This is a genomic window from Flavobacterium gossypii (assembly GCF_014138495.1).
GTDB lineage: Bacteria > Bacteroidota > Bacteroidia > Flavobacteriales > Flavobacteriaceae > Flavobacterium > Flavobacterium endophyticum.
Genome location: NZ_JACJIS010000002.1, coordinates 57,672 through 115,342, shown reverse-complemented (window position 1 = coordinate 115,342; position 57,671 = coordinate 57,672). Strand labels below are relative to the sequence as shown.

The following is a 57,671-nucleotide window of genomic DNA, read 5'->3' as shown; positions in this document are numbered from 1 at the left end:
AGTGGCATGGCAGGTGGCGCAGTTCGTCTGAAAGAGCGCGCGTCCTTGCAGTTCTTGGGTACTGAGCGTGCCGCCAGCTTCGTTGCGGACGTATTTGTCGTAGCGCGAATTGGCAGAAACCATCATGGTCATAAACTGGCCCAATGCCTTGAGCATGTTGCCGGAGCTGACTTCTTTGTTGGCGAAGGCTTGGCTAAAGAGCTTTACATACACTGGGTCTTGCTTGAGCTTGAGCACGATGCTTTCGAGGTTTTCGTCCATTTCTACCGGATTGTGTATCGGCACGATAGAGAGCATCTCTAGGCTGCTGGAAGCGCCGTCATAAAAGTATTCGCCTTGGAACGCCATGTTCTGCACGGCAGGCGCGTTGCGGAGTCCTTCGAGGTTGTCGACGCCGTGGCTGAAATCATGTCCGTGGTGCGTAAATGCAGAAGCCTGTTCGTGGCAGAAGGAGCAGGAAACAGTTCCGTCTCTAGACAGCCTGCCGTCGTAAAAAAGCTTCCTGCCGAGCTCGAATCCTTTTTGGGTCGGGGCATTGTAGCTGATGTCTTGTACGGGTTCTGGAAAATTAGACGGAATGATAAAATCTAAGGGCTGGTCGATCTCGATGTATTCGCCGTTATCGTCTTGGCACGAGAGTACCGATAGGATACTGAGAAAATATACTATTTTTTTCATTGGTAAAGTTTTAGGGCCGGAAGGTTTTCCGGATTATGCATGCTAAAGGACAGCCAGCCTAAAATCATCTAGGCTGGTTCCTTTAAAAGCATACTGTTTTTGCCTAGTGGTGCGTTCCCGCTCCGTTATGCACGTGGTCTACAGTGAACATCTTTTTGGTGTTGTTGGCAATCGTGATGAGGTTTTCGCCTGCCATGATGCTTGCTGCAGTTCCGGCACCGTTCAGGTTGTGGTGCAGCTCGATCTTGGTGTCGCCGTCAAGGATAACGTTGGCATCAGATTTTAGGTGAATGTTTGGCATTTCTCCTTCTCTCACGCGTGCCGTCGTCGGCAGGTTCAAGACTACTTCTCTGTAGTTGTCTGTAGCCGTGTTGCTGCCTTGGTGAATCATAAAGCCTCTTGATGTAGTATCGCCGCCATGAGCAGGGTCTACGGTAAAAGTACCTTGGCAGTTGATAAAGCGGTATCCGGTAGACCATGTCCAGGTCATGTTATTAGCAAAGGCAAGGTCCCAGAAGCTCTGCTGTGCGGTTTCGCCTTGCAGGTAGCGCTGCTGGTCAACGCCGATACCAAACTTGATCTTTATATAATCGCCAGCAGGCACGTTCTCTAGGTGCACCGTAAACTGTCCAGTTTCTTCGTTGATGATAAAATAGCTTTCGTTTTTAGGGTAGGTAAACTCAGAGCCGTCTTCTTTTATCAATACAAAGTTGCTTACGATATAGGTGAAGCGTTCAAAGACAAGGGTCTCACCGTTGGAATTGGTATAGGAGTTTCCGAGCGTCAGGGCATCTCCGGCAACGCCGTTGTCGAAGAACAGTTCTACGTCGCCAGACGTTCCGTCGGCAGGAGCCGAGCCGTTATCGTCGCTGCTGCACGAGTTGATAAATAGGGATAGGGCAAGAAGGCCCGCTATGTTTTTTAAGCGTGATTTCATGATGTATTTTTTAAATTTGTTATAGGATGAGGCTGCTCCGGAATGGATTTCGGAGTACAGCGTTCAGAAACGGGCTGCTATCGCAGCATTTCTGCAAATCGTATGGAAATTTAAGAAAGGGGAGGACGGAAGATCGATCTGCTATCCAGATGGCTGTAGAGGTTTGGATAGAAGATGTAGCGACTACGATCTGCCAATGGAAATACTTGAGCTTCGAGCCCGAAATCTACGATTTCTTCAAAAAACAAAATGTGGCTTTCTGAGTCTGCCGCTCTTTTTTCGTGAGACTGTTCACCGTCTTCTTGAGAGGATTTGGCAAGTTCCTTCATCAGGTGGCATTTTCCGTTACACTTCAACTCCGGCTTGTCCTTGTTGATGCAGAGTACGGTTGCTATGTAGTCGTAATCAATAGCATACTCAATCACAGGAAGCACGGGCTTCAGGAGCATAAACAATGCAAATATGGATGCCATTTTTTTCACTCTGCGAATTTACGGAAACGAAATCAAAAAACGGCAAGATGTAGCGACTAAAAAGAGGATAATTTTTACAATTATAAAGCATCAAATCGTTCAGTTTCAAGTTGAGGGATGCCGATAAGAAGTTGAGCAGAGCCAATAAGAAGTTGAGCGGAGCCTATAAGAAGTTGAGCAGAGCCAATAAGAACTTGAGCAGTGCCAATAAGAACTTGAGCAGAGCCAATAAGAACTTGAGCAGAGCCAATAAGAACTTGAGCAGTGCCAATAAGGACTTGAGCAGAGCCAATAAGAACTTGAGCAGAGCCTATAAGAACTTGAGCAGAGCCTATAAGAAGTTGAGCAGAGCCTATAAGAACTTAAGAAGTACCTATAAGAACTTTAGGAGAGTGAATAAGAAGCCTATACCCAATAAAGGAAATAGGAAATTGTTAACTCTCATAAAGTTCTCTTTATAAACTTTACAGGTTCTAACTTTCGTAAATATAAGGAATCTCAAAAACAACTTTGGCACCTTCAATCATTCCGTTTGAGGCGATCAGATTATCGGTCTGCACTATAAAATCTTTATTTTTGGTGTACGAAACCAAGCGTTCTTTGGTAATGGTCATGGCTAGCGATTTGTGACTGCTTGATTGGGTGCTGGTACCAAAACCTTTGCCGTTATCTGTTACTTCAAAAAACAGCTTGTTTTCTTTCAGATAGAAATGAATAGCAATTTTTCCATTTTCCAAAGTGTTGCTCAGTCCGTGCTTGATGGCGTTTTCAATAAACGGCTGTGCTAACATCGGCGGCAAGAATATCGATTCGGTATCAATTTCTTTTTCTACCAGAATCGTAAATTTGAATTTGTTCTCATAGAGCAGCTGCTGGATAGAAAGGTAGTTTTCAATCATTTCTAGTTCTTCTTCTAGCGATATGTAGTTTTCATTGGAGTTTTCAAGTATTTGCCTTGTCAGTTTTGAAAATTTGCCCAGATAAACCACCGCTTCGTCGTTCTGCTTGTTATCGATCAGGCTTTCGATGTTCTGTACCGAATTGAATATAAAATGGGGGTTCATCTGGGTGATGAGCAGCTTTTGCTTGATTTGGTTTTTTTCTAAAACCGTAATGGCTTGTTTCTGCTTATTGTTGCGGTAGTAGAAATAAGCACCGAGCAAAAAAAGCAGGAATACAGAAGAAACCGCAATCAGCCAGTTATTTTTAACGGCCGTTTTCTTTTCAGAATCTAGCTTGATGGCGGCTACTTTTTTACCTTGAGCGAGTTTCTGGTTCAGCTGTTTTTTTTCAAAATCATAGACTAACTGTTGTTGGGCTAATTTATTTTTTGAGGTTTCTAGAGCCGCTTTCTTTTGGGCTTCGAGCTTGACGGCTGTCACTTTCTTTTGCTGTTCTAGTGTAACTGCCGCTAATTTCTTTTGCTGGAGTATTTTTTGCTGCAGTTCTTTTTTCTCAAATTGGTATTTGAGTTCCTGCTGCGCCAATTCGTTTTTTGAGGCTTCTAAATTTGTAGAATCTTTTATTACGATGTTCGCCTCATGCATTTTTAATGATTTTTCATACTGTCCGCTCTCTTTATAAATTTTGTATAGCAGGGAAGTGATACCCGACTGCGAATTGATGTTTTTATTTTTTTTCGCCAGGCTGTAGCTTAACTCACCATACTCTGCCGCTTTATCATAGTTTTTATTTTTGTAATTAATGCGTGCAGCACTCCCGTATACTCCTTGTTTTGAAATATCATCGTTACATAAATCTAAGGCTCTTTTTAAATAATCTTCCGACTCCGCTGGTTTTCCCAATTCACTGGAGGATTGAGCCAATTGTACTAAAATTATCGATTCTGCCTGCGGATCTTTATTCTTTTTGATATAGTAGTATGCTTTTAGAAAATGGTTATGGGCTTCGGTAAAGTTTTTAAGACGGGTATAAGATGTGCCTATGTTATTATGAATTACCGCTAAACTATGGCGGTCTGATTTTCTTAATTCTGACTCAGGGACATCAAAATAGGGCAATGCTTTTTTTAGATGAACAATAGCTTTATTCCAGTCCTGCTGGGCTATACAAGCGGTTCCTATTTCCATATTTACGGTTGATATTCCGTTTTCATTATTAATACTTTCGTAGAATTTTAATGCTTCAAAAAAGTATTTGAACGTATTTGGCCAGTCGGCAATATGGCGGTAGTACGCACCTTTACCAACTATTGCTAATGCCATAGGCTTGTAGTCTTTCGACTCTTTCCAATACTTTATAGCTTCATCAAAGTGGATTGGCGCATTTTTGTTACCCTCACTTGTTTCTTTTTTTGCGGTATTGTAGTAATACACACCCGCAGCAAATTGGTATTTTCGCTTTACTTTTGGGTGAAGTTTGGGCATTGCCAATCCTTTAGTAAAAACAGGAAGCAACTGATTGAAGTAGGCCACATGAGGTTTGCTCAACATGATTGTGTTATCCATACCCGCAATAATTGTATTAATGCGTGTCGTATCACTAATCTTGCGATTGGCTAATATCGTTTCTATCGAATCAATTGTTTTATTTTGGGAATAAATAGGAAGGATGCTAAAGAAAAGGAGTAGAAAAGGTACTAAAGGCCTGCGGTTTAACATAAATGTGGGGGTTGTGGTTAATAAAAAACGGAGGTAAAAGTAATTAATTGATAGGATAAATGAAAGGCAATATCTGCGAATAGATCTTTCAGCTTCCGTTACAAAGAAAATGGGCGCAAGAAACGTAACGAAAAACCCCTTCTGTACAAAGGGGTTTAGTTATCAAAATGAATAGCTCTTTACAATCTGTTCAATTCCTCAGAATTGCCCGACTGGCGTTCTTTCGTCTTAAGATTGCTGTTGCCAAAACGGTACGTCAATGAAAAACGTATGCGTTGCGTGTCCCAAACATTTTTAAATTCCTGGGTTACCCCATACATTTTCTGTTTTGAATATTCACGTCCGTTAAAGATATCGGTTCCGCTAATGCCCAGCTCTAATTTTTTATCAAGCATCTGGTATTTTACCGTAGCATAAAATTTGGCATACGGTTTTAAGCTTGAATTCTGGAACGTTTCCCCAAAATTCTGGAAATAGCTAAGGCTCATGAAAAACGTCTTGTTTTTATTTAATGTAAAATCATTGGTTGAGAAAAAAGACGTAGAGGTTCCCTTATTCCTTTTGTCAGAAACGACAATGTCTGATTCGGAGTAGCTGAAATTAAGATTGTTCACGCTGGTCCACCACGGTGTCGGTTTTGCCGTATAACTCTGCGTAAAGCTAAGCATGTCTTCGTTGACATAATTCATCCAGATATAATTGTTCTGTTTTGTATCCGGATTTAATATAGAAGCTTGGTTTACGCCATCTTTCATGCTTGAAAAACCGATTCGGGAATCGAATGTCTTATACGTAAAGGTCACTTCAAAATTATGCGTAAATGACGGCTTCAAAAACGGATTTCCTTCATTGTAGCTAAATTCGTTGTTGATCGTACGGAAAGGATTCAGGCTTTCGTAGCTCGGACGACGGATACGGCGCGAATAATTGAACCCAAGACTTTTGTCTTCTGTAAACTGATGCAGTACATATACTGTAGGAAACAATTTCAGGTAATCATTGGTATGGCGATTATTGGCTTCTCTCGAAAATCCATCCGTTTGGGTAGCCTCTAAGCGTAGGCCTAACTGGATATTCCATTTTTCATTGAACTTTTTGCTTCCCGAAATATAAAGCGCTTCATTCTTTTCGGTGTATTCGAAATAATTCGACAGGTTGGTATCGTATACCATTTCGCCATTTTCGTCTTGCTTAAAGGCATTAATCAGGTTGTCTGATTTTGAATTGGAAAATCGGGCGCCAGCCGTAAAATCAGCTATTTTGGTTGGCAATTCGAAATCTACTTTGACGGATAGATTTTGTATTTTGATGTCTACATCATTGATACCTGCATGCTCAGAGTTGGCAATCAGTTCGTTTGCCGGCGTATAGTTTGCGTAGGCATATTCATTGAAAGTTGGCGTGTGGTAGTTTACAAAATCAACATCCACCATCACTTTTTTGCCCAAAGTATCCAATTTATATTCTGAGTATATATTGTAAATCTGCTGATAAGTCTTATCGTTTGAGGCCGCATTATTCTTCATAAACTGCTGGATATTGCCTCCTTTTTGATCAAAAAGAGTCGTAAGCTGTGGCTGCGAATCGGTAAACTTAGAAGCATAGGAAGAAACTTTGGTACCAATCGTCCATTGTTTTGTCAGCTGATAATCCAGAGACAATTGTCCGTTTACATAACGATTTTTACCGTCAGAGCCGCTCTCATTCTTCCAAAAAGCATCTGGATAATAAATATCATTGTCCCAATTGATTAAAGAGCGTCGTATTCCTGTAGAAAGAGAGCTTCTCAATGTCAGCTTATTCTTTTGCAGGTTGAATGCCGTATTGTACTGTTGCGTGTTTCTTCGTCCACGCTGATACGCTCCGCCTGCTAAAGCATTCCAGCTGTCTTTCTTGACTTTTTTGGTAACAATATTGATGATACCGCTGTTGCCTTCGGCCTGATATTTGGCTGGCGGCGTAGTAATCACTTCAATTTTTGCCAAATTGGAGGCGCTGATACTTTCGAGATAATTCATCAGTTCTGCCTGTCCCATATAAGTAGGCTTGTCATCGATTAAAACCATAACCGAATTTTTACCTGAAATACTGATGCTTTCTTGTGTTACGGTAACGCCAGGCGTGGTTCTAAGAGCATCTATAGCCGTACCTCCTGTAGATGAAGTCGCATTGGCTACATGATAGATAAAGCGGTCTGCTTTGCGTTCCATCAGTTTTTTAGGAGCCTCGATTACTACCTCGTCCAGCTTGGTGTTGCTTTCAAAGGAAATCACTCCTAAATCGATATCGTTTTTTACTGCCAGCTCTTGCTTGTGCACCGCTTTATCAAAATATAAAATTTCTAAGCGGTAATCGCCTGTTTGTGCTTTTAAGGTAAAAGAACCGTTTTCGGCAGTCTTGCCTTTAATCGTATCTTTGGCTATCAATAAGACATCATAAAATGCTGCCGACCCGCCGTTGGCTTGCGCTATGCCTTTTACTTCATGCGTCTGTGCAAAAAGAGAAGTAGTAATTAAAAAGGTGATCCAAATTAAAAAATGTGCTGGTGTTTTCATGGTGTATTATTTTTCAGCAAATCTTCGACTTTTACTGTTTTTATTTTTTTTATTTCGACCAGCGCGATAAAAAATCCGACCAATAGGTTGGTCGGAGAAAAACAGGTGTTTGTCGAAAAAAAGTTTTTTAGTATTCCGTAATGCGCTACTTTTCCACTTTAAAAAATAGCCCAAACCATGAAGAAAAAATATGTGATTCTACTGCATCTGTTATTTTGGATGTACTATATAATGCAAGATTTAGCTGTATTTGACCCTGAACAAAATACATTCAGTTTCCCTATATTATCTTTCGATTTTAAAACTCCGGGAAATGCATTGACCTACTCTTTTACAGCAATCTATATTTTTATTTTTTATTTGAATTACTTAGTCTTTATGCCCAAGTTTTTTGATGTGAAAAATGTAAAACGAATCATACTATCGTTTTTGGCGCTGTTTGTTATTTTTATCGGAACGCGATATTTGATAGAAGAGGTTTTGTACGACACATGGCTTGGCTTCCATAATTATTCCAACGATGCAACAATTGTGTATTATATCTATGACAATCTGTATTATGGCAGCCGCCCGATCATGGCTTCTTCTGTCTTATGGTTTATTGTAAACATGCTGCGCCTGCAAAAAGAGCAAATCGTTTTATTGGAGAGCAAACGCGAGACAGAAATCAATTTTCTGAAATCGCAGATCAACCCGCATTTTATATTTAATACCCTGAACAATATTTATTACCTGATATTCGAGAAATCAGAAAAAGCGCTTCCGGCTGTAGAGCAATTGAGCGGTCTGATGCGGTATATGACGTATGAAAGCCAGAACGAAACTATTGCATTGCAGCGCGAAGTAGCCTATATAGATGACTTTATTGCTTTAGAATCGATGCGGATTTCGGGTGACGCACAAGTGGTTTTTAAGAAAAATATCGAAAATCCGGAATGCCGCATTCCGCCCTTGTTACTGATTCCGTTTGTAGAAAACGGCTTTAAGCACGGTATCCTGAACAATCCGGGACAGGTATTTACTATCGAGCTGACGCAAAATAAAAATCATCTAATTTTGCAGACGCAAAACAGCATCAGCAATTATAAAAAAGACCATCAGTCGGGCATTGGCATCGAAAATATAAAGAAGCGACTGCAATTGTATTTTCCTGACAGGCATTTGTTAGACATTACCACAAAAGAAAACATGTATTACGTAAAATTAGATATCAAACTATGAGAATCATCCGCTGTGCAATCCTAGACGATGAACCTATGGCAGTGGCTCTGTTGTCAAAATATGTAGAAAAAATTTCAAGTTTTGAATTGGTTAAAGCGACAACCAATCCTTTTGAAATACTGGAACTCATCGCCCAAACCACTATCGATGTCTTATTTATCGACATACAGATGCCAGAACTTACGGGCCTGCAGATGATGGAAATGTTGGGCAACAAAACAAAATTTGTAATCACGTCGGCCTATAGCGAGTATGCCCTGAAAGGCTATGAGCATAATGTGGTGGATTATTTATTAAAACCGATTTCCTTTGACCGTTTTTATAAATGCATACAGAAAATAGAATCCCTTTCTCAAGAAAAGCCCGCTCCAGCCGTAGAAGTATTGGCTAAAGCAGAAGAAAAGCAGGATGAGTTTTTATTCATAAAAACCGATGGCAAGCTGGTAAAAATAAACCTGAACGACTTGCTGCTGGTAGAAGGCCTAAAGGATTATCTGTATTTGCATCTAAAAAACGAAAAACTAATCGTGCTGGACACCTTGAAAGAATTTGAAGCAAAACTGCCAGCACCTTCTTTCATGCGAGTACACAAATCCTATATCATTCGGCTCGATCAGATTGAAACCATAGAACGCAACCGGGTATTTATTCAAAATAAGATTGTTCCTATCGGTGAAACTTACAAAATCAAATTTCAGGATTGGGTTAAGAGTTTTTTATGATCATTCGTATAAACTTCAAAAGTATAAAAGCCTCCTTTTTGGGAGGCTTTTTGTTTTTAAAAGAGGTATTGCAACTTAAATACTGTTTTTTACGAGCTTGCCGAGCTTCTGCAAACCTTCTTCTGCGCGGTCGTTCCATTCCATCGCATAATTAAGGCGCATGCAGTTGTTGTATTGGTTGTGCTGGGAGAACATCCTGCCAGGCGCAAAATTGATATTCATGGCGCCGGCGGCATCATACAGGTCTTCGGTGCAGATTCTCTTGTCCAGTTCCAGCCACAGCATAAAGCCGCCCTTGGGCTGGGAGATTTTGGTATTGTCGGGGAAATAGGTTTCTACGGCACGCTGGAACTGCAGGTAGTTGGCATAAAGCTTATTGCGGAACATACGCAGGTGGTGGTCATAACGTCCGTGTTCCAGAAAATCAGCAATGACATCGGAATAGAGCGACGGATTGCATACGGTCTGCACTAGCTTTTGGCGTATGATCTTGTCTTTGAATTGCCCAGGAGCAATCCAGCCCACGCGGTAGCCTGGTGCCAGCGTTTTGGAAACCGATCCGGCCCAGAGTACCAGTCCTGCTTCGTCATAAAACTTGCAGGGTTTAGGGCGTTCGGCTCCAAAATAAAGGTTGCCGTAGATGTCGTCTTCAATCAGCGGGACATTATAGTCGGTGATGAGCCGCACGAGTTCTTTTTTATTTTCGTCGGGCATCTGGAAACCCATCGGATTGTTGAAATTGGTCACGAAGCAGCAAGCCGAGATCGCAGGCAGTACTTTTTTTAAGGCATCCAGATCGATGCCATAGACCGGATGGGTCGGTAGCTCTACTGCTTTTAACCCGAGCAGCTTTATGGCCTGCAAGATGCCAAAATAAGCCGGGCTTTCTATGGCCACCGAGTCGCCGGGCTTGGTAACCGCCATCAGGGCGTGATAGATGGCGTTCATGGCGCCCGAAGTGATGACAAGGTCGTCTTCGGTTACTTTGCCTTCTAAGACCAGCGACCATTTGGCGATTTCACGGCGCAGGTGCTCGCTGCCTTGCACCGGTTCTAAGTCGGTACCGCTGTCGCTTCGGCTGCGTATGGCCTTGATGACTCCTTTGTTGAGTTTGGCTAATGGCAAGAAATTCCTGCCCGGCAGTCCCAAGGCAAATTGCGTCACATCGGGCTTGGCAATGGTATCGTAGACCTTGCTGATAAGGTCTTCTGGGGTTTTGCCTTTTCCGGCATCGGCTATAGCGGTAACAGAGGGCAGGGCCAGCTTTCGCTGCGAGGTCTTGCTGACGTAATAGCCTGTCTTGGGACGCGATTCAATCAGCGAGCGGCTTTCGAGCTCGAGGTAGGCTTGCTTGGCGGTATTGATGCTGACATTATGCAGCTTTTGTACGCTCCGTATCGACGGCAGCTTGTCGCCCAGAAGCAGTGTCTCGTTCTGGATCTGATCTTCGATAATCTTGGCTATTTTCAGGTAGAGTGTTTCCTTGCGCTGCATGGGCTTGTTGTTTTCTTAGAGATATGGCGTACTTGTTTATTGAGTATTGCGGATATTAGTTGAGCCAGTTCAGCACTGTGCAGATGCTGTCTTTTAATTGCTCTGGATCGTTATAATTGCCGGTGCCTTTTTCTTTGAGGTAGCGGGACACGAAAGATACGAAGATTCCTTTTTCGTCTGCATTCATATCGGGACTATTGTACACCTCAAAATCGATTGCTTCTTTGGCATTGAGCACGAGGCTCGCAAAGGCAACGATACGATCTTCTTTTTTGGCCAGCAGGAAAGGCACGCCGAAAGCGGCGGTAATGTCGTGTTCTTGCGGAAAGGCTTGAAGAAATATTTTTTTCAGCGCTCCCATGTCGGTAATATACACTTGTGCAAATTGCAGTGTTTCTTGGTATTCTAAAGAGGTTTCCATGACTGTACGTATTTGGTTTAGTAAAGTTAGGAAGACGGCGTCTTTGGTTACAGATACAGAAATATGTTTTTTAATGGGTACAGATAAGCTCGTACGACTGTAGCAAGATAATTTGTTGTTCCTACTTTATCGGCATCATAAGTTATTAGGATACTTATTGCCTTTATAGATAAATTATTCTATATATTATGTTATATTTATCATGTATTAACAATAAACCTATAAATTATGAGAAAAACTTTACTTTTATTTGCACTTATGGCAAGCGCATTCTCTTTTGGGCAGGTTCCGATCGGTTCGGGGACTCTTGTAGACAGCAATGCGGGACTCTCGACGCCTATCTCGATTTATTATTCGACTTCATTGTCTCAGACTATTTATTTTGCTTCTGAAATCGGCACGGCAGGAACGATTACTTCGATTGATTTCATGCTAAACACTACCGGTTCGCTGGCCAATACCAATACGATGATTGATGTGTGGGTAGGCCATACCTCAAGAGCTTCCTACAATCCTGTAGTTGGTGCTTCCGGTGCGGACTGGATTAGCGTGGCCAGCCACTCACACGTACTGACCAACGGTTCTTTTACGCTGACGGGTACCACGCTTAGGTTTACGTTTGACACCCCTTTTGCTTATAATGGAACGGATAACTTGGTGATTACGGTAGATGCCAACAAAGCGGGCGATGACGGAAATACGATAAAATTCTATCAAGCTGCTGCGACAACAGATGTAACGTCGTTAATGATCAGGACAGATCAGGCAGCGGAGAATGCCGATCCGTTAAATCCGCCTCTAAGCTATACGGGAACTACGACAGCTACTTCGGTGCAAGCCAAAAGAACGCGTCCGCAGATTGTCTTGAACGGCATTACGTTAGGAGTTGATGAGCATGGTTTGGCGAGCCGTATTGCGATATATCCAAATCCAGTAACCGACAATCTTTTTATCGGATCTGAAGATAAGGCTGCTGTGGGCGAAATTTATACCCTGACCGGACAGCTGGTACGCTCGGCAGCCGTAGAACAAAACAAAGTGTCGGTAGACGATTTGGCTTCGGGGGTGTATCTCCTAAAACTTCGTATGGAAGACGGTACGGCCGCTACTAAACGATTTGTAAAGCAATAAGGTTTTACCAACCTTTTGAAATAAGAATCCCTTTGCGAAAGCAGCGGGATTTTTTTATGCGTATCGGTTTCTTTTCAAAAAGCTTGGTTCAGGCTCGAAATAAGTTAACAATTTAATTATATAAACAGAGACTTGCTGCAGTAGGAATTTAAGATATTACAACCGCTGTTTTGGCTTATCGTGCAGGCCATAAATATGTAATAACTTATAAGGTTCTCAATGAGACAGACATGGGTATTCTAAAAAAAATAAACCGCAGGCGCAGGGCTTTTATGAAAGGCCTTACCAAAAATATCGGGAGCTGCAGCTATCCCAAAATAAAGGAGACTCCTGAAAACATCAAGATCGAAAAAGTGTTGATCTGCAGGCCTAACGGACGTTTGGGAAACCTGCTCTTGGTCACGCCGCTGGTGCAGGAAATTACAGCCGTTTTTCCAAACTGCAAGATCGACCTTATGGTAAAAGGAAATCTGGCTCCGATACTTTTCGAGAATTATGACGCTATCGATCATACGATCAAGCTGCCGAAGAAGCCCTTCAAGAGCCTTTTTAAGTACTTTCAAAAATGGACAGCCATTCGCAGGACGCGCTACGACTTGATTATCAATGTCGTCAGCTATTCCTCGTCAGGAAGACTGGCCACTTGGATTGCCAGAGGAAAGTACAAGCTGTTTGGCAATGACGAAGGAGGCATGATTGCTTCTCGGTATGAAAATGCGCAGCACATGGCCAAGTTTCCAGTCTATTATTTCCGTGATTTCTTGCTGCATTGCGGCCTTCCGGAACGAAGCGGGGCGGTTCCGTTGCTCGATCTTAAATTAAGCCCTGCTGAGCTACAGAAAGGTAAAGGCATCGTACAAAAACTAGTAGGAGACGGCAAGAAGACGATTTCCCTCTTTACGTATGCGACGGGACATAAGTGTTATTCATGCGATTGGTGGGCTCATTTTTACGAGGCCATGAAGCAAGCGTTTCCGGATTGCAACATTCTTGAAATACTGCCTATCGAAAAGGTCTCGCAGATTTCTTTCCAGGCTCCGTCATTCTACAGCAAAGATGTACGAGAAATTGGTGCTGTTATAGCCAATACCGATGTTTTTGTCGGGGCAGACAGCGGTATCATGCATTTGGCAAGTTCGGTGCATACGCCAACGGTAGGGCTTTTTTCGGTTACGGATAGTACTACCTACCAGCCTTATGGCAATACTAGCTTGGCTGTCAATACGGAGGAGATAGGAATTGAGGGATGCCTTGCCCTTATCAGGAGTCGTATCGGTTAAAGAAGGGTATAAGTTCCTTTCTAATGGTATAAATCGGTACGCTATATAAACTAGGCCGGATCCAGATCGTTCGCTTCATTGAATTTGCGCATGGCATTCGAAAATAACCGTTCTGCTTCATACACGTTTTGATACAGCTTTCGTTTTTCTTTAGAAAGCTCGAGCAAGCGATCTAATTCCTTATCCAGCTGTTCGCCTTTGGAGTTTTTGATTGTGATTTCTTGCGCTATTTCTTGCCTGGAGTACAAGTGCAGCTCTTTTAAGGATTTGTAATAGCCCGCTGCTGTCTGCTTCAGCTGCTGTCCCATAGCCAGATCATCCGGCTGGAGTGCTTCAATTTGTTTGATGATGGCGTCAAATTCAGTTTCCTGCGTGTCTACCACTGACAAGGCTTTGTTGAAATCATGCTGTATGAGATAGTCCAGCTTGCGGGATTCGGAGCCTTTTTCGTGAATGAGAATGTGTGAAATCTGTTTTTCTTGTAGGATGGCCTTTCTGAAATCAGCTGCTTTCTGCTTGCCGCAGGAGACGAACGAGAGCGTGATCATCAAAAAAAGAACGGCCTTATTTAGTTTTTCCATAATCTTTTCCTTTTGCGTATTCTAATCAAAGAGGGATGGTATAGTGAAGTTACTAAATTTTTTAGGATGTTCAAAATAACAATCGGCATATTCTTATCTTTACAAAAACCAGCGGCTCTTGCGCTGGATACTACAGAAAACAACCCAAATAGATGTACGATGGCTGAGAAAAAATCAAAACTGGCAGAGATCAAGACCAAACCAACCGTGGCAAGCGTAGAAGATTTTATCAATACGATTCCGGAGGAGCAAAAGCGAAAAGATAGTTTTGTGATTTTAGAAATGATGAAAGAGGCAAGCGGAGAAGAACCTGTCTTATGGGGCAGTTCCCTCATCGGGTTTGGTACTAAAAGATACAAGAGCGCTGCCACAGGAAGAGAAGTAGATTGGCTCAAGATAGGCTTTTCGCCGCGCAAGGCCAATCTGTCTCTATACATCAGCGTGGGCATAGCAGAACACGCCGAGGCTCTTAAAAAACTCGGCAAGCATAAGACAGGCGTAGGCTGTCTTTATATCAACAAGCTAGCCGATGTTGATTTGGATGTCCTGAAAGGAATGATTGCCGCTTCTTTGGATAAAAAGTAAAAGCAGCATCGAATGCGAAGAGCAAAAGAGCAAGCATTCCGATTCGTATTTTCTTATGCCGTTACTTCCAACGACTGGATCAGTCCGTCGATAATCTCAAAATGATAATTCAGGATAAGCGGACTTCCTTCAAATGTGCCTGAAACTTCTGTTGTCAGAATACTTGAGCTGCCTGATTCCGTATAGCCGATCGGTTTCATGACGGCTTTATATTTCTGGTTCGCTTCGGCAATCCATTTCTCAATTTCAATTGTTCCAGTATACGCCCTGCCTTCATCTAAAACGGTAGCTGTTTCTGCAAAACAGTTGGCATAGGCGATACTATCGAAGTTGTTTTGCGCCTTTACTAATTCAAGGATACTATTGGGTAAATTCATGATTTTATTTTTTAGAGTTATTAAATTGTTGGGAGGGTACCCCCATCAATGATATATTCAGTTCCGGTCAGATAGCTCGCTCGCGGCGAAACCAAAAAACCGACAAGTTCTGCTACTTCTTCTGGCTGTGCTGGCCTGCCGTAAGGTATGCCTCCAAGCGCGTCCATTACGCTTTGCGTGGCTTCTTCAATAGTGCGGTTTGAACTTGCTGAAATCCGTTCCATCATTCTTGTGGAGGCTGTCGTCATGATCCAGCCTGGCGATACGGTCAATACGCGGACACCTTTTGGCGCTACTTCGTTAGACAATCCCTTGCTATAGTTTATCAATCCTGCTTTTGCCGCCGCATAAGGCAAAGTAGAATCATACAAAGGCAATTTGCCCTGTATGCTAGCAATGTGGATGATAACGCCGCCTTTGCGTTCGATCATTTGGGGCAAAAACTTCCTGTCCAAACGCACAGGAGCAAGCAGATTTGCTTGTATCGTACTTTCCCAAGCCTCGTCATCCAATACGGCAAAACCGCCGCTCGGTGTTTCGGAGCTGCCTAGGTTGTTTACAAGAATATCGAGCCTGCCGTATTTTCCTAAAACTTCATCTACCACTTTTTGCGTTCCTTCAGGCTTGCTCAGGTCTGCCGAAATAAAATGCAGGTTTTCGTTTGCTGTTTCGGGCGTATTTCTCGCCGTGATGATTACCGTTGCGCCTGCTTGTAGCAGTCGTTTTGCAATAGCATTTCCGGCACCTTTTGTGCCGCCAGTCACCAAGGCAATCTTGCCTGACAACTCATTGTTGAAATTAAATTCGTGTTCCATTTTTACATTTGTTTAGTGCAAAGTTGGGACATACAATCAGTTTGTACAAGTACGGAAAAACGAATTGCATAGGGATAAATTTATCCTATATTGTACAGCTTGAGACAATGGATTATTTTTGTAGTATGTATGAAAGAAAGATTCCGTTGAGTTTAAACTGCGGCCTTGACCTGATAGGCGAGGTACTGTATGGCAAATGGAAAGTCCGTTTGCTGTGGTTTATCAATGAAGGGCATAAGCGCCCAAGCGAATTGCAACGCAAAATTCCCGACGCTTCCCGAAGGGTGCTGACGATGCAGCTTAAAGAACTGGAAGAACACGAATTGATTGCAAAAAAGATCTATCCCGTGGTTCCGCCAAAAGTAGAGTACAGCCTTACCGAATTCGGCAAGACCTTGATTCCTGTTATTGCCACTTTGGGACAATGGGGAGACGAGCACGAAGAACGACTGAGGGAAGTTATCTTGAAAAGAAATTTATAGTACATTGCAAGACGAATCATGTAAGCAAATAAGAGGATGACAGACGAAACCGGAAAGCCAGAGTTTTGGGAAACCGCTTTTGAAGAAAAGCAGGAGATGTGGGGCTTTGAGCCTGCTAAGTCGGCAGTAGCGACAAAAGATTTCTTTGTGGAAAAAGGCGTAAAGAACCTCCTGATACCCGGAATCGGCTATGGACGGAATGCCCAGATTTTTAAAGAAAGCGGCATGACCGTAACCGGAATAGAGATTTCAAAAACGGCTATCGAAATGGCAAGAAAGCATTACGGAACGGATATGGTCATCCACCATGGTTCTGTAACCGATATGCCTTTTGATGCCAACAAATACGATGGCGTATTTTGTTATGCCCTAATCCATCTATTAGATACGCACGAAAGAGAAAAGCTGATTCAGGACTGCTACAATCAGCTAGAAGACAATGGCCATATGGTCTTTACGGTAATCTCGAAAGAAGCGCCTACCTACGGACAGGGAACGCTTGTGGGCAAAGACCGTTATGAAATCTTTGCGGGAGCACAGCTGTTCTTTTATGATACCGAATCCATCCATGCCGAGTTTGGCAAGGCCGGATTGTTTGAAATTACTGAGATTCAGGAAAGCCAGCCGTTCTTCTTGATCAAATGCAAGAAAGAAGCGGGTCAGCTTTAGAAGATAATCCGTAGTAAAAAAGCCTTCAAGATTGTTGATTTTGAAGGCTTTTTTTTAAATAAGGAAAGACAATAATAGGGACTGTGAAAGCAGTTGCACTACCAAAGAAGCAAGATGACAATTTTGCAGTCTTGGTTTATCTATTCGATTATTATCAAAGTAAAAAGTATGATCTGCACAGACAATTATTATAGCTTTTATAGTTATTTTAGCATGCCTAAAGACGGCATATTCCACAGCGAAGAAAAGAGACAATGGAAGCTAAAGTCAGTATAAAAAAAATCATACAGCTATTTCTAAAATTGGGCTTTATTGGCTTTGGCGGTCCTGCAGCGCACATTGCTATGATGCAGCAAGAAGTCGTATTGAAAAGAAAATGGATGAGCGAACAGCATTTTCTAGACTTGCTCGGTGCTACCAATCTTATACCCGGACCCAACAGTACCGAGATGGCTATACACATTGGGTATGAGAAGGGAGGATGGAAAGGCTTGCTAGCAGCAGGACTGAGCTTTATTCTTCCTGCTGTTTTCATCACCGGTATATTTGCTTTTCTATACCAACAATACGGACAATTGCCTGAAGTGCAGCCTTTTATTTACGGCATCAAGCCTGCGATTATTGCAGTAATTATCGGAGCAGTTTATCCGTTGGCAAGGAAATCCTTAAAATCACTATTCTTAGTAATTGTTGGTATCGGAGTACTGACAGCCTCTCTGTTCAATATCAATGAAATTTACCTTATGTTTGGGGCTGGCTTGCTGGCTGTCGTGTTTTATTCTTTCGCAAGCAGAAAGACATCTACTTTACAAAACGTTGCACCGTTTCTGTTTTTACAGCTAAGCGGCAGTAGCTTATTCTCCGATACAACTATCCGACTGTTCTTCATCTTTCTGAAAATAGGCGCTATCTTGTATGGAAGCGGTTATGTATTGTTTGCTTTTTTAGATACTGAATTAGTAGCAACAGGATTATTGAGTAGGCAGCAATTGACGGATGCTATTGCTGTAGGTCAGTTTACGCCGGGTCCCGTTTTTTCATCTGTTACTTTTATTGGTTACCAAATTAACGGCTTCACGGGAGCCGCAGTATCTACCATTGCAATATTTCTCCCATCATTTATATTTGTGGCACTGCTCAATCCCCTGATGAAAAAAATACGCCAGTCCAAAATGCTATCCGCTTTTCTTGATGCGGTAAATGTCGCTTCTGTAGCCATCATAGCCTCAGTATGCCTTGCAATGGGCAGAGAAACAATTTACGATTCCGATACCGTTATTATTGCTCTTAGCAGTGCTTTTGTCGTATTCCGCTTCAAGAATATCAATAGTGCACTGATCGTATTGGGAGGCGCTTTGCTGGGCTTTGTATTATATCAATTTTAAATAAATGCCATATACTATTATGTCGTATCTTAGTTCCAGTTTAATTCCTAACAGGACAGTAGTAATTTAAAATTTTGGCTTATGAAAAGTAGTAAAAGATTAATTTTTGGTATGTTGCTTTTGATATCTGCGATTTCTCAAGCTCAGGTAAATGTCAATGTGAACATAGGAAACCCTCCGGCGTGGGGGCCTGTCGGCTATACAGATGTCCGTTATTATTATCTTCCCGATATTGAAACCTATTATGACATACAGACCTCTGACTATATCTATATCAGCAAGGGTAAATGGATTCATGGCAGGACACTGCCTGTGGCGTATCGAAACTACGATCTTTATGGCGGCTACAAGGTTGTTTTGACAGATTACAGAGGCAATGCTCCCTATGCAAATTTTAAAGCCCATAAAATAAAATATGCCAAAGGCTATAAGGGAAAACCACAAAAGACTATCGGCGCTAAGCCTGGAAAAGGTAATAACAAGGCGCAAGGCAAAGCCAAAGGACATGGGGAAGGAAAAGGACATGGAAAAAAAGGCAAATAAGTAAGCCTCGCACAAGCAGATAAAAAAATCCTGATGCATTGCATCAGGATTTTCTGTTTAGAAACATACGATACGAGAGCCTATTGTAGCCTATTATAACGTATTGATTCTGTGCTTCTCATAGCTAGAGAAGATTACTGTAAACTTTCGCAAATTCTGCCGCGAACTCCGCCAGTTTTACGCTGCCCAAGACCGGCCTGTTGCGGTAATAATCTTCATAGAGCGAGCCATTGCCTTGGCTGGCCTGCATTTCGACAAAACCGTGGGCGACTTGAGGATTAAAGCCGATGCGCAGCCAATTGTCGAGCAGCTGTTCGTCTGAGATGACCTGCCATTGCAAATTGGGCTTGCCGATGGCTTCGCCCAAGACCTTGGCGATTTCGTTGGGAGCCACTTCGTCGCTGGCGACATAACGCACGGTTCTTCCATCAAACGGACGGTCTATTTCTTCGGCTATCGCGCTGGCGATATCGGTCGGATATACCCACGGTTCTTTCGTATCGCCGCCGTAGTTTGAAATGATGGAACCTTTCGACTTGATGGTCTGCACAAAAGAGAACATATTGATGTAAAATCCGACCGGACGGATAAATTTGATGGAAACGGCTTCGGGCAATTGACGCAAGAGCTTTTCGACATTATGGTGAAAAAGCAGGATGCCGATTCCGGTGTCTGTATGCGCGCCGACACTGCTCAGGTGCACGACTTTTTGTACACCAGACTGTTCGATGGCTTTTTTATAGTTGCGGCCAATTTCTGTAATGCGGCTGATAAAATCGACTTCCTTGTCGAATAGATCTCCGGCTGCCTCCATAGTTTCCATAAGGTAAACGATATCGGCACCTTTAAAAGCAGCGGCCAAGAAGTCGGCATCAAACATGCTGCCGATAGCGGCTTGTGCGCCCAGCTGCTCGATTTCTTTTTTTCTTTCAAGGGTACTGCTGATGACGGTTACTGCATGTCCTTTCTGTACCAGTTCGCGCGTGAGTGGTTTTCCGATATTTCCAAGAGAACCTGTTAAGACTATTTTCATTTGTATGTTTTTTTGATTAGTGGATATTTGAGAGTAATAAAGTACGTTCGTGCCGATTTAGGCTTTGTTCTTTCCAAGCAACAAGACAACGATGGCGAGCAGCGCGCTGACTCCGCCGAATATATAGACAGATTGATAATCGAACCAGCTGGCGACAAGTCCGGCAATAGGAGCGGCGATTCCAAGCGACAAGTCGAAGAAGGCCGCATACGCTCCCAAAGCGGTGCCGCGCATTTGCGGATTCACTTTTTTTATCGCTAAAACGCCCAATGACGGAAATATGAGCGAGAATCCTGCGCCTGTCAAACTGCATCCTGCTATGGCCATGAATTTTGAAGTAGAGAATCCGATTAAAAGCTGTCCAAGGATTTCGATCAGCAACGAGAACAAGGTCACCTTAAGCCCTCCGTATTTGTCAGGAAACGAAGAAAAAAAGACCCTGACAAGCACATACGAAACTCCAAAGCAGACAAAGGCCAGCGAAGGATCGCCCCATTGTTTTTGGACAAAGAACAAAGCGATAAAAGACGAAATACAGGCGAATCCTATCGACGAAAAGGCCAGTGCCAATCCTTGTCCGGCTATGCTGCCGATTACTTTGTAGAACGGCGTGCGAACATGACTTAAGTCTACAGATAGGGTAGGAAGCTTTTTGATAATAAGCCAGCTGATGATCGACAAAAGCACGAGGGTAGCAAAGGCGCTTTCAATCCCGAAGATTTTCGTCATTCCGATGCCCAAAGGCGCGCCAATCGCAATTCCGGCATACATGGCAATACCGTTCCAGGTCATTACCCGTCCTGATTTTTGGGCTCCCACCAAGCCGATTCCCCAAGTCAAGGCTCCGGTAAGAAATAAGCTTTCGGCAATGCCATGTATCATCCTTGCGACCAAGATAATCCCAAGCGCCAAAGATAGGTTTGACATAAAAAACGTAGAGGCAACGTACAAGATGCCCGTCGTTGTCGTAAGGATGGTACCCAAACGGGTGCTGACTTTTGCGCCTTTGGTGTCGGTCGTCTTGCCTGCATAGGCTCTTGTCAATAGCGTTGCCAAGGCTTGCAGTCCTATAACGATACCCACGGTAACGCTTCCGAATTTAAGGCTGTTTTGTATGTAACCGGGCAGTATGCCCAGCGTTATTCCGATAGTAAGGTAAATTGCGAATACCGATAAGATAATCGGAGCGATCGCGGCATAAAAAGAGGTTTTGGTAGTATCCCCGCTGATGATTGTATCCATATTATTGTAATTAAACTTTCGGGTACAAAATTAGGCAGGGAGGATAGGGGATAACGCTGTTATTTCATGGTATTAGTTGGACAAATCATGGTTTTCTGTTTCTAAAATGAAGCGGGGTAGTGCCCGTATTCTTTTTAAAGAAGCGCGAAAAGTAGGCGTAATCGTCATAGCCCAATTCATACGCAACAGCCGTGATGTTGAGGTCGGTATACTGCAACAGTCGCTTTGCTTCCAATATAATTTCCTGATGGATCCAATAGCTGGCCGCAAATCCGGTGATCTTTTTTATAGCCTCATTAAGATAGAGCGGCGTGATGTTGAGAAAGTCGGCATACTCCTTCACCTGCTTGTATTCTCGAAACTTCTGCTGGATGAGCTGCTTGAACTTTGCGGTTATCACGTATTTAGAACCTTCAAAATCAATGCGCTTTTCGTTGGTCGTCAATATTTTTTGGGCTATCCATCCCACGATCGTTTTGGTCAGGGACGTGAGCATTTGCGTTTTTAATAGCGCTTCGCCGCTTTCGAGCCACTTTTGCAGTAGAACAACCAGTTCAAAAAGATCCTCATTTTTATCTAAAAGAAGGTATTGGTTGCTGTTTAAGAAGGTATCAAAAACTTCACGATACTGTTGCAAGGCAAAACTGGGATCGACAAAAAACAGCCATCCTTCCGGCTTTTCCGAACTGATATTGCGATGCACCTGTCCGGGCGCAACATAACAAAGAGAATTGGGTTCCAAGGTTATCGTATTGAAATCCAATTCCCATGTCGAAGACCCTTTTGCTTGGATGATAAACATAAAATGATCGTCCCTGTGCGCAGGATGCGTGACATCTGTAAGCAGCGATAAGGACTTTATATCAATCCCAATGCTTTTTAATTCATCTTTATGCAGCAGTATTTTAGGCTTCGGGTTCACGCTTTATGCAATTTCTTAGGGCGATAAAAGTACAAATTTAATCTAATTGCTGTTGTCAAACTTTGCTATGGCTTCGGGTGTTGCAGGCGTAAACAGATTTACGAGGTTGCCGTCGGGATCGCGAAACAACAGCGAGGTATTGCCCCAAGGCATCGCCGTAGGCTTCTGGACGATACGATCTTCAAGATAGGCTGCCAACCGGGCATAGTCTTTTTCTACATCGTCTACCCTAAATTCGAGGATGACGCTGCTGTTTTGGGCGGGCCTTGCAATGGCCTCGCCGCCAAAGAAAAGCAAGGTCTTGGTGCTTCCGATAGCCAAGGTGGCGGTGGCAGTTTTTAGTTCGGCAAAGTCGGGAGTATAGCGCACGGCAGTCTTGCCCGTTACCTGTTCGTAAAATGCTACCAATTCGTCTAGACGATCGGTAATAATGCGGATGGATACGAAATTCATTTCTTCTGTTTTAAAGTTATGCTACAAATGTAATAGGGCGGTATGACAACAGTCTGTAAGCAGTCTTGGCTTTTTTCTTTCGGACTGGATTTGTTGTATCGGAATGCAAACTCGTCGGCACCGATAATCCGATTTCCTAAATTATAGCGTATCTTTGATATTCGGACACGCAGAAACGATGCCACTACATTGCTATGATAAATGATTATAAAAAGCACGACCTATACGGCAAGACCTTGCTTCAAAAAATTGCTTTGACGCCGCCCTTCCAGTTTGATTTTCCGGTAACGGAACAGGCTTGCTTTTTATACGTGCTGAAAGGAGACGTCGAATACCAGATCGATGACGAACGGCTCAACATTCCGACGAACTATTCTTTATTGCTGAACTGCATCCAGTCCGGAAAGCAGCTCCATCATTCCCATCCGAAAAGCAATTGCGAGATTGTGATCGTTACTTTTTATCCGGAGATATTAAAGAAGATATACGACAGGGAACTGCCGGTATTGCTTCAGGCACCAAAGAATACCATCTCTAACCAATCTAGCGAAAAGATAAACAACGATTTCCTGATCCAAAAATACATCGAAGGATTGCTGTTTTATTTCGAGAATCCGTCCCTGATCAACGAAGACATCCTGATCCTGAAAGTAAAGGAAATCATATTGCTGCTATCTCAGACACAGAATGCGGAAGCGATACAGCTTATTTTATCGCAGCTTTTTTCTCCTACCACTTATACGTTTAAGCAGATTATCGAGGCGCACCTGTTTTCGCAGCTCACCATTGAAGAACTGGCGCAGCAGAACAACCTAAGCGTGTCTTCCTTCAAGCGCGAATTCGCTAAGATATACAACGATACGCCCGCCAACTACATCAAAGCCAAAAAGCTGGAGAAAGCGGCCGAACTCCTCTTGCTCTCCGACCAGCGCATTACTGAAATTGCGTTTGATTGCGGGTTTAATGATCTTGCAAATTTCACCAAAAGCTTTACCAGCAAATACAAGGTTTCGCCTACAGCTTACAGACAAAAGCAAAACAGCAAGCAGTAAGTACCAATAGCCTATCTTCTTTTAAGCCTCTTTCTGATCTATCGGAAGGGTGCTTTTTTTGTGAACCAAATTGCCAAACATTTGAACCGATCCGCTAAATGATTCTGTTTATTCTGATAGACATTTGTCCCGTCATTACTAACTTAAAATAAGATAAAATGGGACTTTCAAATTTAGGAATTTTTCATACCGTCATCGGTATTGCGGTCATTGTTGCGGCCATCGTAGGATTTGTCAAATACGGTAAGATCTATCTCGGCGCGTTATCGGGTAAAATATATTTTTATGGAACTCTTGTTACGTCGTTGACATCGCTGGGCATTTCAAAACATGGCGGACTGAATGCGGGACATGCTTTTTCGGTGTTTATCATGTTCCTTGTAGTGGAAGCGTATTTTCTTTACTCTAAAAAGAAAAGCAGCGGTAGGGCGCGTCATTTTGAAAACTTCTGCCTGTCGTTTAGCTTTTTCCTGTCGCTTGTACCTACCGTTAACGAAACATTTACCCGCGTTCCGATTGGACATCCGTTGGCAAAAGACAGCAGCGATCCTATTATCGGAAAGACGCTTCTTGTTTTGCTTGTCCTTTTTATTGCGGGCTTTGTCTATCAATTTAGAAAGCAAAAGAAAAGCAACAGCACGGTTGCCGTATAAGCTGCATTTTTATAAAACGGACTTGAAATTTTAAGGGAATTGCTATGCTGCCTCCGGACGAATCAATGTACCTTTGCAGCAATGTTTATCAACAACAAAAAAGCTTGAGATAACCAATTGCTTTGTCTTGGCTTTGCGCTACTAGCATAACTCGAAACGTAATGGATACAAACAATTTGCTGCAACAGGTCGCCTTTATCAAGGAAATCGATAAATTAAAATACATACAGCGCCGGACAAAATTATTTAACAGCGACCGGCATGAAAATGATGCGGAGCACAGCTGGCATCTGGCCGTAATGGCGCTGGTCTTGGCGGAGCATTCCGACAAGCCGATTGACGTGCTTAAGGTCGTAAAAATGGTATTGATCCACGATCTGGTCGAAATAGATGCAGGCGATACGTTTATCTACGATACTACAAAAAATCATACCAATACGGAGGAAGAGCTTTTGGCCGCAAAGCGAATCTTTGGGCTATTGCCGGAAGCGCAGGCGCAAGACTTCATAGCGGTTTGGGAAGAGTTTGAAGAGGGAAGGACCGATGAGGCAAAATTTGCCAGGGCCATGGACCGCTTTGAACCTTTATTGCAGAACTCTAGCAACAATGGCGGAACCTGGGCCGAATTCAATGTCGAATACCACACGGTTTACGACAAGAAAAAAGCAATCGCAAACGGTTCGACTTCTATTTGGAACTACGCGGAGCGTTTGTTAGAAGAGAGTGTGGAGAAGGGGATACTTCGGAGGGATAGTTTGTAGTTGTTAGTTGATAGTTTTTAATGGATAGTTGATAGTGGAAAGCTGTAAAGTCATAAAGTTGGGAGTATTGGGAGAGGGCAAAAGCCTAAAAGTCTCAAGCTCTGCCAGGAATTGATATAGTGCTATAAGCAGGAAGTGTTTGTTATATTACATTAGTCTTATGTTGTGTAACAAGCACTTCTTGTTGTACGTTATCTTTATCGTGTTACATGACATCAGTTCTATGTTGCACAACAGACGATTATTGTTATATAACATCAGTATTATGTAATATAACGTTTGTCAGGTGTAGCCCAGTAAATATTCCTTGTAGCATAACATCATCTATATGTATTAGTACATCTTCTGCATGTAGTATGACATACTAGTACGTGTTATAAAGCAACAATTTTATGTTATATTTCATGTGTATGTTGCTGTATAGCACCGTCACTATGTTGTGTTATAAGGAGTATGTGCTATTCTGCATCTGCTCCATGCAATACTGAACCGACAGGATGCAGTACTCATTCTTCTGAGTAAAGGAGTAATTGACTTTACATATAATTTCTTGATAACGAAAGAGGCCAGAATCTGGGTAACTTCTGTTTTCTTGATACTTTATTAATAGACGCTTGCTTTATCCGTTATTTATTTCCAAAAAACGATTGTACATCGAAAGCCAACGCTTAGACCTAAAAAAGAAACGCTTGTTCATTGGCCGAAATTTTTTTGTTTATTTTCTTAATTTTTGTACTGAAAATGCTAGGTACTACTCTTTTTACAAAAGATTAAATTGGGTAAGATTCGCTTTTAGCAAGAAAAATAATCATTTAAATACCAACAATTTCTGAAACAATTTCAGACCGAAAAACAGCAAGCATGAAGAAAACAATTACTCTTTTTTTAATTTTTTTATCATTACAAAACTACGCACAATGCTGGCAGACCATAAGTTCAGGCATAGACCACACACTTGCCATAAAACCCGACGGAACGCTTTGGGCCTGGGGCGAAAATGGAGTCGGCCAATTGGGTGACGGTTCGGATGTCGACAAGAACGTGCCCGTGCAGATCGGCACAGCAAACAACTGGAAAGAAATCAGTGCAGGTACAAGATTTTCCCTAGCCATAAAGACCGATGGGACACTCTGGGCGTGGGGAAACAACGCCTTAGGCCAGTTGGGGGATGGTACCAATACTCGCCGATATTACCCAGTTCGGATAGGAACCGCAACCGACTGGAAAAGTATCAGTGCCTCAGCAGGAACATTAGGGGGACATAGCTTGGCCATAAAAACCAACGGCACACTCTGGGCATGGGGCTTCAACTCATCAGGTCAGCTGGGCAATAGCTCGCTTACTAGCAGAAACCAACCTGTCCAGGTAGGGACTGATACCAATTGGAATGCTATCTGCGCCGGAAGCAGCTACTCAGTAGCTATTAAGATTACCGGAACGCTTTGGGCATGGGGAAATAATGTTTCATACCAATTAGGTGACGGTACCGGCACTAGCAAATTAGTACCTACACAGATTGGCACGGCCACCAATTGGAAAAGTATAGACACTACAAGAAACCATACCCTGGGTATCAAAACAGACGGGACGCTTTGGACATGGGGGTTTGGAAGTGAAGGACAATTGGGCTTGGGAACGGTACTATATATCAATGTTCCTACTCAAGTAGGATTAGATAATGATTGGGCAAAGGCCGTAGCAGGAGACGATCATTCCCTTGCCCTGAAAACCAATGGCACCCTTTGGAGCTGGGGCAAAAATGAAAGCGGTGAACTGGGCCTCGGAACAAACAGCACTACTGACATAACGGTTCCTACCCAGGTAAATACCAATGCGGATAAGACTTTGATTTCAACAGGGGGAGAGTTCTCACTAATAATGAATGCTGATGGCTTTCTGTATGCAACTGGTTTCAACGCTGATGGAGAATTGGGAGATGGGACCAACACCAACAAAAACACACTTACGCCTGTTATCTGTACTGCCCTGGGCGTAAATGAATTTGGAGCCACGAAAGTCAACGCTTATCCCAATCCGGTCAGAGACCTACTGCACCTTTCTTATGGGCAGGGAATTACTATGGTTTCCGTTTATAATCTGTTAGGACAGGAAGTATTCAGCAAGTCCATTCAGGACAATGAAGCTGCGCTTGATTTGTCTGCTTTGTCACCAGGAACCTATTTGGTAAAGGTTACCTCTGCTGCTAATACACAGACCCTGAAAATCGTAAAACAGTAAAAACTTCGTTTAATGAATTTCTTTGATAGAGCATAATGCAAAAAACGCCGTAAGACATTTGTTTTACGGCGTTTTGCTTTACATTACCTTTCAGTCTGTGGAAAAGAGGAATCAAACTTTATTGATAGACGCTTTCTTTACCCATTATTTATTCCCAAAAAACGATTATACATCGAAAGCCAACGCTTATACCTAAAAAAGGAACACTTGTTCATTCGCCGAAATTTTTTTGTTTATTTTCTTAATTTTTGTACTGAAAATGCTAGGTACTACTCTTTTTACAAAATATTAAATTGGGTAAGATTCGCTTTTAGCAAGAAAAATAATCATTTAAATACCAACAATTTCTGAAACAATTTCAGACCGAAAAACAGCAAGCATGAAGAAAACAATTACCCTTTTTTTTATTTTTTTATCATTACAAAACTACGCACAATGCTGGCAGACCATAAGTTCAGGCACAGACCACACACTTGCCTTAAAAACTGACGGTACGCTTTGGGCTTGGGGCGACAATGGCACCGGCGAATTGGGAGACGGTACCACAGTAGACAAAAACCTGCCCGTACAGATCGGTACAGCAAACGACTGGCAAAAAATCAGTGCAGGAAATAATTTTTCCCTAGCCATAAAAACCAATGGAACACTTTGGGCATGGGGAACCAATCTATTTGGCCAACTGGGAGATGGAACAAATATCTCCAAACAATCTCCTGTTCAGATAGGAACCGCAACAGATTGGCAAAATATCAGTGCCGCTTCAGGATTACTAGGAGGATCTAGCATAGGCCTAAAAACCAATGGTACTCTCTGGACATGGGGTGACAACGCCCAAGGCCAACTGGGCGACAACACGCTTGTCAATAAAAATCAACCCGTCCAGATAGGCGTCGATACCGATTGGCTGGCTATCGAAGCCGGAAGCGCTCACTCAATTGCTATTAAGACCACTGGAACGCTTTGGGCATGGGGATGGAATGGTACACACCAATTAGGTGACGGCACCAATACTAACAAAAAAATACCTACACAGATTGGCACAGCCACCAACTGGAAAAGCATAGACGGAGGACATACCCATAGCCTAGGTATCAAGACAGACGGAACGCTTTGGGCATGGGGATTTGGAAGTGATGGAGAATTAGGCCTAGGAAACTCATCCTCAGCCGTGACACCTACTCAAATAGGAACAGATAATGATTGGGCAAAGGCCGTGGCCGGATCCGACCATTCTCTTGCCCTGAAAACAAACGGCGGTCTTTGGAGCTGGGGCAACAACGAAACTGGTGAGCTGGGCCATGGAACAGCCAGCACCACCAACATCACTATTCCTACCCTGATAAGTACCAATGCAGACAAGACCTTGATTTCTGCAGGACGAAATTTCTCGCAGATAATGAATAGCGATGGCTTTCTATATGCAACGGGGGTAAATACTTTGGGGCAATTGGGAGACGGAACCAATACCAACAAAAATACACTGACACCTATTATCTGTACTTCCTTAGCCGTAAATGAATATGCAGCCACGAAAGTCAACGCTTATCCCAATCCGGTCAGAGAATTACTTCACCTTTCTTACGAGCAGGGAATTACTATGGTTTCTATTTATAATCTGTTAGGACAGGAAGTATTCAGCAAGTCCATTCAGGACAATGAAGCTGCACTTGATTTGTCTGCTTTGTCACCAGGAACCTATTTGGTAAAGGTTGCCTCTGCTGCTAATACACAGACCCTGAAAATCGTAAAACAGTAAAAACTTCATAATGAATTTCTTTGATAGAGTATAATGCAAAAAACGCCGTAAGACATTTGTTTTACGGCGTTTTACTTTATATTACCTTTCGGTCTGTGGAAAAAGAACTACTTTCCAATAGATTTTAACTGGCATTTTCTTTACTCTACTTTAATAGTATCTATTATAATTTGATAATATGTATCGCCTTATTGGCTTCATTTGTTTTTAGAAAGTATACTCCTGAGGCATGCTCTGAAATATCAATCAGATTTCCGGATCCTTGTTTTATTTTAGCGCCGAGGGCTGAAAATACGGTCCATTCTAGTTCTTTTGATAATTGGAATATTCCTGTTGACGGATTTGGATAGACTTTTATTTTATTTGAATTTTCTTCAGGAATTTCAACACCAAGATCACAGTGATGCACCATATAGGAGACTTCTTTTGTATTACTGCCAATTGTATTGCTAACGGTTAATAAAACATCTCTAGTGCCTTCTGTCGAATACAGTACAGAATGGGGACCGACTCCAGTTGCTGTTGCCGGCTGCGCTCCAGCACCAAAGTTCCATGCATAATTGTCTATGGTTCCTATAGAAACCGATGTGAAAGTAACTGCTGCGTTGATGCATCCCATCTGTGGGTTTACTTCAAAATCGGCGATTGGGGCTGCAGTTGCTCCAGCAAGTACAAACTCCATCTTATTGATATTAATATCGGCTCTTTCAAAATGCAAGGTGATGACATGAACACCCTGAGTTAAAGGAATATTGGTTACTGTAGCGGTTTGCCATGCTTGGAAGCCTCCTGAGTTTGGTATCGTCACAGATCCAGTCACATTGATACCATCGACTTCAAGATGCAGCGTTTTGGCATTATAAGGAGTTGAGGTTCTGAAGCTGATATTGTAATTGCCTGTAGTAGTTACTTGCGCCGTATATTTGAGCCATTCATTTGTAGCAACATACGCTATATTATAACCTCCTTCACTGCAGGCTTCTGTTCCCACTCCGTCGCCTGGCCTGTAGACGTTATCACCGCCACCATTGGTGTCAAAATAAGCAGCAGGGCCAATATCGTAGTTTTCTGCTTCTATAACACCCGGAATCTGGGCTACAATACCTTGATAGGGAGCAGTCTGTAGGGGAGTTGCAGTATAGAATGCCGTAAATGTAGCAGTGCCAGTGGCAGGTGCCTGAAATGTCTGATTAGCGGCTCCGCCTTGGCTCCAATGGTCAAAGTCATAACGGGTAGTACCTGCATATTGTGGCGTTGGGGCATTCAGTGTCTGCAAATTGGCATTGGCTACAACTTGTCTTGTAGCAGGCGCTACTATTGGCTTTTGATTGAATTCTAAGTTTAGCAAAGCAGGGGAGCTGGTTGTCGTGATATCCACCAGATTGGGATCAATATCTACAGATGCCGTAGCAGTCAGTCCGTTGCTGTCTGTTACCGTTACCGTAAATCGGTACCAGACATTCGGTGTCTTTTCGCCCTGGTTTGATGCTGTAAAATTTCCTGATCGGACACCTTGAGGGCTGGCACCTGGATGCGAATGTCCTGAACCAGGAACGTCTTCATGAAACAGGTCGATGCTCCAAGAAAAAGCACTGGCAGGCAATACTCCATCTTCCACATCGGTTGCGGTGGCTTCAAAATGAACCACATCATCGGCATTCCATGTCAAAGTAGGCAAGGGGGCGATAATCTGTACTTGTGGTCTATTGCTAAACGGTACTACCGTTAGTATTGCAGAATTGCTTGTTACTGTTCCTGCGGTATTGGAAACTATAACCGAATAGCTGCCGGCATTTGCCATAGTTACTGCTGGAATGGTATAGCTGGCGGCAGTTGCTCCGGTTATATTTACGCCATTAAACTGCCATTGGTAGGTTTGTCCGACTCCGCTAGCGGTAACGCTAAAAGTTACAGGATAGGTTTCCATTATTGTTTGCGAAACGGGATGGTCGACTATAGTTGGAGCAGCAGTTTCAATGTAGTTCAGCTTGATCAAATCGCCTGTGTTGCTGTAACTGCAATAGTAGATATACCCATCATTTCCGAGCATCATGCCCAATGCATATTGCTGTGGGGCAGTATAAAATACGTTGGAAACCGGATTTGCGATTGTCGGATCAAAAGATCGTATTTCATTCCTTACATAGTCCTTAAATATAAACTTTCCTTGAAGATTTGGATATCGAGGCGTTGCAGGATTATAAAGCACTCCGTTTGTCAGTGCGTTGCCTATGCTTCCTGTCGCATACGTAAATATTGGATTAGTAAATAAATTCGTTTCGGTCTGTACTCCGTCGCCGCCTTGCGGGTGTCCCCATCCATAGTTGCGGATGGCTGGATTGCTGATTTCATTTACTTCTTCCCATGAAGTTCCAACATCCAAGACAAACAATTTATTAGCTGTGGGATTGGGAATCAGCCTCCACGGATTACGGAAGCCATATACCCAAATGCTTTGTCGCTGTACAGAACCGCTTCCATAAAACGGATTTCCAGGAGCTGGCAGTCCGTTTTCGGTGATTCGAAGTATTTTTCCTTTATACGTATCTAAATCTTGGGAATTGGTGTTTTGCTGGCTATCGCCGACTGCCACATAAAGATAGCCGTTAAAGAACTTCAAATCGCCGCCATTGTGGAATCCGCCGCCGATGGGTTCTAGTAGCAAGATTTGTTGCCTGCCTATTTCCTGATTAGCATTGTTGATCTGGACTCTTTCAATCCGATGCCTGATAACGGCTCCATCATTGACAGAATAAAATACATAGATATAGCCGTTTGTGGCAAAATCAGGGTGCAATGTAAGTCCTAGCAATCCTTGCTCATTGTCTGTAACGGTTGTTACTGTAAAAACGGTGGAAACGGTATTATTTTGGTACACTTTTACGATACCGCCTCGTTCTGCTATAAATATTCGCCCGTCTGAAGACTGCTCTAAAGACAGTCCTTCCTTAATTACTGCTGCAGGCGTAAGGTTTTCTGTAATGTATTGGCTGCGGGCCTGCCAAGTATTGATTAAAAATAGAGTAAGTACTAAAAATAATGGGTGTAGGCGTTTTGAGAAACGGAAAGGTAGATTTGGATTCATAGCGATTTAATGAATTAGTAGGTTTGGTTAAACAAAGTTAGCATATTCTTATACCCTAAATGTTAGTTTAAAAAAAAATTAAAGGACACCTCTGTAATAATTCAATAAATAATCTGGCCGTTACCGTCAAAAAAAAGAAGAGACAACCAACAGGTTGTCTCTTCATCTATCAATAATTATAAGTTTATATTCTTTCTCAGTTAGTTACATTACTATTTTGTAAAATACCTAAACTGAGGCGTAATTAAAATAAAAAAACGTACTACTCTTTTATAACTTTTAGTGTTTTAAAGGCGCTATCGGCAGTTACCTTTACAAAGTACGTACCCGATGTTAAACTCGAAACATTAATAACTGTTTCAGTAGCATTTACTTGTCTTTCCATAACCTGCTGCCCTAAGGTATTGAAAACAGTGATGGTTCTGATTTCTTTATCAAACGAAACATTCAGTACATCTTTTACCGGGTTTGGATAAATCACTAAGTTAGCAAGCGAAAGATCGTCTGTAGACAAAGAATTCTGTACTGAAACAACGTTCCTAAAAACTGGCCCCCATTGACCCGTGTTGTCTTTTACACGGATATTGAATACGTGCAAGCCTACGGAAGGCAATGCGATTCCGGTTCTGCTTAGTTGTTCGTAGGCACTGTTAAAGCTGCCGTCAGTGGCCAAAATTGCTGTTCCGTTTCCAGCTCCCGGATCGGTATCCCAGAAATATTCGGCTTGCAATATTGACATTACAGATGTCGTACCAGGTTGTTCCACATTAATAATGTTTACAAAAACAGGTCCCCATTGCCCGGTATTGTCTTTTACTCGAATACAGAATTTATGCAATCCTACACTTGGTGCAGTAATTCCTATTTTGGTTAATCGTTCAAAAGCACTGTTGAAATTACCATCGGCAGCCTGGACAGGAGTTGCAAGTCCAACCCCTGGATCGGTGTCCCAAAAATATTCAGCCTGCGTTATCGAGCTTTGTGCAGTACAAAAGCTAGCGGCCAGTACTGCAGTTATAGTATATATAAATTTTCTCATCTTACTTTAAATTACGAATTATTTAGAATAAGCTGATCCACTTACATTTAATGTGCTGGTGCTTAAAATGGTTCTAGGGGTGATAAAATAGTTTACCTGAGGCCTTCCGCCATTGTCCGCTGGAAAGTAATTCGCCCAGCTGTTGGAACCGCCGTAATGCCCGGCATCGTTTCTGGTTAAATCTAAATCGGTATATTGTACCGCAGGGTTTCCTGTATTTACATTGCCTCCTGTAACCGTATAAGCTGTATTATCGAAGTTCATGTTGACAGATCCTGTATTGTTGCTTTGCGTGATTGTTCCCTCTACTACAAAGGCATTTGTAGATACGTTATAGCTCGCCGTTACTGTTGCTATATTATCGGAATAGATACAGGTATTGGTTTGGGCCACAACAAAAGAAATCGCATTGTTCATGATGGCAACGTTTCCGCCACTGCCCGGATTGCCATTTCCGGTGATATATATTGGCGCTACGTCTCCGCCATTAGGCTCATACACCGTATTGTTTACGATTTCGTTGGATCCGCCTGCTTTGGTTGCGTATACTCCAAATCCTGATGTAAAATTATTGTAGAACTTAAAATTATAGCTGGTCTGTTGATTCGCAATTACGGAAGAGGCTGAATTTCCTATAATTTCAACATCGTCAGCTGCTAGGGAAGTATCAGAAGAAGTGTTGTAGGCCGTCATTCTCTGCACTCTGTTTCCGGTCATCCTTCCGTGCGAAAAGAACACATAACCACCAACAGTACATCCAGACATGTTTGTGGTCGTGTTCGCTTGGGTTGTGTCCACATTGTTCAAATTGCAATTGAACAGATTGATGGTGGTTCTTCCGCCAGTTGTTGGACCTGTTGCGATTACGTTGTAAATGGTAAAGCTACCGGAATTTAAGTTGCTTATCGTCACCACGCGTCCTGCAGCCGGATTGATATTTATCGTTCCTCTGATGAAATACTTGTTGTAATTGGTTTCGGAAACGAAAGTTAGCGATTTGTTGATGGTCAAGTTTTCAATGTAAGCAGAGCCATCGGTTTTTGGCTGGATGATGATGCGGTCACCATTAGCAGCTGCTGTTATAGCTGCAGATACAGTAGTGTAAGCACCATTTGCTCCAGATGCCCTAACATACAAATCAGCTGCATTGGCCATCGAGGTAAACAAGCCCGCGATTGCGATAAGAAGTAATTGTTTTTTCATTTTGTCTTAAAATAATAGAGTTGGTATTTTATTTTTTTTAACGAGCCCAAAGCAACAATTTTTTTATTAATAATTGTTGCTTTGGAAGTTATTTTATTTGAAAATTTGAGGCATTAGCTTTCACTTATTGGTCTTTGAAAGCTACTATTGTCTCTATTTTTCAAGCTTCAACCAGAAATAGTCATTCCATCCTTCGATCAATCGGGTAGGGTCTGTATTCTTAGTTCTGTCTTGTTCAGGTATTTGCACTACTTTTTTATCCTTAACTGTAAATTTGTAGATCCTCGCATTGCTTTCACCTTCAACTGAAAGTTCAATTCTATAAGCGCCATCGGTAAGATCAGCAAATTTGATTTCCCCTGGTTTATTAACCAGTTTGAAAGCACAAGAAACTTCGTTCCATTTGGCTTGTTCTACCTGAGCTTGGTTAGGCCCGTTTCCATAATGCTGTGCATACAATTTGTTGTCTTTAAACATATTTACCGACCACTTTACACTCTTGGTCGTTTTTTTGCTGTTTGCAGGAAACGGCTTAAACTCTTCATGTGTGATATAGTACCCAAAAACCAAATTTCCTGTATCTGCATAATTCAAATAGGCAAAATTATTCCATGGCCCACGTGTAACAAACATATCTTTTATAGCACCATACGGGTCATCGTTTACCAGCTTGTGCAGTTCAAAGTCGAAAGCGTAGAACATTTTGTCTCCAGCATAAAAATCCAATCTATAATTACCCGGACCCCAGTCTGTTATGAACGATTCTGACCATCCAACCCATTCGCCATCACGCTTGTAACGACTGCTTGGCACATTAAACTTTGTCTTCTTACCGTCATCAAAAACTTGGTGTCCGTCATATTCAAAATAGTTCATGTATTCGCCGTCTTTATAAACCTTGATTCTTAAATACTCTGACTGGTCTGCGGTATAGTCTATTGCTTTTCCGTTTGCCGTTTTATTCGGAATAAAGGTGCCGGTATAGTCAGCACATCTTCCGTCTCTGGTTCCATAAAGAAGTGAGTTAAAAGTTATGGCAGGTGTCTGCTTATACATACTCCAGTCTAACTTTAATCCGGTTGCGAATCCGCCACCTGCTGCTTTACCTTTTACTTTTTTTGCTACTTTGTCGACACCTTTGGCGCCTTCAACCACGTTGCTGGCAGTATTGGCAGCTTTTGTAACTTTATTCAAAAGTTGCGCATTGGCTGCCGTAAAGGAAAATAATAGTGCAACAATCATCGCACTGGTTTTAATCTGTTTCATGTTTTTAATGTCTTTAAAAGTTAGTACTTTTTTAATTACAGGTCAAACATAAATCAAAATGGAATGGAAATTTTAGGCAATGTGTATACGTTTCCTTTTGGAGGAAATTCGTAGGATAGTAAAGGAAATTCGTTTTAGGGAAATTTTCGACCTAAAGGTTTTCGAGCAAGACCAAGAATTCTTCCTTTTTACGGACTGAAAGCGGTATGGCCGTTTTGTTTTTCATCATAATCGTATTTCCTCCATCGGTTTTGATGAAATGGTCGAAATACGCCATATTGATCAGGTGCGACTGGTGTGACCTGAAAAAATTATAAGGCGACAGCATCGTTTCATATTCCTTAAGATTGGTAGAAACAATAAGCTTGGGCGCATTGATGAAATTAAAAGTAGTGTAGTTTTTATCGGATTCGCAGTTGACAATATCCTGGATATTGACCGAGTAAATTTTATCAGCCGTTTTTAGGATTAGCTTCTGCAGGTTTTTCGGCCTTTCGAGATTAGAGAACAGATTGCTTAGTTTCATGTCAAAAACTTCCTTGCTCAGGGCTTCCTCAGCTTTCTTAACAGCATCAACCAAGTCTGCCGCATCTAGGGGCTTTAACAGGTAATCAATGGCTGAAAAGCGGAAGGCCCGAATCGCAAAATCCTCATAACCCGTAATGAAAATCACCTTAAAGTTAATCGGTTTGAGTTTTTGAAGCAGGTCGAAACCGGTACCATCTGGCATTTCAACATCGAGAAAAACAATATCCGGCGAAAGCTGCTTAATGGCTTCAATTCCGGATTCTACAGAATCTGCCTGCCCGATTACTGAAACATTAGGGCAACTGGCTTTGATGATGGCAATATTCTTCTTTCTGATATTTTCGATATCGTCTACGACAACGGCTCTTAACATGGTCTTTTAATTTTCGTAAATATACGGGATTTCAAAACTAATTTTGGCACCAACAATATTTTCATTGGTATCCTTTATATTATCTGCCTGCACGATAAAGTCGGCATTTTTGGTATAGTTTACAAGGCGTTCCTTCGTTATGGTCATCGCAAGCGATTTGTGGTTGGTCACTTTCTTCTCGGCATCAAAGCCTTTTCCATTATCCGAAACCTCGAAGAAGAGTTTGCTTTCCTTCAGGTAAAAGTGAATCTCGATCATTCCGTTCTTATCCTTGTTGCCCAAACCATGCTTGATGGCATTCTCAATAAATGGCTGAGTCAGCATTGGCGGCAGCAATATGGCTTCGGTATCGATGGCATCCTCTACATCAACCTTATAGTCGAATTTGTTGGAATACAGCAGCTGCTGTATGGAAAGGTAGTTCTCGATCATCTCGACTTCTTCGGATAAAGAAATGTAGTTTTCATTGGAATTCTCTAGGATCTGCCTTGTCAGTTTTGAGAATTTGGACAAGTAATTTACTGCGTCGCTATCTTTCTTGTCGTGGATGAGTCCTTGGATGTTATCAATGGAATTGAAGATAAAATGCGGATTCATCTGCGTAATCAGAAGTTTCTGCTTGATTTGGTTTTTCTCCAGTCCGGCTATGGCGTGTTTTTGTTTGTTATTTCGGTAATAGAAATAAACTCCTAGCAGCAACACTACAATCGCGCCAGAAAGTGCAATAAGCCAATTATTCTTAACGGCCGCTTTCTTTTGGGAAACGAGCTTGTAGTTTAGCTCTTTTTTCTCGAAGTCATATTGGAGCTGCTGTTTTTCAAAAGCGCCTTTTGCTTCGAGGATCTGGGTTGAGTCGACAATCTTCTCATAATATTTATACATTTCGAGGGCCTTCTCAAAATTTTTGGTCTTGATGTTTATCGTATACAGCAAATCGGCGCCTTGTTTCTGAAGAGCGATATTACCCGTTTCTTTGCTCAAGGCAAAACCTTTGGCGGAATATAAGTTGGCTTTGTCTAAATCTCCTTTTTCAAAATTGAGCAACCCAAGGCCCAGCGTTGACATGGCAATGGACAGGTTGTCGTTTTCTACAGTTAAGCTTTTCATTCCAAGAACTTCCTGGTATAATTTTTCTGCTTCCTCAAAATGGCCAAGCTTTGTGTGTGCCTCTCCCATTCTTGCCAACGCTTGTGCTGTCTGCGAATCGGCTCCTATTTTTTTCGTAATAGCCAGCGCTTTACTATTGTAAATAATACTCTGATTGTATTCCTTCATCCGGGTGTAGCAGAACGCAATATGGCCATAACACAAGGCTTTAAGGTAAAGAGTGTGAGTGATTGAGTTTTTGGCATAAAAAGCATCGTAGTAACCAATAGCTTTTAGGTCATAAGATATGGCTTTTTCGTACTGGTTTTGGCTGGAATACACATTGGCCATCATCGTCAGGGCATAGGACATTTGCTCGGCATACTTCACAGGATCCTTTTCATAAAACTTAAGAGCCGCATAAATCAGCGGAATTGCCTCTTTGTTTTTTTCCATCTTAGCATAAAATGCCGCTTTGTTTAAAGAAACTACGTACATTTCATCATAGGATTTTATGGATCTTAAAATCGCAATAGCTTTGTCATGGTAAGCCAATGCTTTTTCGGGCATCGCTTTTTGGGAATATCGATTTGCTACAATAGAATAATGCGCGGCAAGCCATTCGGCATATATTATTTGCTCTTTGGAGGTATTGCCTTTTTTATAATTTTTCAGGGCTAAGTTGCCCAATATAGTATTGAGGTAGTAATAATTTTTGTCGTCTAGCGAATAGTAGTTATCCATGACGTCAGCTATCGCCTGTAATTTTGTAGTATCATGGACCTTGGTGTTCCTAAGGACAATTTTCAGCGAATCAATAGTCTTGTCTTGCGAATAGCTGCTCGAAAAAAACAGGATGGAAAAAGCTAGAACTAGCAGTTTGGGGATTTTAAACATTGTAATGGCAATCGGGGTTTAATTTTCGTAAATGTAAGGGGTTTCAAAACTGACTTTAGTGTCCCCTATATTTTTAAGGGAATCAATATCATCCTGGCAATAGGAATTTGAATAAAAGAAACCAATTAAAAGCAGGACAGTTGTCTTAATAATCCTATGCATGGGACAAAAAAATATGATATTGAATGTCCAAATATAGAGAATAAAAAAGAATATTTTTTTAGGAAACAGAAATTAAAACAGGCTTAATTGTTTTAATAATATTCTCAATTGGGCGGTTTTCCTTTCTTTTTCCAAGTAAGTCTTTTGTTTCTAAGTTTATTGATATAAAAAAACAGCCTTAATTCCTAATGATAAAAAGATAGCAGTTCAAAAAAAGGCCACAGAATTGGCTTGTAAACTTTGTGGGTTTTTGAAAATTTTGGAAGTAGAAGAGGGGTAAGTCATAAAACAGAAAAACCTGCAAATTTTGAAGTTAGCAGGTTTTATGCTTTTTGACAAATATTTTGTGAACGCGACTGCGTATTGCCGGTATAGGATTTAAAAGCCCGGATAAAACTTTGAGTGGTACGAAATACGGCTTTCTCTAAATATTTCATACTCACGGCGAAGTTCAGGAAATATGTGTTCTTTCTTTTGGAATATCCGGTCCACTTTTTTAAAGCATGCAATTGCGGTAACACAAAGTCGTTTTAAACTTAATTAAAATGTTTTTTGATAAACAACAGCAGATTTTCTTCGCTCATTTTATTGGAGGTACTTTCTGATGCGGCCACATTTTTATATTGTGGTGTTTCTGCCAGATACTTCATAAACTGTTCCTGAATCTGCCCAGTTCCTGTTATGTGGATTTCATCAATGTTTGGCATTTGACTGGCAATTTCCTTGAAGAATTTCTGTGTTAGGGAAATCTCCTGATTGTTTGCTGCATTTTCGTTGGAGTTATTATCCGGACCTGCGTTTTTGACCTGCCCAATAACTGCAAACACTTTTTCTTCTTCCTCTGAATTTCCTACGATGGTTGCATTGTGGGAATCCATCCAAACCCCAAATAACTTCTTGTTTTTAGCTGACATATCTTTACTTTTTTTAAAGATAAGTCATGCGCACAGTATACAATGGAATTTGTGCTAAGATTGTGATTAGGTATGGGATTCTGAATGTAATTTCATAAAAGAAAGGTATCTACCATTTTATGAACTTCTGTGATACTGCTACAAAACAAAAAACGCCATAAAACATAAGTTTTACAGCGTTTTGCCTGTTCAGCGGAGAAAGAGGGATTCGAACCCCCGGACCTGTTACAGTCAACAGTTTTCAAGACTGCCGCATTCGACCGCTCTGCCATTTCTCCAGTATGTTGCTCTCATTTCCTGATTGCGAGTGCAAATATAGAAACCTTTTTCGAGTTTCAAAACATTTTATCATTAAAAATAAAACATTTTTTGGACAACATTTTTAATTATTTCATTTTCTAGACGTTACAGGAAAAATAATTTTCTGTGTTTTTTCTAGAATTCAACATATTCCATAATTTCTAGGCCATATCCAATCATTCCGACACGTTTTGTCTGTTCTGAATTGGATAGTAATCGGATGTTTGTGATGTCGATATCATGCAGGATTTGCGCTCCAATACCAAAATCTTTATTGTCCATTTTTACTTGTGGCGCTTTAAAGATTCCTTTTTCTTGCAATCCCTTTAGTTCTGTGATACGATTCAACAATTCGATAGGCTGGATTTCTTGGTTGATAAACAAGATAGCGCCTTTGCCTTCTTCATTGATTTTCTTGAACATGTTCTCCAATTTCTGATCAGGATCGTTGGTAAGGGTCCCTAAGATATCATTATTGACTTGGGTAGAATTGATTCTTGTCAATATCGATTCGCCGATATTCCAGCTTCCTTTCGTCAATGCAATATGCACCTGCTTGTTTGTTGTTTGCAGGTAGGCTCTTAGCCTGAATGTACCGAAACGAGTTTCTACTTCGTAATCTTCTTTCTTTTGGATAAGGCTATCATGCTGCATTCTGTAAGCAACCAAGTCTTCAATAGAAACAATTTTCAGGTCAAACTTCTTGGCTACTTCCAACAGTTGTGGCAGACGTGCCATAGAACCGTCTTCGTTTAAGATTTCTACAAGAATTCCGGCTGGTTTTAATCCAGCTAGACGCGCTAAGTCGATTGCAGCTTCTGTGTGGCCTGTTCTTCTTAAAACACCACCTTGTTTTGCTCTTAGCGGAAAAATGTGACCAGGACGTCCTAAATCTTCTGGCTTGGTGTTGTCATCGACTAAAAACTGAATGGTCTTTGCGCGATCGTGTACAGAAATTCCTGTCGTACAGCCATGACCGATCAAATCGACAGAAACTGTAAATTGGGTTTCATGCAATACGGTATTGTTCGTGACCATCAAATTCAGGTCTAGTTCTTTGCAACGTGCTTCGGTCAGAGGAGCACAGATAAGCCCGCGACCGTGGGTAGCCATAAAGTTGATCATTTCTGGCGTTACTTTTTCGGCGGCGGCAATAAAATCGCCTTCGTTTTCGCGATCTTCGTCATCGACAACAATAATGATTTTTCCTTGACGGATATCTTCAATTGCTTCTTCTATAGTATTTAACTGCGTAATTTTATTTTCGGACATTATTTAGGTGTGTTGTTGTTTTTTAGTTTAAATAGTTTTTGGAATCCTTTTTGGATAGGCGTAAGGATTACATCCATGTTGATCAATCCAATGTCGTTTGTAGCTCTATAGGTCAATAAAATAGCCAAAGGAGACAAAATGAAGGAAGACATCCAAGAGCCTAAGAAGGGCGGTATTCCGTTTTCTTGGGCCAATTTCCTTCCAAAAGTATTGATGAAATGGAAAGTAATAAATATCAAGACGGCAAATACGATGGGTAGGCCTAATCCTCCTTTTCGGATAATTGCACCCAAAGGAGCGCCGATAAAGAACATCAGCAGGCAAGCAAAGGCAATTACGAATTTTTCAAAAAGAGCCAACCAGTGATTATTGATATTCTTTTGCTTTAGGTCTATTTCTTGCTTGGTGCCGTCAATTGAAAATCGGGAGCTTTCTAAATTGCTATTGGCAATTTCTAATACTCGTGATTTGTCTGTAGCAGACAAAAGGCTGAGCAGATCGGCTGTATCGGAAGTTTTTTTAGGCTGTTCGATAGTGACTGTCGGTTTGGTAAAACTCGTGATTCCGGTTCTTTGGTATATGTTTTCAGCAAAAGAAACCAAATCTTTATCATAGTTTTTATGCAATGAATCTAGGGTATAGGTAAGCTCGCTCACGTTGAGCATGGCATTTGTGTTTGTAATGTTGGATTCGTCCTCCACCGTATTCAGTTTTGACAAATCGATATTGATGATGTCTTTTTTGAACGAAGCTTTTACAAAAGGTACTCTTCTGCGTTCTTCGTATTTTTTGGGAATGATGTTTTCGTAATAGTTTCCGTTGAATAAGATCAGCTGGAGCATGCTGGATTCTTCTTGATTGACAAGCACTCCATTTTTTGCTTTTATTACGACGTTATTTCCAACACCATTTGCTGCTTTTTTGTGTATCGTAACGCCTTCCAGCTTTTCGCCTTTATCGCCTGATTTCTTATTAACTTTGATATTATATTCTCCTACATCACTAAACTGTCCTTCTGCAATAGCCATTGCGGGTTTGGTCTGTACGATATCTCTTCGGAGGTTCAAGAACTTATATTCAGCAGCAGGAATAACGTTATTGGCAAAAAAGAAAGCAATGATGCTTAATAGAAAGATAAAGACCATCAAGCTTTTCATAGCTCTTTGCAATGAAATTCCAGAAGATTTCATGGCGGCAAATTCATAATTCTCGGCAAGATTACCAAATGTCATGATGGAGGCCAGCAGTATTGAAAGTGGCAATACCAGCGGAATCATCTTTGGCGAATAAAAAAGAAGGAATTTTGCGATCAGCAGTACATCTAGGTCTTTCCCTGCTAATTCTGCGATAAAGAGCCAGACAGCTTGCAGGATGAAGATGAAATAAAGGATTACAAAAACCGTAGCTAATGTTTTGAGGAATGTCGTTAGAATGTATCTGTCAAGAATTTTCACCGATGTATCAATCTAGTTTGTTGATATAGTAATTAGGGTATTTACTTTCCGCAAAGGTAAATTGATTTTTTGATAATGGCTGATTGGTTTTAAAAGAATTAACAGTGATTGTTGTTTTTGAACCATTCTTTCCTATTTCCATAAGATTGTAGATGTGTTTGGTCTGTACGTCGATACCGAGAAAAATCTCTTTTCTGTCGTCTTTAGAGCTTGTAGGCACTAATTTTACGTATTGGATTTTTCTGCCGCGTACGTTTTGAAGGATATCCCAAGAATATTTGAATCCGTGATTAAAAAAGGTAAGCATTTTTGACGGCGTCACGGCATCTTCTTCGTTTTCGTCAAATTTTGAGATGCTTATTTCTTCATCTTCTGGAACGATGTTGTATATTTTTTTTCCGTCATAGATTTTGGTCACTCCCATGAAGTTGAGCACATATTTGTTGCCCTGCATGATTACATTTCCTTTGCTCTCTTGATTGAGGTTTTCCTTCGGATTCGTAAGGGAATATTTAAAATCAATCGAGATATTATCATAGCTTTTTACCTTGGCAGAAACTTCATCCAGCAGATTTCTCGCTTTTTGGCTGTTTTGCGCTTGAAGATTGAAGCCGATAAGAAATAATGTAATAATTTGTAATAACCTTTTCATTTTAAAAATCATTTTGCTCATTGTTAAAAAACTGGTCAAGAGAAGCTAAGTCGGGGATATTGACACTTCTGGCCTTGCTTCCCTCAAAAGGGCCAACGATTCCAGCAGCTTCCAATTGATCGATTAATCTTCCAGCTCGGTTATAGCCCAATTTCAGCTTGCGCTGTAATAATGAAGCAGAACCTTGCTGTGCTGTAACAATGATTTCGGCAGCTTCCCTGAACATAGAATCTCTTTCCGAGATATCTACATCAAGTTTGATGCCATTTTCTTCTCCGATGTACTCTGGAAGAAGGTATGCGTTCGGATACGCTTTCTGTGATCCTATGAATTCGGTAATCCTTTCTACTTCTGGCGTATCTACAAAAGCACATTGGACACGAACAACGTCGTTTCCGTTGGTATACAATAAATCTCCTCGTCCGATCAATTGATCGGCTCCTTGGGTATCTAAGATGGTTCTAGAGTCAATTTTTGAAGTAACGCGGAATGCAATCCTTGCCGGGAAGTTTGCCTTGATGATACCCGTAATTACATTTACCGAAGGTCTCTGCGTAGCAATAATCAAATGAATACCGATAGCTCGTGCCAGCTGGGCTAGCCTTGCGATAGGCGTCTCGACTTCTTTTCCGGCAGTCATGATCAAATCGGCAAACTCATCTACGACCAAGATAATGTAAGGCAAAAAGCGGTGTCCTAATTCAGGATTTAATTTACGGGACTTAAACTTTTCGTTGTATTCTTTGATATTACGAACCATCGCGTCTTTTAATAAAGAATAACGGTTGTCCATTTCGACGCATAGCGAATTCAGCGTGTTGATTACTTTGGCATTGTCTGTAATGATAGCTTCTTCGGTATCAGGAAGCTTTGCTAAATAATGGCGCTCGATTTTATTGAACAGCGTAAGCTCTACTTTTTTAGGATCGACCAAGACGAATTTTACTTCGGCTGGATGTTTTTTATACAGCAACGAAGTCAATACAGCATTCAGCCCGACCGATTTTCCTTGTCCAGTAGCACCTGCCATCAAAAGGTGAGGCATCTTGGCCAAATCGACAACAAAGGTTTCGTTAGAAATTGTTTTCCCTAGAGCAATTGGCAATTCCATTTCGGCTTCTTGGAATTTAGCGGCTCCGATAACGCTTTTCATGGAAACCATCGTAGGATTCTTGTTTGGAACTTCGATACCGATAGTTCCTTTTCCAGGAATAGGAGCGATGATACGTATTCCTAAAGCAGAAAGCGATAAAGCAATATCATCTTCTAAGCTTTTGATTTTAGAGATTCGGATTCCAGCTTCTGGAACGATTTCATACAACGTTACTGATGGCCCGACAGTGGCCTTGATCTGGGCAATTTCAATTTTGTAGTTTCGAAGCGTTTCTACGATTCGGTTTTTGTTTTCTTCTAATTCTTCTTGGTTGATGGTAATTCCTCCGGTAGCATATTCTTTTAGCAAGTCTAGCGTCGGGAATTTGTAATTGGACAAATCTAAGGTCGGATCAAATTCGCCGAAATCGGCTACTAATTTTGAAGCCAGGTTTTCTATGACCGTATCTTCATCTGCAAATTTTTCAATCACGAAAGCATCGTCATTGGTTTCGATAATCTCTGGAGTATGATGCTGGATAGGAGCGACAGGAGCCTTGATAATCGGCTCTATCGTAATGTGCGAAGGATTATTAATTGTAGGCTTTAGAGCTTCTTTGTTGATTTCAAATTGAGAAATCGGTTTTAGCGTAGGTTCTTCAATTTCTTCGTCTTCATCTTCTTCTACTTCAACAATATCTTCTTCTAGGATTTCATCCGTCAGTTCTTGTACGGCGACAGGCGCAACGATTGATTCTGCCACAGCTCTTTCTTCGGCCTTTCTCTTTTTGGCTTCAAAATAATTTTTGATTCCGTCTGGAGAGATTTTGATCTTGAAGATAAGATAAACGAGCAGTCCGAAAATCAAAACGAGCAAGGTTCCTGCTTTTCCAAGATAATCTTGGATGAAAAGGTTCATTTCAAATCCGATAACACCACCCAATTCAGGCAAGAAATCGGCAAAGAATCCGAATAATATAGAAATAATGATGATGGCAAACAAGTCCCAAAACCACGTATTCTTTAATTTTCTTACCGGCATGTCTAAGATAAGATACATTCCGGTTATGAAAAACAATCGCACCAATAAGAAGGAAGCGACCCCAAATCCTTGGTATAGGAATAAATTGGCAAGATAAGCGCCAAATTTTCCCAGCCAGTTTTGGACTTCTATAGACCTATCGGCCAAAGCATCGACTGCACTTTGGTCATACTGTCCGTATAAGAAAAATGAAATGAAAGCCAGCAATAAGGCTACAGAAAACAAGACTAATAAAGCTCCAATGATTACTTTATGCTGTCTGGTCAATTTCCAAGGTTTTTTCTCTTTGGGTTGAGCATCTGCTTTGCCAGCTGTTTCTTTTTTTGTCGTTTTAGCCATTCAAAAAGGTGATGATTATACGTAAAAATAAATAAATTTTTTACAAATTCTGAAATATTGGTATATATATGATGAGGCCAACCGCAATAGCGGCAACGGCTGCAAAGAAGACCGCTCCGGCGGCAACATCTTTAATGAAGCCAATCTTGTCATGAAAGCTCGGGTGAATAAAATCGGCAATTTTTTCTACTGCCGTATTTAGTCCTTCGATGCTCAAGACCAATCCAATTGCTAAAGTCTGGAAAAGCCAATCTGTTTTTGAAATTTCAAAATAGAATCCAGCCGCTGTCATTATGATACCCAGAAAAAACTGGACCATGACGCTGTGCTCGGTGGTGACTAATTTATAGGCACCGTGGATTGCATACTTAAAACTTTTTAGCCTTCCTGATACAAAAGAATGGTCTGTCTTCATATAGTAATTTAAGGTTTTACAATACTGCCAAAGCGCTTTCGTAGTTTGGTTCGTTAGCAATTTCGCTAACTTGCTCTGTATGTAATACTGTTCCGTTTTCATCAAGAACAACCACAACTCTAGAATGTAGTCCGGCTAAAGCACTGTCGGCAATTTCTAAACCATAGTCTTTTCCGAAGCTTCCGTCTCTAAAATCAGATAGATTCACTACGTTTTCAAGGCCTTCGGCACCACAGAAACGTTTTTGCGCAAAAGGCAAATCTCTTGAGATGCAAAGCACAGTAGTATTTTCTAAACCGCTGGCTTTAGCATTAAAATTTCTGACAGAAGCCGCGCAAGTTCCAGTGTCGATACTAGGGAAAATATTCAATACTAATTTCTTTCCTGCAAAATCAGAAAGTGAAACTACGCCAAGATCTTTATTTACTAATTTGAAATCAGGTGCTTTTGAGCCTATTTTTGGTAATTCACCGCTTGTTTTTACTGGATTTCCTCCTAATGTTACTGTTGCCATCTTTTTAAATTTTATAAGGTTCAAAAGTATGAAAAATATATTTGTGAAATTGCCGTAAAACAAAAAACTCTCCCACATCATGGAAGAGTTCTGAATTTGGCTGAAGATAGATTACATCAGAAAAAGCATCGCCAAACTCATTAAGATCATAAGTCCGTCCTCGATAATCGTTACGGTACTCATTGGGAGATTAAATACGGCTCCAAGACAAGCACATTGGATTTTCTTTTTGTTGAGCACGCTTTGCAATACGCCAATAATGCTGATTGTCATCACAATTAAAGTAACCAAGTTCGTAAGAAAAGGTTCAAAATTTAAAGCGAAAGCAAGTCCCAAGGCCAATTCTAAGAAAGCATACAAATAACCCCAGCCCTTAAATTTTCGGGCTACGACATCATACATAGAATAGCTGTCTGCAAATCCGCGGAGGTTTAGCATCTTAAAGAAAGAGAAAGTCAGGAAAAATCCAGCCATGAAGACACGCATGGCCGTCATGTAGTCGAAAATACCATTGCTAAATCCAGCGATTAAAGAAATGGTCAAGATATACGAAAAGATCAAGACAATCGGCTTGTAGGTTTCTAACCACGTTTTTTCAGGCTCTGCAATCGGTGCAAAAACATTTTGATGCATCGTTACATTTTTTTCAGAAAGCTGGTATTTTGGATAGCCTTTTAGGATGTCTTGCAGTTCTGAAGTAGCAATATGTCTTTCCATTTCAATCGTAGCTTCTCCTTGCTCCAGATCGATATCTACATTTTGTACCGAAGGAATTTGTTTTAATGTGGAAGATACTTTGGCGGCACATCCTTCGCAAGTCATACCCGATATTTTATACGTATGTTTCATGTTTTTTGTTGTTTGATTTGTAGGATACAAAGTTGCGAAACATCGGTCGGAAGACTATTATGTTATTTCATGAAAGACTATTAACTTTTACAGTTCGTCGATATTCTTCCGCTTGGTTTCTTTCAACGACTTATAAAAGGTAGGAGTGAGGCCGGTAATCTTTTTAAATTGGCTCGATAAATAAGCCGTACTGCTGTAGCCTAGCTGTATTGCGATTTGGGAAAGCGACAGTTCATCATACACTAATAGTTCTTTGACTTTTTCTATTCGCTGCGCAATGAAATATTTTTCGATCGTAGTGCCTTCGACTTCTGAAAAAAGGTTACTGATGTAGTTGTATTCGTAATGCAACTTTTCTGAAAGCAGGCTCGAAAGATTAGTATTCTCAATTTCTTCTGAATGATGTATCAATCGGATGATTTCGGTCTTGATCTGCTCGATAAGTCGGCTTTTCTTATCATCGATCAGTTCAAAACCAAGATGTTTTAATGCATTTTCGAGCTCTTCGAGTTGTTCTTTAGAAATAGTTTCGGCAGTTTCGACTTCGCCTAACTCAATAGTTATGGGCATCAGACCTATTTTTTCGAATTCCTTCTGAACGGCCATCTTGCATCGGTTGCAGACCATATTTTTGATGTAGAAATGCATTTATTGATATCTAGATTAATTGGAAACTCAAAGGTATAAATAAAAAACGCTCCCCAAAGAGAGCGTTTTATAAGGCAAAAAGGATTATTTGTCAATGGAGCCAAGAACCCGCTTCATAAAATTATTAAGCGCTTCTTTTTTTTCTGTACCGTCTTTGATCATCTTATTGACTTCAAGTGCACCGTACATATTAGAAATCAATTCCCCGATAACATCTAATTCTTCGTCTTTTAAAGAATGAACCTCAGTCAAAGCTTCGAGGACTTCAATTGTTTCGATAATATAATCCTGGTCATTTTCTTCGATAAATTGAGTCAGGTGCTTTATAACGGGTAATTTCATTGTAGACTTCTTAAATTTTTAGATCGTTTAATTTGCTATTTCATTTACCAATTCTGATAAAACTTCTGCTTTATTAGTTTGTGTCTGATTGACCAACTGTCCGTTTACGAAAGTTGCGAAAGTCGGCAGGTTAGAAACATTGGCTAATTTTCTAGATTCTGGAGCATTTTCGGCATCTACCAAAACAAAAGTTACGTTTTCGTTTTCGGTAGCCAATTTTTTGAATTTTGGCTTCATGATACGGCAGTTCCCACACCAAGAAGCAGAATATTGCACGACAACTTTTTCATTAGAGTTTACAACATCCTGAAGCGTGTCTTCGTTTAAATCAATTAACATAGCAATTTTTTTAAGTAATTGGATTAGATCGTTCGGCTTTCCCAAAAGGATTGCCGAACAATCAAAAATTTGTTTTAGTTATTCAAGTAAGAAGCAACACCTTCTCTTGTAGCGAACATCGCTTCTTTTCCTTCTTCCCAGTTTGCAGGACAAACTTCTCCTTTAGTTTGAACGTGAGTATACGCATCTACTAATCTCAAGTATTCTCCAACATTTCTTCCTAATGGCATATCATTTACGCTTTCGTGGAAGATTTTTCCAGTTTCGTCAATCAAGTAAGTCGCTCTATACGTTACGTTTGAACCTTCGATGATAACTGAGTCAGTTTCTTCGCTGTAGCTTGTAGATTCGATATCTAAAATTCCAAGGATGTTGGCAAGGTTACGGTTTGTATCCGCTAGGATTGGATAAGTAACGCCTTCGATTCCACCGTTGTTTTTTGGAGTGTTTAACCAAGCAAAGTGTACTTCGTTGGTATCGCATGAAGCACCGATAACGATAGTGTTTCTTTTCTCAAACTCTGGCAATGCAGCTTGGAAAGCGTGCAATTCTGTCGGGCAAACAAAAGTAAAATCTTTTGGGTACCAGAACAAAAGTACTTTTTTGTTGTTGTTTACTGCTTCTTCAAAAATGTTGATTTTCAAGTTGTCGCCCATTTCTGAGATAGCGTCTACTGCAATGCTTGGAAATTTTTTCCCTACTAATGACATAATTATATGGTTTAAAAGTTATTTTTTCTGATGCAAAGCTACACTTATGATTCACTTTTGTTTATAGAAAATTATTATAAATATTTATTTTGTAATAGCTTCAGGCTATTCTTTTTGATTTACTGATAATTATATAATTTTCTTCAGATAATTTTAGCGGATTCCTAGTTTTGGCAATTTTCTTTTTCATAAATCCTATTATTAAGTTTGGTTTTATATATTTGTTTTTGGTTAAAATTTACACAACAGAAATAGATTCTTCACGAAATCAATTAAATACGCACTCCAAAATATGAGTTTTTCCAATTTATTCCGAAAGAAAACAGTACAGGATATTTTAAAACAAGTTGAAAAGAATGAGATCGACGGACATGGCTCATTGGGAAAGCATCTTACGGCTCGGGACCTTACAGCATTTGGAATTGCGGCTATCGTTGGAGCAGGAATTTTTAGTACCATCGGAAAAGCCAGCGCAGATGGGGGTCCAGCAGTTATTTTTCTGTTTCTATTCACAGCTTTAGCGTGTAGTTTTGCTGCTTTCGCTTATGCTGAATTTGCTTCTATGGTACCTGTTTCTGGAAGTGCTTATACGTATTCGTATGTTGCTTTTGGTGAATTAATTGCGTGGATTATAGGCTGGGCATTGATTATGGAATATGCTATTGGAAATATTACCGTAGCAATATCGTGGAGCGATTATTTTACAGGACTTCTCGAAAGCGGCGGACTCTATCTTCCGCAATGGATACAGATGGATTATCTGACAGCTTCTAATGGTTTTGCTGATGCTACGGCTTTGATGCAAGGCGGAAAGTCTTTTGCAAACCTTGATGCTGGATTGCAGGATGCGTATACGGCTTGGACGACTTCGCCTGTAATCGGTTCGTTTCATTTTGTGGCCGATTTACCAGCATTATTTATCATTGTACTGATAACTGCCTTAGTGTATAGAGGGATGAAAGAATCTAGAAATGCTAGCAATATGATGGTTGTTATCAAGCTTTGTATCATTCTTTTGGTTATTGCAGTCGGTGTTTTTTATGTAGATACTGCCAATTGGGATCCATTTGCGCCAAATGGTGTAGGAGGAGTGCTTAAAGGAGTTTCAGCCGTATTTTTTGCTTATATAGGCTTTGATGCCATTTCTACTACAGCAGAAGAATGCAAGAATCCCCAGCGCGACCTGCCAAGAGGAATGATGTGGGCGATTATTATTTGTACAGTCTTATACATTGCTATAGCCTTAGTCTTGACAGGAATGGTAAAATACAGTTCGCTGAATGTGGGCGATCCGCTGGCTTTTGTTTTTGACGAATTGGATTTAAAATGGATGTCAGGCATCATAGCAGTAAGTGCAGTTGTAGCTATGGCAAGCGTTTTATTGGTATTTCAGATGGGACAGCCAAGAATCTGGATGAGCATGAGTCGTGACGGGCTTTTGCCTCAGAAATTCTCGAAAGTGCATCCGAAATTCAAGACGCCATCTTTTGCCACTATCGTAACAGGTTTTGTTGTTGCCATTCCGGCGCTTTTTCTTAACCTGACCATGGTGACTGATTTGTGCAGTATCGGGACGCTATTTGCTTTTGTGCTTGTGTGTGCCGGAGTTTTAGTATTGCAGAATAAGCCAAATATTCCCCGCGGCAAATTCAAAACGCCTTATGTCAATTCCAAATATATTGTCCCAATTTTATTGATTGCAGGAATTGTTTACTCTTTTACCTACAACAAGAAAAACACGATGGATTTTGTGACGAATGTGCCGCAGATAAATGCGCCAGCTTCTATTGTGACTTCCTTAAATAGGACTGAGACAGAAGAAGTCTATGCCTTTTTAGTAGAAAACCATAAAGAAAAAGTCTTTAATAAGACAACCGACTTAGAGCAGATATTAAGCGATTTCCAAAATAATGAAACGGAATATGTTACTGTGGTCGAATCGCTTCCTATTGACAAATCGTTGAAATACGAGACAGGCTTTGCCTTGTTCAAACATAAAATTCCGATGTGGATTTTCCTGATTGTTCTAGTAGGTCTGGCTGTATGGGCTTTCCGCCAAAATCTATCTTTAATTCCTTTACTCGGACTCGTTTGCTGTTTGTATATGATGGCAGAATTAAGCGTCTGGAATTGGATTTATTTCTTCATATGGTTACTGATAGGACTGGCAATCTACTTTGGCTACAGTCGAAAAAATAGCAAGCTTAATTTTGTGAAAGAAAGCTAGTCAGCATTTAGAAATAAAAAAACCGTTTAAGGAATTCCCTAAACGGTTTTTTTATAGTAGCATGATTATTATTTCAAATGCAAGAAGAAATAATTAGCAATTTTTTGGTTCAGATGAATTCTATCCTTGCCGCTAACGTTATGCTCGTGAGTAGGATATAAGAAGTAATCAACCTGTTTTCCTTCCTTGATACAAGCTTGGATAAACTCCATGCTATTTTGCTGAACGACAACCGGATCTTGCGCTCCATGAATCATCAACAAATGGCCTTTTAATTGTTTTGCTTTGTAGATTACGCTTGTTTTTTCATAACCTTCTGGATTTTCCTGCGGCATGTCCATATACCTTTCACCATACATGATTTCATAATATTTCCAGTCGCAAACCGGACCACCAGCAACACCAACTTTGAAAACATCGCTATGGTTCAGCATTAATGAAGTTGTCATGAATCCTCCAAAACTCCAGCCATAGACACCGATTTTATCTTGATCTACGAAACTTTTTGATTTTAAGAACTCAATTCCCTTCATTTGATCCGCCATTTCGTTCTGTCCTAGATTTCTGTGGATTACATGCTCGAAGTCTTTTCCTCTAGCATCGCTTCCTCTGTTATCTACCGTGAAAACCACGAATTCATTTTGCGCCATAAAGAAATCAAATAAAGTAGCGCCTCCAAGCCATTCGTTTTGTACCAATTGTGCATGAGGACCGCCATATACATATACCATTACTGGGTATTTTTTATTCGCATCAAAATTTGCAGGATAAATCAAGCGTCCGTTCAAAGGTGTTTTGCCATCAGCAGCAGTTATCGTTACCAATTCCATCTTTGGAAGATTTGTTTTTCCTAAGTAAGGATTAGAAGCCTTGATAACATTTGTAGATTTTTTAGCCTTCAAGTTTACGATCGACACTTCGTTCGGCGTATCGACATTGGAATATTGATCAAACAATAACGTTCCGTCACTGCTGATACTTCCTGAGTGCATTCCTGAAGCAGTGGTCAATTGAGTCGTTTTGCCAGATTTTAAATCGACTTTAAAAAACTGCCTGTCTAAGCCTTTATTTGTAGTTCCGATATAAAATACATTTTTACCTTCCTTGTCAAAATCCAAAAGGTTAGTGACTACAACATCATTATAACCTAGTTTTTTGACTAATTTTCCATCGGTGTTATAAAGATACAACTGCTCAAAGCCGTCTTTTTCACTACGGTATAAAAACTCGGTATTCGAATTAGGCAAGAAAGTCAGGTCGTGCAATGGTTCTACATAGGTCGGAGCTTTCTCTTCAAACAAGGTTTTTACCAAAGCACCAGTTGAAGCATCGTATTTGTTCAGCTTCAAATGATTCTGTTCTCTGTTCAATACTCCGATATAAATAAACTTTCCGCTCGGTTCCCAAGTAATGCTTGTCAAGAATTGTTCTTTAGGCTCGCCCGTCTGCAAAGTCAGTGATTTTTTAGTGTTTACGTCATAAACCACCAAGGTTACTTCCTCGCTTTTCATGCCTGCCATCGGATATTTGATGTTCTTGTTAGTTGCAATTCTCGCTCCGAAATCTGTCAGCGGATAATCTGCAACCATAGTTTCATCTTTTCTGTAATAAGCCAATTTATCACTTTTTGGGCTCCACCACATTCCTTTGTTGATTCCAAATTCTTGTCTGTGTGTGTAATCACTTCCGTTTACGATTCCTGCATTTTCGTCAGAAGTTACAGTAATCGTTTGTCCGGAATTAGAAGTAATTTTGATATTATTATTGTCTAGCCAAGCTGTATATTTTCCGTCAGAAGAAATAGTTTGGTTTCTGCCTTCAGAAGAAAAAGCAGTGCCGTTTTTCACTTCTTTTTTATCAACATCAAATTGGATAAGGTATTTCGAATTCTTTCCGTCAACTTCAAATTCTAAAGTGTTTTTGTCAATCCAAGAATAGGCATACGGAAACATTCTTAACTGAAATTCATCGGAAGCAAATTTGCCTTTTAAAGCATTTTGTAATTCGGTTTTTGTCAATAGCGTCGTTTCGGCCCAATTGCCTTCCTCGCTTTTTGAAACCAGTTTTGAATACGAATTATCGAGATACGTTATTGCCTTGGTATCTTTTCTCCATTGCGGAGAAACAAGATTTTCAACAGCAAAATTCCGGTACTGTCCAAAAGTAGCTTCCTCGATAGTCAGGTTTTTCTGCCCGAAAGCCGTCATCCCGACCAAAAGGAAAGCTGATAAAAAAGATATTTTTCTCATGTTGTAAAAATTAAAGTCGCTAATTTACTCAAAATACTAGTCGTGCAAATGAAAGATTGTTACAAATATTCCTTAAAAAAGAAATATTCTCAATGTTTTTAATGCATATTGAAAAATCCGTGAAATCGGCGTTGTCCGCGTCAAAAAAAATGCCTTAATGATTCCAAAGCGAAATCAAAAAGGCATTTTTACAAATATTTTATATCGTAAGCTATTCGGCTAAAACCATAGATTGGTCTAATATCCCTAATTCTACCATACAGGCTTTCATCATAGAATACGTTCTCTCGATATCATTGTCCAAACCGATAGAAAAACGAATCAAACCATCCGTAAGTCCCATTGCAGCCTGTTCTTCCAAAGGAATTTCGCTCGAAGTAGAAGTACCCGGAGCGCTAAACAACGTCTTGTAAAATCCTAAGCTTACGGCAAGATAGCCTAGGTTTCGCTGTTGCATCAATTCCATCAGCTCGTTTGCTTTGTCTAACGTACCAACATCAACCGTCATCATACCGCCAAAACCATATTCAGGATTAATCATGCCTTTGTATAGCTCGTGGCTCGGATGGCTTTTCAATCCAGGATAAACCGTTTTCAATCCGTCTTTTTCAAATTTTTCAGCCAGATACTGTGCATTATGGCTATGCTGTTTCATTCGTATGTGCAGCGTTCTTAAGTTTTTCATCACGCTCGCTGAACGAAGGCTGTCCATTGTGGGTCCCAAAAGCATGCTTGCACCGTTGTTTACATTTTTCAAGTCGTTGATAAATTCTTGTGAAGCACAAACTACGCCGCCAACCGTATCGCTGCTGCCGTTGATGTATTTTGTCAAGCTGTGGATTACGATATCAGCACCCAATTTTGCAGGAGCAACAGACATGGGAGAAAAAGTATTGTCAACTACTAATTTAATATTGTGCTTTTTGGCAATCTTAGCCAATCCAGCAATATCAGCCACCTCAAGCAACGGATTGCTGACCGTCTCGCAGTATAGTACTTTAGTTTTCGGAGTAATTGAAGCTTCGACAATATCTAATTTAGTGATATTCACGAAAGTGGTTTTGATACCAAATTTAGGCGTAAAGTTTTTTAGGAAAGCGTAAGTTCCGCCATATATCGTTCGGCTTGAAACAATATGGTCGCCATGGCTGCATAATTGTAAAAGCGTAGGCGTTATTGCGCCCATTCCAGAAGCTGCAACGTTCGCAGATTCTGTTCCTTCCATGGCAGCTAAAGCCTTGTCAAGGTACAGATTGCTAGGCGAGGAGTGGCGGGAATACAAATAACAGCCTTCTGCATTGCCTTCAAAAGTATCGAACATCGTCTTTGCCGATAGGAAGGTGTAGGTTGATGAATCAGAAATAGAAGGATTTACGCCTCCGAATTCCCCAAAATATTGTAAGTCCTGGATATTATCCGCTGGATTAAAATTTTTCATGAATATATTTTTTGTAGTTATGATTGCTTTTAAATAATTAGACAAAAAAACAGTTATGTAAATAATTAATCAACCATATGGAATATATTTAGAAAATTAAACTATAAATACTACTTTTGGTAATTATATAAACTATTCAGGTCTGAAATTATTCAGTCCTGCCGAAAATTTATCCAAATGACTTTAGATGCAATCGACAAAAAACTTTTAAAGCTACTGCAAGAAGATTCTAAACGCACGACCAAAGAACTTTCTTTAAAATTAGATTTGTCCGTTACCGCAGTCTACGAGCGCATAAAAAAGCTTGAAAGGGAAAAAATTATTGAAAAATATGTCGTTCTTTTAGACAGGAATAAAATCCAAAAAGGCTTTGTGGTCTTCTGTCACCTCAAGCTGATGCAGCACACTAAAGAATTTATTTCACAGTTTGAAAAAGAAGTTATAAAGCTGACAGAAGTCTTAGAATGCTTTCACGTGAGCGGCGATTACGATTATATTCTAAAAATTTGCGTAGAAAATATGGAAGAATACCGAGAATTTATGGTCACAAAACTTACGACGCTGCAGCACATCGGAAGTACCCACAGTACCTTCATGATTGGTGAAGTAAAAAACACTACTGCTTTCGTATTATAATTTTGTTTTTTATCGTAACTAGCTTATTGTTAAATATTTATTTTTATAATTTTTTTGTTAAATTTTTGAAATAGCAATAATAATATTGAGCCTCCTGTATATAATTTCTTATATTTGATGTTATTAACTTAACCGAAATATTGTTATGAAAACAAACATTTTAAACATCGCAGGAGTAGAAGTACTCTCAAAAGAAAATTTAAAAGCAATCAAAGGTCAAGGACCGGTAGATCTTTCGTTATGCGGTTGCTCATGTAGCGGCTCTGTAACAGGGCCTAAGTATTGCGTATATTATATTGCTTGTCCGCAAGTTTATACTTGTGACCAATCAGCGATATAATTAGCACAAAAAATTAAAGAGCTGCTCAAGAGAAATCTTGGGCAGTTTTTTTATGTTGTCCTTTCAAAGAAACACAGCGATCAGTGATTTGAAAGCAGAAGCAGTATTTTAAACAAACTTTAAATGCCAAAGGACTTCCTAAACAAAAAAACTTCCTTAATTTTGTGACACAAATTTTAAAAACACAAAAAATAGATATCATGAGTTCATTTGACGTAGTCGTTATTGGTTCAGGACCTGGTGGATATGTTGCTGCGATCCGTGCTGCACAATTAGGTTTCAACACCGCAATCATTGAGAAATACAGCACTTTAGGAGGAACTTGCTTGAACGTTGGATGTATCCCGTCAAAAGCACTGCTTGATTCTTCGCACCATTACCACGATGCTATTTCGCATTTCAAAGAACATGGAATCGAAATCACAGGAGAAGTAAAATTCAGCATTGAGCAGATGATTGCCCGCAAAGGAAATGTAGTAGACCAAAACGTTTCTGGTATCAAATACTTGATGGACAAAAATAAAATCACTGTTTTTGAAGGAGTAGGTTCTTTTGAAGACGCGACCCACATCAACGTTGCAAAAAAAGATGGATCTTCTGAGACGCTTGAGGCAAAATATACGATTATTGCAACAGGTTCTAAGCCATCATCTTTGCCTTTTATCAAAATTGACAAAGAAAAAATCATTACTTCTACAGAAGCCTTGAACTTAAAAGAAGTACCGAAACACCTTATTGTTATTGGCGGTGGCGTGATCGGACTTGAATTAGGACAGGTGTATCTTCGTTTGGGAGCGCAAGTTTCTGTAGTAGAATATCTAGACAGAATTATTCCTGGAATGGATGCCGGCCTTTCTAAAGAATTGACAAAAGTCTTGAAGAAACAAGGCATGAAATTCTATACGTCACACAAAGTGAAATCCGTAGAAAGAAATGGCGAAGGCGTTCAAGTACAAGCTGAAAATGCTAAAGGTGAAACAATAACTCTTGACGGAGATTACTCTTTAGTTTCTGTAGGCCGTCGTCCGTATACCGATGGATTGAATGCTGACAAAGCCGGCGTAAAAATTACAGAAAGAGGACAAATTGAAGTAAACGACCATTTGCAGACATCAGTTCCGAATATCTACGCTATCGGCGACGTGATTAAAGGTGCTATGCTAGCGCACAAGGCAGAAGA

The 57,671-nt window shown here is 40.8% G+C and carries 52 protein-coding genes and 1 tRNA gene (2 of these 53 cut by a window edge); 18 read left to right on the top strand and 35 right to left on the bottom strand.

Annotated elements, in window-relative coordinates:
* The 3 genes from GGR22_RS10455 to GGR22_RS10445 all read right to left on the bottom strand — a co-directional run.
* On the bottom strand, positions 1-678 hold the 5' portion of the coding sequence (locus GGR22_RS10455; protein WP_182493621.1) for a cytochrome-c peroxidase. The gene continues 366 nt to the left of window position 1, outside the view; 678 of the gene's 1,044 nt are visible here — the first part of the coding sequence; the start codon lies at positions 676-678; its stop codon lies beyond the left edge, outside the window.
* Between the two features lie 103 nt (positions 679-781).
* The gene (locus GGR22_RS10450) at positions 782-1,615 is read right to left on the bottom strand and encodes an MbnP family protein (RefSeq protein ID WP_182493620.1); all 834 of its coding nucleotides are present in this window, start codon (positions 1,613-1,615) and stop codon (positions 782-784) included.
* Between the two features lie 110 nt (positions 1,616-1,725).
* Complete coding sequence (locus tag GGR22_RS10445) at positions 1,726-2,088, bottom strand: hypothetical protein (RefSeq protein WP_246336949.1); 363 nt, start codon at positions 2,086-2,088, stop codon at positions 1,726-1,728.
* A gap of 131 nt (positions 2,089-2,219) precedes the next feature.
* Here GGR22_RS10445 and GGR22_RS10440 point away from each other — a divergent pair, with 131 nt between their 5' ends.
* Positions 2,220-2,549, top strand: a complete 330-nt coding sequence (locus GGR22_RS10440; protein ID WP_182493619.1) for a hypothetical protein — start codon at positions 2,220-2,222, stop codon at positions 2,547-2,549.
* 12 nt (positions 2,550-2,561) lie between these two features.
* On the opposite strand, the gene GGR22_RS10435 is transcribed toward GGR22_RS10440, so the two are convergent.
* Complete coding sequence (locus GGR22_RS10435) at positions 2,562-4,556, bottom strand: tetratricopeptide repeat-containing sensor histidine kinase (RefSeq protein WP_182493618.1); 1,995 nt, start codon at positions 4,554-4,556, stop codon at positions 2,562-2,564.
* A gap of 332 nt (positions 4,557-4,888) precedes the next feature.
* Entirely contained in the window at positions 4,889-7,264 is a 2,376-nt protein-coding gene (locus GGR22_RS10430; RefSeq protein ID WP_182493617.1) for a TonB-dependent receptor domain-containing protein, read from the bottom strand.
* Positions 7,265-7,642: 378 nt separating this feature from the next.
* Here GGR22_RS10430 and GGR22_RS10425 point away from each other — a divergent pair, with 378 nt between their 5' ends.
* Together GGR22_RS10425 and GGR22_RS10420 are read left to right on the top strand one after the other, a co-directional pair.
* A complete protein-coding gene (locus tag GGR22_RS10425) occupies positions 7,643-8,485 on the top strand; it encodes a sensor histidine kinase (protein WP_182493616.1) in 843 nt (280 codons plus the stop codon).
* Positions 8,482-9,207, top strand: a complete 726-nt coding sequence (locus tag GGR22_RS10420; protein ID WP_182493615.1) for a LytR/AlgR family response regulator transcription factor — start codon at positions 8,482-8,484, stop codon at positions 9,205-9,207. Before GGR22_RS10425 ends, GGR22_RS10420 begins: the two co-directional genes overlap by 4 nt.
* A gap of 75 nt (positions 9,208-9,282) precedes the next feature.
* Here the strand turns inward: GGR22_RS10420 and GGR22_RS10415 are convergent, their stop codons facing one another.
* Together GGR22_RS10415 and GGR22_RS10410 are read right to left on the bottom strand one after the other, a co-directional pair.
* Positions 9,283-10,701, bottom strand: a complete 1,419-nt coding sequence (locus GGR22_RS10415; protein ID WP_182493614.1) for an aminotransferase-like domain-containing protein — start codon at positions 10,699-10,701, stop codon at positions 9,283-9,285.
* A 55-nt stretch (positions 10,702-10,756) separates the two neighbouring features.
* Positions 10,757-11,122 carry a hypothetical protein gene (locus GGR22_RS10410; protein ID WP_182493613.1) on the bottom strand — a complete coding sequence of 122 codons (366 nt, stop codon included), beginning with the start codon at positions 11,120-11,122 and terminating at the stop codon, positions 10,757-10,759.
* A 228-nt stretch (positions 11,123-11,350) separates the two neighbouring features.
* Between GGR22_RS10410 and GGR22_RS10405 the strand changes: the two genes are divergently transcribed.
* Positions 11,351-12,253: a T9SS type A sorting domain-containing protein gene (locus tag GGR22_RS10405; protein WP_182493612.1), complete on the top strand. Its 903-nt coding sequence runs from the start codon at positions 11,351-11,353 to the stop codon at positions 12,251-12,253.
* 230 nt (positions 12,254-12,483) lie between these two features.
* Positions 12,484-13,533, top strand: coding sequence for a glycosyltransferase family 9 protein (locus GGR22_RS10400; protein WP_182493611.1), 1,050 nt, complete (start codon positions 12,484-12,486; stop codon positions 13,531-13,533).
* Between the two features lie 50 nt (positions 13,534-13,583).
* Here GGR22_RS10400 and GGR22_RS10395 read toward each other — a convergent pair whose 3' ends face one another.
* Positions 13,584-14,114 carry a hypothetical protein gene (locus tag GGR22_RS10395; RefSeq protein ID WP_182493610.1) on the bottom strand — a complete coding sequence of 177 codons (531 nt, stop codon included), beginning with the start codon at positions 14,112-14,114 and terminating at the stop codon, positions 13,584-13,586.
* Positions 14,115-14,180: 66 nt separating this feature from the next.
* On the opposite strand from GGR22_RS10395, the gene GGR22_RS10390 reads away from it, so the two are divergent.
* On the top strand, positions 14,181-14,699 hold the full coding sequence (locus GGR22_RS10390) for a DUF1801 domain-containing protein (RefSeq protein WP_246336948.1): 519 nt from the start codon (positions 14,181-14,183) through the stop codon (positions 14,697-14,699).
* Between the two features lie 53 nt (positions 14,700-14,752).
* Here GGR22_RS10390 and GGR22_RS10385 read toward each other — a convergent pair whose 3' ends face one another.
* Both GGR22_RS10385 and GGR22_RS10380 read right to left on the bottom strand, forming a co-directional pair.
* Complete coding sequence (locus GGR22_RS10385) at positions 14,753-15,076, bottom strand: nuclear transport factor 2 family protein (protein ID WP_182493609.1); 324 nt, start codon at positions 15,074-15,076, stop codon at positions 14,753-14,755.
* A gap of 20 nt (positions 15,077-15,096) precedes the next feature.
* On the bottom strand, positions 15,097-15,891 hold the full coding sequence (locus GGR22_RS10380) for an SDR family oxidoreductase (protein WP_182493608.1): 795 nt from the start codon (positions 15,889-15,891) through the stop codon (positions 15,097-15,099).
* A 125-nt stretch (positions 15,892-16,016) separates the two neighbouring features.
* On the opposite strand from GGR22_RS10380, the gene GGR22_RS10375 reads away from it, so the two are divergent.
* The 4 genes from GGR22_RS10375 (at position 16,017) to GGR22_RS10360 (ending at position 18,970) form a co-directional block, all read left to right on the top strand.
* Positions 16,017-16,373 (top strand): winged helix-turn-helix transcriptional regulator, encoded by a 357-nt coding sequence (locus GGR22_RS10375; RefSeq protein ID WP_182493607.1) that lies wholly within the window; start codon positions 16,017-16,019, stop codon positions 16,371-16,373.
* Positions 16,374-16,409: 36 nt separating this feature from the next.
* Entirely contained in the window at positions 16,410-17,042 is a 633-nt protein-coding gene (locus GGR22_RS10370) for a class I SAM-dependent methyltransferase (RefSeq protein ID WP_182493606.1), read from the top strand.
* A gap of 254 nt (positions 17,043-17,296) precedes the next feature.
* Positions 17,297-18,427: a chromate efflux transporter gene (gene chrA / locus GGR22_RS10365; protein WP_182493605.1), complete on the top strand. Its 1,131-nt coding sequence runs from the start codon at positions 17,297-17,299 to the stop codon at positions 18,425-18,427.
* A gap of 81 nt (positions 18,428-18,508) precedes the next feature.
* Positions 18,509-18,970: a hypothetical protein gene (locus GGR22_RS10360; protein WP_182493604.1), complete on the top strand. Its 462-nt coding sequence runs from the start codon at positions 18,509-18,511 to the stop codon at positions 18,968-18,970.
* A 124-nt stretch (positions 18,971-19,094) separates the two neighbouring features.
* On the opposite strand, the gene GGR22_RS10355 is transcribed toward GGR22_RS10360, so the two are convergent.
* The 4 genes from GGR22_RS10355 to GGR22_RS10340 all read right to left on the bottom strand — a co-directional run bounded on the left by GGR22_RS10355 (position 19,095) and on the right by GGR22_RS10340 (position 22,620).
* Entirely contained in the window at positions 19,095-20,003 is a 909-nt protein-coding gene (locus GGR22_RS10355) for an SDR family oxidoreductase (RefSeq protein WP_182493603.1), read from the bottom strand.
* 57 nt (positions 20,004-20,060) lie between these two features.
* The gene (locus GGR22_RS10350; protein ID WP_182493602.1) at positions 20,061-21,245 is read right to left on the bottom strand and encodes an MFS transporter; all 1,185 of its coding nucleotides are present in this window, start codon (positions 21,243-21,245) and stop codon (positions 20,061-20,063) included.
* Between the two features lie 85 nt (positions 21,246-21,330).
* A complete protein-coding gene (locus GGR22_RS10345) occupies positions 21,331-22,167 on the bottom strand; it encodes an AraC family transcriptional regulator (RefSeq protein WP_182493601.1) in 837 nt (278 codons plus the stop codon).
* A gap of 42 nt (positions 22,168-22,209) precedes the next feature.
* Complete coding sequence (locus GGR22_RS10340) at positions 22,210-22,620, bottom strand: VOC family protein (RefSeq protein ID WP_182493600.1); 411 nt, start codon at positions 22,618-22,620, stop codon at positions 22,210-22,212.
* Between the two features lie 194 nt (positions 22,621-22,814).
* Between GGR22_RS10340 and GGR22_RS10335 the strand changes: the two genes are divergently transcribed.
* The 5 genes from GGR22_RS10335 to GGR22_RS10315 all read left to right on the top strand — a co-directional run bounded on the left by GGR22_RS10335 (position 22,815) and on the right by GGR22_RS10315 (position 29,080).
* The gene (locus tag GGR22_RS10335; protein WP_182493599.1) at positions 22,815-23,672 is read left to right on the top strand and encodes an AraC family transcriptional regulator; all 858 of its coding nucleotides are present in this window, start codon (positions 22,815-22,817) and stop codon (positions 23,670-23,672) included.
* Positions 23,673-23,830: 158 nt separating this feature from the next.
* A complete protein-coding gene (locus GGR22_RS10330; RefSeq protein WP_182493598.1) occupies positions 23,831-24,325 on the top strand; it encodes a hypothetical protein in 495 nt (164 codons plus the stop codon).
* A gap of 161 nt (positions 24,326-24,486) precedes the next feature.
* Complete coding sequence (locus tag GGR22_RS10325; protein WP_182494006.1) at positions 24,487-25,086, top strand: HD domain-containing protein; 600 nt, start codon at positions 24,487-24,489, stop codon at positions 25,084-25,086.
* 861 nt (positions 25,087-25,947) lie between these two features.
* Positions 25,948-27,324 (top strand): RCC1 domain-containing protein, encoded by a 1,377-nt coding sequence (locus tag GGR22_RS10320; protein ID WP_182493597.1) that lies wholly within the window; start codon positions 25,948-25,950, stop codon positions 27,322-27,324.
* A 379-nt stretch (positions 27,325-27,703) separates the two neighbouring features.
* The gene (locus GGR22_RS10315) at positions 27,704-29,080 is read left to right on the top strand and encodes an RCC1 domain-containing protein (RefSeq protein WP_182493596.1); all 1,377 of its coding nucleotides are present in this window, start codon (positions 27,704-27,706) and stop codon (positions 29,078-29,080) included.
* Positions 29,081-29,243: 163 nt separating this feature from the next.
* Here the strand turns inward: GGR22_RS10315 and GGR22_RS10310 are convergent, their stop codons facing one another.
* From GGR22_RS10310 to GGR22_RS10220, 19 genes are all read right to left on the bottom strand, one after another.
* A complete protein-coding gene (locus GGR22_RS10310) occupies positions 29,244-32,165 on the bottom strand; it encodes a PQQ-dependent sugar dehydrogenase (protein ID WP_182493595.1) in 2,922 nt (973 codons plus the stop codon).
* A gap of 262 nt (positions 32,166-32,427) precedes the next feature.
* Entirely contained in the window at positions 32,428-33,204 is a 777-nt protein-coding gene (locus tag GGR22_RS10305; RefSeq protein ID WP_182493594.1) for a T9SS type A sorting domain-containing protein, read from the bottom strand.
* Positions 33,205-33,222: 18 nt separating this feature from the next.
* On the bottom strand, positions 33,223-34,407 hold the full coding sequence (locus GGR22_RS10300) for a PemB family protein (protein ID WP_182493593.1): 1,185 nt from the start codon (positions 34,405-34,407) through the stop codon (positions 33,223-33,225).
* 153 nt (positions 34,408-34,560) lie between these two features.
* Complete coding sequence (locus tag GGR22_RS10295; RefSeq protein ID WP_182493592.1) at positions 34,561-35,673, bottom strand: hypothetical protein; 1,113 nt, start codon at positions 35,671-35,673, stop codon at positions 34,561-34,563.
* 151 nt (positions 35,674-35,824) lie between these two features.
* Complete coding sequence (locus GGR22_RS10290) at positions 35,825-36,574, bottom strand: LytR/AlgR family response regulator transcription factor (RefSeq protein ID WP_182493591.1); 750 nt, start codon at positions 36,572-36,574, stop codon at positions 35,825-35,827.
* Positions 36,575-36,580: 6 nt separating this feature from the next.
* On the bottom strand, positions 36,581-38,557 hold the full coding sequence (locus tag GGR22_RS10285) for a tetratricopeptide repeat-containing sensor histidine kinase (RefSeq protein ID WP_182493590.1): 1,977 nt from the start codon (positions 38,555-38,557) through the stop codon (positions 36,581-36,583).
* Positions 38,558-39,255: 698 nt separating this feature from the next.
* The gene (locus tag GGR22_RS10280) at positions 39,256-39,633 is read right to left on the bottom strand and encodes a hypothetical protein (protein WP_182493589.1); all 378 of its coding nucleotides are present in this window, start codon (positions 39,631-39,633) and stop codon (positions 39,256-39,258) included.
* A gap of 193 nt (positions 39,634-39,826) precedes the next feature.
* Positions 39,827-39,911, bottom strand: a tRNA-Ser gene (locus tag GGR22_RS10275).
* 157 nt (positions 39,912-40,068) lie between these two features.
* Positions 40,069-41,205 carry a 3,4-dihydroxy-2-butanone-4-phosphate synthase gene (ribB, locus tag GGR22_RS10270; protein ID WP_121376345.1) on the bottom strand — a complete coding sequence of 379 codons (1,137 nt, stop codon included), beginning with the start codon at positions 41,203-41,205 and terminating at the stop codon, positions 40,069-40,071.
* Entirely contained in the window at positions 41,205-42,659 is a 1,455-nt protein-coding gene (locus GGR22_RS10265) for an LptF/LptG family permease (protein WP_182493588.1), read from the bottom strand. The genes ribB and GGR22_RS10265 overlap by 1 nt, the downstream gene beginning before the upstream one ends.
* A 7-nt stretch (positions 42,660-42,666) precedes the next feature.
* Entirely contained in the window at positions 42,667-43,311 is a 645-nt protein-coding gene (locus GGR22_RS10260; protein WP_246336947.1) for a LolA family protein, read from the bottom strand.
* 1 nt (position 43,312) lies between these two features.
* Entirely contained in the window at positions 43,313-45,784 is a 2,472-nt protein-coding gene (locus GGR22_RS10255) for a DNA translocase FtsK (RefSeq protein ID WP_182493586.1), read from the bottom strand.
* 40 nt (positions 45,785-45,824) lie between these two features.
* Positions 45,825-46,199 carry a diacylglycerol kinase family protein gene (locus GGR22_RS10250; protein WP_121376341.1) on the bottom strand — a complete coding sequence of 125 codons (375 nt, stop codon included), beginning with the start codon at positions 46,197-46,199 and terminating at the stop codon, positions 45,825-45,827.
* 16 nt (positions 46,200-46,215) lie between these two features.
* Positions 46,216-46,713, bottom strand: coding sequence for a thiol peroxidase (tpx, locus tag GGR22_RS10245; protein WP_182493585.1), 498 nt, complete (start codon positions 46,711-46,713; stop codon positions 46,216-46,218).
* 111 nt (positions 46,714-46,824) lie between these two features.
* Positions 46,825-47,562 (bottom strand): heavy-metal-associated domain-containing protein, encoded by a 738-nt coding sequence (locus GGR22_RS10240; protein WP_182493584.1) that lies wholly within the window; start codon positions 47,560-47,562, stop codon positions 46,825-46,827.
* 87 nt (positions 47,563-47,649) lie between these two features.
* Positions 47,650-48,210 (bottom strand): helix-turn-helix domain-containing protein, encoded by a 561-nt coding sequence (locus GGR22_RS10235; RefSeq protein ID WP_182493583.1) that lies wholly within the window; start codon positions 48,208-48,210, stop codon positions 47,650-47,652.
* A gap of 84 nt (positions 48,211-48,294) precedes the next feature.
* Complete coding sequence (locus GGR22_RS10230; protein ID WP_182493582.1) at positions 48,295-48,552, bottom strand: DUF6952 family protein; 258 nt, start codon at positions 48,550-48,552, stop codon at positions 48,295-48,297.
* 27 nt (positions 48,553-48,579) lie between these two features.
* Complete coding sequence (locus GGR22_RS10225; protein WP_121376615.1) at positions 48,580-48,891, bottom strand: thioredoxin family protein; 312 nt, start codon at positions 48,889-48,891, stop codon at positions 48,580-48,582.
* A 74-nt stretch (positions 48,892-48,965) separates the two neighbouring features.
* A complete protein-coding gene (locus tag GGR22_RS10220) occupies positions 48,966-49,601 on the bottom strand; it encodes a peroxiredoxin (protein ID WP_121376336.1) in 636 nt (211 codons plus the stop codon).
* 292 nt (positions 49,602-49,893) lie between these two features.
* Between GGR22_RS10220 and GGR22_RS10215 the strand changes: the two genes are divergently transcribed.
* Positions 49,894-51,828 carry an amino acid permease gene (locus tag GGR22_RS10215; RefSeq protein WP_182493581.1) on the top strand — a complete coding sequence of 645 codons (1,935 nt, stop codon included), beginning with the start codon at positions 49,894-49,896 and terminating at the stop codon, positions 51,826-51,828.
* 68 nt (positions 51,829-51,896) lie between these two features.
* Here GGR22_RS10215 and GGR22_RS10210 read toward each other — a convergent pair whose 3' ends face one another.
* Positions 51,897-54,077 (bottom strand): S9 family peptidase, encoded by a 2,181-nt coding sequence (locus GGR22_RS10210; RefSeq protein WP_182493580.1) that lies wholly within the window; start codon positions 54,075-54,077, stop codon positions 51,897-51,899.
* A 211-nt stretch (positions 54,078-54,288) separates the two neighbouring features.
* Entirely contained in the window at positions 54,289-55,515 is a 1,227-nt protein-coding gene (locus tag GGR22_RS10205) for an aminotransferase class I/II-fold pyridoxal phosphate-dependent enzyme (protein WP_182493579.1), read from the bottom strand.
* A gap of 177 nt (positions 55,516-55,692) precedes the next feature.
* Here GGR22_RS10205 and GGR22_RS10200 point away from each other — a divergent pair, with 177 nt between their 5' ends.
* A complete protein-coding gene (locus GGR22_RS10200; protein WP_121376332.1) occupies positions 55,693-56,151 on the top strand; it encodes an Lrp/AsnC family transcriptional regulator in 459 nt (152 codons plus the stop codon).
* Between the two features lie 540 nt (positions 56,152-56,691).
* Positions 56,692-57,671, top strand: partial view of a dihydrolipoyl dehydrogenase gene (lpdA, locus tag GGR22_RS10195; RefSeq protein WP_121376330.1) — the 5' portion only. The gene runs 427 nt beyond the window's last position; only the first 980 of its 1,407 coding nucleotides appear in the window; it begins with the start codon at positions 56,692-56,694; its stop codon lies beyond the right edge, outside the window.

Excerpts from the sequence above, each read along its gene's own strand:
- GGR22_RS10450 (WP_182493620.1), bottom strand. The coding sequence starts at position 1,615 with ATGAAATCACGCTTAAAAAACATAGCGGGCCTTCTTGCCCTATCCCTA.
- GGR22_RS10445 (WP_246336949.1), bottom strand. The coding sequence starts at position 2,088 with ATGGCATCCATATTTGCATTGTTTATGCTCCTGAAGCCCGTGCTTCCT.
- GGR22_RS10435 (WP_182493618.1), bottom strand. The coding sequence starts at position 4,556 with ATGGATAACACAATCATGTTGAGCAAACCTCATGTGGCCTACTTCAAT.
- GGR22_RS10430 (WP_182493617.1), bottom strand. The coding sequence starts at position 7,264 with ATGAAAACACCAGCACATTTTTTAATTTGGATCACCTTTTTAATTACT.
- GGR22_RS10425 (WP_182493616.1), top strand. The coding sequence starts at position 7,643 with ATGCCCAAGTTTTTTGATGTGAAAAATGTAAAACGAATCATACTATCG.
- GGR22_RS10420 (WP_182493615.1), top strand. The coding sequence starts at position 8,482 with ATGAGAATCATCCGCTGTGCAATCCTAGACGATGAACCTATGGCAGTG.
- GGR22_RS10415 (WP_182493614.1), bottom strand. The coding sequence starts at position 10,701 with ATGCAGCGCAAGGAAACACTCTACCTGAAAATAGCCAAGATTATCGAA.
- GGR22_RS10410 (WP_182493613.1), bottom strand. The coding sequence starts at position 11,122 with ATGGAAACCTCTTTAGAATACCAAGAAACACTGCAATTTGCACAAGTG.
- GGR22_RS10405 (WP_182493612.1), top strand. The coding sequence starts at position 11,351 with ATGAGAAAAACTTTACTTTTATTTGCACTTATGGCAAGCGCATTCTCT.
- GGR22_RS10400 (WP_182493611.1), top strand. The coding sequence starts at position 12,484 with ATGGGTATTCTAAAAAAAATAAACCGCAGGCGCAGGGCTTTTATGAAA.
- GGR22_RS10395 (WP_182493610.1), bottom strand. The coding sequence starts at position 14,114 with ATGGAAAAACTAAATAAGGCCGTTCTTTTTTTGATGATCACGCTCTCG.
- GGR22_RS10390 (WP_246336948.1), top strand. The coding sequence starts at position 14,181 with ATGTTCAAAATAACAATCGGCATATTCTTATCTTTACAAAAACCAGCG.
- GGR22_RS10385 (WP_182493609.1), bottom strand. The coding sequence starts at position 15,076 with ATGAATTTACCCAATAGTATCCTTGAATTAGTAAAGGCGCAAAACAAC.
- GGR22_RS10380 (WP_182493608.1), bottom strand. The coding sequence starts at position 15,891 with ATGGAACACGAATTTAATTTCAACAATGAGTTGTCAGGCAAGATTGCC.
- GGR22_RS10375 (WP_182493607.1), top strand. The coding sequence starts at position 16,017 with ATGTATGAAAGAAAGATTCCGTTGAGTTTAAACTGCGGCCTTGACCTG.
- GGR22_RS10370 (WP_182493606.1), top strand. The coding sequence starts at position 16,410 with ATGACAGACGAAACCGGAAAGCCAGAGTTTTGGGAAACCGCTTTTGAA.
- chrA (WP_182493605.1), top strand. The coding sequence starts at position 17,297 with ATGGAAGCTAAAGTCAGTATAAAAAAAATCATACAGCTATTTCTAAAA.
- GGR22_RS10360 (WP_182493604.1), top strand. The coding sequence starts at position 18,509 with ATGAAAAGTAGTAAAAGATTAATTTTTGGTATGTTGCTTTTGATATCT.
- GGR22_RS10355 (WP_182493603.1), bottom strand. The coding sequence starts at position 20,003 with ATGAAAATAGTCTTAACAGGTTCTCTTGGAAATATCGGAAAACCACTC.
- GGR22_RS10350 (WP_182493602.1), bottom strand. The coding sequence starts at position 21,245 with ATGGATACAATCATCAGCGGGGATACTACCAAAACCTCTTTTTATGCC.
- GGR22_RS10340 (WP_182493600.1), bottom strand. The coding sequence starts at position 22,620 with ATGAATTTCGTATCCATCCGCATTATTACCGATCGTCTAGACGAATTG.
- GGR22_RS10335 (WP_182493599.1), top strand. The coding sequence starts at position 22,815 with ATGATAAATGATTATAAAAAGCACGACCTATACGGCAAGACCTTGCTT.
- GGR22_RS10330 (WP_182493598.1), top strand. The coding sequence starts at position 23,831 with ATGGGACTTTCAAATTTAGGAATTTTTCATACCGTCATCGGTATTGCG.
- GGR22_RS10325 (WP_182494006.1), top strand. The coding sequence starts at position 24,487 with ATGGATACAAACAATTTGCTGCAACAGGTCGCCTTTATCAAGGAAATC.
- GGR22_RS10320 (WP_182493597.1), top strand. The coding sequence starts at position 25,948 with ATGAAGAAAACAATTACTCTTTTTTTAATTTTTTTATCATTACAAAAC.
- GGR22_RS10315 (WP_182493596.1), top strand. The coding sequence starts at position 27,704 with ATGAAGAAAACAATTACCCTTTTTTTTATTTTTTTATCATTACAAAAC.
- GGR22_RS10310 (WP_182493595.1), bottom strand. The coding sequence starts at position 32,165 with ATGAATCCAAATCTACCTTTCCGTTTCTCAAAACGCCTACACCCATTA.
- GGR22_RS10305 (WP_182493594.1), bottom strand. The coding sequence starts at position 33,204 with ATGAGAAAATTTATATATACTATAACTGCAGTACTGGCCGCTAGCTTT.
- GGR22_RS10300 (WP_182493593.1), bottom strand. The coding sequence starts at position 34,407 with ATGAAAAAACAATTACTTCTTATCGCAATCGCGGGCTTGTTTACCTCG.
- GGR22_RS10295 (WP_182493592.1), bottom strand. The coding sequence starts at position 35,673 with ATGAAACAGATTAAAACCAGTGCGATGATTGTTGCACTATTATTTTCC.
- GGR22_RS10290 (WP_182493591.1), bottom strand. The coding sequence starts at position 36,574 with ATGTTAAGAGCCGTTGTCGTAGACGATATCGAAAATATCAGAAAGAAG.
- GGR22_RS10285 (WP_182493590.1), bottom strand. The coding sequence starts at position 38,557 with ATGTTTAAAATCCCCAAACTGCTAGTTCTAGCTTTTTCCATCCTGTTT.
- GGR22_RS10280 (WP_182493589.1), bottom strand. The coding sequence starts at position 39,633 with ATGTCAGCTAAAAACAAGAAGTTATTTGGGGTTTGGATGGATTCCCAC.
- ribB (WP_121376345.1), bottom strand. The coding sequence starts at position 41,205 with ATGTCCGAAAATAAAATTACGCAGTTAAATACTATAGAAGAAGCAATT.
- GGR22_RS10260 (WP_246336947.1), bottom strand. The coding sequence starts at position 43,311 with ATGAAAAGGTTATTACAAATTATTACATTATTTCTTATCGGCTTCAAT.
- GGR22_RS10255 (WP_182493586.1), bottom strand. The coding sequence starts at position 45,784 with ATGGCTAAAACGACAAAAAAAGAAACAGCTGGCAAAGCAGATGCTCAA.
- GGR22_RS10250 (WP_121376341.1), bottom strand. The coding sequence starts at position 46,199 with ATGAAGACAGACCATTCTTTTGTATCAGGAAGGCTAAAAAGTTTTAAG.
- tpx (WP_182493585.1), bottom strand. The coding sequence starts at position 46,713 with ATGGCAACAGTAACATTAGGAGGAAATCCAGTAAAAACAAGCGGTGAA.
- GGR22_RS10240 (WP_182493584.1), bottom strand. The coding sequence starts at position 47,562 with ATGAAACATACGTATAAAATATCGGGTATGACTTGCGAAGGATGTGCC.
- GGR22_RS10235 (WP_182493583.1), bottom strand. The coding sequence starts at position 48,210 with ATGCATTTCTACATCAAAAATATGGTCTGCAACCGATGCAAGATGGCC.
- GGR22_RS10230 (WP_182493582.1), bottom strand. The coding sequence starts at position 48,552 with ATGAAATTACCCGTTATAAAGCACCTGACTCAATTTATCGAAGAAAAT.
- GGR22_RS10225 (WP_121376615.1), bottom strand. The coding sequence starts at position 48,891 with ATGTTAATTGATTTAAACGAAGACACGCTTCAGGATGTTGTAAACTCT.
- GGR22_RS10220 (WP_121376336.1), bottom strand. The coding sequence starts at position 49,601 with ATGTCATTAGTAGGGAAAAAATTTCCAAGCATTGCAGTAGACGCTATC.
- GGR22_RS10215 (WP_182493581.1), top strand. The coding sequence starts at position 49,894 with ATGAGTTTTTCCAATTTATTCCGAAAGAAAACAGTACAGGATATTTTA.
- GGR22_RS10210 (WP_182493580.1), bottom strand. The coding sequence starts at position 54,077 with ATGAGAAAAATATCTTTTTTATCAGCTTTCCTTTTGGTCGGGATGACG.
- GGR22_RS10205 (WP_182493579.1), bottom strand. The coding sequence starts at position 55,515 with ATGAAAAATTTTAATCCAGCGGATAATATCCAGGACTTACAATATTTT.
- GGR22_RS10200 (WP_121376332.1), top strand. The coding sequence starts at position 55,693 with ATGACTTTAGATGCAATCGACAAAAAACTTTTAAAGCTACTGCAAGAA.